46 protein-coding genes, 5 tRNA genes and 3 pseudogenes (2 of these 54 cut by a window edge) are annotated in these 57,671 nt (G+C 59.8%); 29 read left to right on the top strand and 25 right to left on the bottom strand.

Annotated features, from left to right (window positions below; translation table 11 throughout):
* Both V8Z78_RS03385 and V8Z78_RS03380 read left to right on the top strand, forming a co-directional pair.
* Positions 1-513, top strand: the 3' portion of a protein-coding gene (locus V8Z78_RS03385; protein WP_349730871.1) for an NAD+ synthase. It extends 1,134 nt beyond the left edge of the window; 513 of the gene's 1,647 nt are visible here — the last part of the coding sequence; its start codon lies beyond the left edge, outside the window; it ends in the stop codon at positions 511-513.
* A 51-nt stretch (positions 514-564) separates the two neighbouring features.
* A complete protein-coding gene (locus V8Z78_RS03380) occupies positions 565-903 on the top strand; it encodes a P-II family nitrogen regulator (protein ID WP_003056652.1) in 339 nt (112 codons plus the stop codon).
* Positions 904-1,046: 143 nt separating this feature from the next.
* On the opposite strand, the gene V8Z78_RS03375 is transcribed toward V8Z78_RS03380, so the two are convergent.
* From V8Z78_RS03375 to V8Z78_RS03350, 6 genes are read right to left on the bottom strand one after another with little or no spacing between them, the layout of a single operon-like run.
* Positions 1,047-1,640 carry an LOG family protein gene (locus V8Z78_RS03375; RefSeq protein WP_012837805.1) on the bottom strand — a complete coding sequence of 198 codons (594 nt, stop codon included), beginning with the start codon at positions 1,638-1,640 and terminating at the stop codon, positions 1,047-1,049.
* The gene (locus V8Z78_RS03370) at positions 1,637-2,035 is read right to left on the bottom strand and encodes a diacylglycerol kinase (protein WP_034362220.1); all 399 of its coding nucleotides are present in this window, start codon (positions 2,033-2,035) and stop codon (positions 1,637-1,639) included. The genes V8Z78_RS03375 and V8Z78_RS03370 overlap by 4 nt, the downstream gene beginning before the upstream one ends.
* Positions 2,036-2,047: 12 nt before the next feature.
* Positions 2,048-2,581: an RDD family protein gene (locus V8Z78_RS03365; RefSeq protein WP_280007874.1), complete on the bottom strand. Its 534-nt coding sequence runs from the start codon at positions 2,579-2,581 to the stop codon at positions 2,048-2,050.
* 58 nt (positions 2,582-2,639) lie between these two features.
* Positions 2,640-3,455, bottom strand: coding sequence for a DUF3106 domain-containing protein (locus tag V8Z78_RS03360; RefSeq protein WP_003066230.1), 816 nt, complete (start codon positions 3,453-3,455; stop codon positions 2,640-2,642).
* A gap of 22 nt (positions 3,456-3,477) precedes the next feature.
* The gene (locus tag V8Z78_RS03355) at positions 3,478-3,933 is read right to left on the bottom strand and encodes a DUF3619 family protein (protein WP_046460695.1); all 456 of its coding nucleotides are present in this window, start codon (positions 3,931-3,933) and stop codon (positions 3,478-3,480) included.
* Positions 3,930-4,499, bottom strand: coding sequence for an RNA polymerase sigma factor (locus V8Z78_RS03350; protein ID WP_003066234.1), 570 nt, complete (start codon positions 4,497-4,499; stop codon positions 3,930-3,932). The genes V8Z78_RS03355 and V8Z78_RS03350 overlap by 4 nt, the downstream gene beginning before the upstream one ends.
* Before the next feature lie 265 nt (positions 4,500-4,764).
* Between V8Z78_RS03350 and V8Z78_RS03345 the strand changes: the two genes are divergently transcribed.
* The 7 genes from V8Z78_RS03345 (at position 4,765) to pbpG (ending at position 14,235) form a co-directional block, all read left to right on the top strand.
* Entirely contained in the window at positions 4,765-6,552 is a 1,788-nt protein-coding gene (locus tag V8Z78_RS03345; RefSeq protein WP_349730870.1) for an acetolactate synthase 3 catalytic subunit, read from the top strand.
* Between the two features lie 157 nt (positions 6,553-6,709).
* A complete protein-coding gene (ilvN, locus tag V8Z78_RS03340; protein ID WP_003056638.1) occupies positions 6,710-7,201 on the top strand; it encodes an acetolactate synthase small subunit in 492 nt (163 codons plus the stop codon).
* 73 nt (positions 7,202-7,274) lie between these two features.
* A complete protein-coding gene (ilvC, locus tag V8Z78_RS03335) occupies positions 7,275-8,291 on the top strand; it encodes a ketol-acid reductoisomerase (protein WP_003056637.1) in 1,017 nt (338 codons plus the stop codon).
* Between the two features lie 199 nt (positions 8,292-8,490).
* Positions 8,491-9,360, top strand: a complete 870-nt coding sequence (gene pssA, locus V8Z78_RS03330) for a CDP-diacylglycerol--serine O-phosphatidyltransferase (RefSeq protein ID WP_003056635.1) — start codon at positions 8,491-8,493, stop codon at positions 9,358-9,360.
* A 231-nt stretch (positions 9,361-9,591) separates the two neighbouring features.
* Positions 9,592-11,265 (top strand): 2-isopropylmalate synthase, encoded by a 1,674-nt coding sequence (gene leuA, locus V8Z78_RS03325; protein ID WP_349730869.1) that lies wholly within the window; start codon positions 9,592-9,594, stop codon positions 11,263-11,265.
* A 103-nt stretch (positions 11,266-11,368) separates the two neighbouring features.
* A complete protein-coding gene (locus V8Z78_RS03320) occupies positions 11,369-12,907 on the top strand; it encodes a 2-isopropylmalate synthase (RefSeq protein WP_012837810.1) in 1,539 nt (512 codons plus the stop codon).
* A 239-nt stretch (positions 12,908-13,146) separates the two neighbouring features.
* Positions 13,147-14,235 (top strand): D-alanyl-D-alanine endopeptidase, encoded by a 1,089-nt coding sequence (gene pbpG, locus V8Z78_RS03315; protein ID WP_349730868.1) that lies wholly within the window; start codon positions 13,147-13,149, stop codon positions 14,233-14,235.
* Between the two features lie 142 nt (positions 14,236-14,377).
* Here the strand turns inward: pbpG and V8Z78_RS03310 are convergent, their stop codons facing one another.
* The 6 genes and pseudogenes from V8Z78_RS03310 to V8Z78_RS03285 form a co-directional block, all read right to left on the bottom strand.
* On the bottom strand, positions 14,378-15,211 hold the full coding sequence (locus tag V8Z78_RS03310; protein ID WP_003066249.1) for an IclR family transcriptional regulator: 834 nt from the start codon (positions 15,209-15,211) through the stop codon (positions 14,378-14,380).
* 98 nt (positions 15,212-15,309) lie between these two features.
* Positions 15,310-16,080 (bottom strand): arginyltransferase, encoded by a 771-nt coding sequence (locus V8Z78_RS03305; protein WP_003066251.1) that lies wholly within the window; start codon positions 16,078-16,080, stop codon positions 15,310-15,312.
* A gap of 28 nt (positions 16,081-16,108) precedes the next feature.
* Positions 16,109-16,859, bottom strand: a pseudogene (gene aat, locus V8Z78_RS03300) (leucyl/phenylalanyl-tRNA--protein transferase).
* A 169-nt stretch (positions 16,860-17,028) separates the two neighbouring features.
* Positions 17,029-17,583 (bottom strand): elongation factor P, encoded by a 555-nt coding sequence (efp, locus tag V8Z78_RS03295; RefSeq protein ID WP_003056627.1) that lies wholly within the window; start codon positions 17,581-17,583, stop codon positions 17,029-17,031.
* A gap of 194 nt (positions 17,584-17,777) precedes the next feature.
* Positions 17,778-18,899: an elongation factor P maturation arginine rhamnosyltransferase EarP gene (gene earP, locus V8Z78_RS03290; protein WP_349730867.1), complete on the bottom strand. Its 1,122-nt coding sequence runs from the start codon at positions 18,897-18,899 to the stop codon at positions 17,778-17,780.
* 4 nt (positions 18,900-18,903) lie between these two features.
* Positions 18,904-19,818 (bottom strand): LysR family transcriptional regulator, encoded by a 915-nt coding sequence (locus V8Z78_RS03285; protein ID WP_034407671.1) that lies wholly within the window; start codon positions 19,816-19,818, stop codon positions 18,904-18,906.
* 164 nt (positions 19,819-19,982) lie between these two features.
* On the opposite strand from V8Z78_RS03285, the gene V8Z78_RS03280 reads away from it, so the two are divergent.
* From V8Z78_RS03280 to V8Z78_RS03250, 7 genes are all read left to right on the top strand, one after another.
* A complete protein-coding gene (locus V8Z78_RS03280) occupies positions 19,983-21,215 on the top strand; it encodes a CaiB/BaiF CoA transferase family protein (protein ID WP_349730866.1) in 1,233 nt (410 codons plus the stop codon).
* A complete protein-coding gene (locus V8Z78_RS03275; protein WP_349730865.1) occupies positions 21,212-22,204 on the top strand; it encodes a hydroxymethylglutaryl-CoA lyase in 993 nt (330 codons plus the stop codon). The genes V8Z78_RS03280 and V8Z78_RS03275 overlap by 4 nt, the downstream gene beginning before the upstream one ends.
* 79 nt (positions 22,205-22,283) lie before the next feature.
* The gene (locus V8Z78_RS03270; RefSeq protein ID WP_349730864.1) at positions 22,284-23,270 is read left to right on the top strand and encodes a Bug family tripartite tricarboxylate transporter substrate binding protein; all 987 of its coding nucleotides are present in this window, start codon (positions 22,284-22,286) and stop codon (positions 23,268-23,270) included.
* 206 nt (positions 23,271-23,476) lie between these two features.
* Positions 23,477-25,429, top strand: coding sequence for an excinuclease ABC subunit UvrC (gene uvrC, locus V8Z78_RS03265; protein ID WP_280007865.1), 1,953 nt, complete (start codon positions 23,477-23,479; stop codon positions 25,427-25,429).
* Positions 25,430-25,489: 60 nt separating this feature from the next.
* On the top strand, positions 25,490-26,053 hold the full coding sequence (gene pgsA, locus V8Z78_RS03260) for a CDP-diacylglycerol--glycerol-3-phosphate 3-phosphatidyltransferase (protein WP_003066269.1): 564 nt from the start codon (positions 25,490-25,492) through the stop codon (positions 26,051-26,053).
* A 407-nt stretch (positions 26,054-26,460) separates the two neighbouring features.
* A complete protein-coding gene (locus tag V8Z78_RS03255; protein WP_003056615.1) occupies positions 26,461-26,733 on the top strand; it encodes an HU family DNA-binding protein in 273 nt (90 codons plus the stop codon).
* 14 nt (positions 26,734-26,747) lie between these two features.
* Positions 26,748-26,823, top strand: a tRNA-Val gene (locus tag V8Z78_RS03250).
* 719 nt (positions 26,824-27,542) lie between these two features.
* On the opposite strand, the gene V8Z78_RS03245 is transcribed toward V8Z78_RS03250, so the two are convergent.
* Entirely contained in the window at positions 27,543-27,767 is a 225-nt protein-coding gene (locus V8Z78_RS03245) for a hypothetical protein (protein ID WP_349730863.1), read from the bottom strand.
* A 417-nt stretch (positions 27,768-28,184) separates the two neighbouring features.
* On the opposite strand from V8Z78_RS03245, the gene V8Z78_RS03240 reads away from it, so the two are divergent.
* Positions 28,185-28,487 carry a hypothetical protein gene (locus V8Z78_RS03240; protein WP_003066420.1) on the top strand — a complete coding sequence of 101 codons (303 nt, stop codon included), beginning with the start codon at positions 28,185-28,187 and terminating at the stop codon, positions 28,485-28,487.
* Positions 28,488-28,733: 246 nt separating this feature from the next.
* Here V8Z78_RS03240 and V8Z78_RS03235 read toward each other — a convergent pair whose 3' ends face one another.
* Together V8Z78_RS03235 and V8Z78_RS03230 are read right to left on the bottom strand one after the other, a co-directional pair.
* Complete coding sequence (locus tag V8Z78_RS03235) at positions 28,734-29,927, bottom strand: GGDEF domain-containing protein (protein ID WP_280007775.1); 1,194 nt, start codon at positions 29,925-29,927, stop codon at positions 28,734-28,736.
* Positions 29,928-30,681: 754 nt separating this feature from the next.
* Complete coding sequence (locus V8Z78_RS03230; RefSeq protein ID WP_179625989.1) at positions 30,682-31,032, bottom strand: 3'-5' exoribonuclease domain-containing protein; 351 nt, start codon at positions 31,030-31,032, stop codon at positions 30,682-30,684.
* A gap of 593 nt (positions 31,033-31,625) precedes the next feature.
* On the opposite strand from V8Z78_RS03230, the gene V8Z78_RS03225 reads away from it, so the two are divergent.
* From V8Z78_RS03225 to V8Z78_RS03215, 3 genes are all read left to right on the top strand, one after another.
* Positions 31,626-33,524, top strand: a complete 1,899-nt coding sequence (locus V8Z78_RS03225; RefSeq protein ID WP_012837822.1) for a SurA N-terminal domain-containing protein — start codon at positions 31,626-31,628, stop codon at positions 33,522-33,524.
* A gap of 65 nt (positions 33,525-33,589) precedes the next feature.
* Positions 33,590-33,665: transfer RNA gene (locus V8Z78_RS03220), tRNA-His, on the top strand.
* 140 nt (positions 33,666-33,805) lie between these two features.
* Positions 33,806-33,881: transfer RNA gene (locus V8Z78_RS03215), tRNA-His, on the top strand.
* A 595-nt stretch (positions 33,882-34,476) separates the two neighbouring features.
* On the opposite strand, the gene V8Z78_RS03210 is transcribed toward V8Z78_RS03215, so the two are convergent.
* The 4 genes from V8Z78_RS03210 to V8Z78_RS03195 form a co-directional block, all read right to left on the bottom strand.
* Complete coding sequence (locus V8Z78_RS03210; RefSeq protein WP_039048426.1) at positions 34,477-34,920, bottom strand: helical membrane plugin domain-containing protein; 444 nt, start codon at positions 34,918-34,920, stop codon at positions 34,477-34,479.
* 34 nt (positions 34,921-34,954) lie between these two features.
* Positions 34,955-36,145, bottom strand: a complete 1,191-nt coding sequence (locus V8Z78_RS03205; protein WP_349730862.1) for an NAD(P)/FAD-dependent oxidoreductase — start codon at positions 36,143-36,145, stop codon at positions 34,955-34,957.
* Between the two features lie 71 nt (positions 36,146-36,216).
* Entirely contained in the window at positions 36,217-36,852 is a 636-nt protein-coding gene (locus V8Z78_RS03200; protein ID WP_349730861.1) for a TetR/AcrR family transcriptional regulator, read from the bottom strand.
* An 800-nt stretch (positions 36,853-37,652) separates the two neighbouring features.
* The gene (locus tag V8Z78_RS03195; protein ID WP_003066434.1) at positions 37,653-37,802 is read right to left on the bottom strand and encodes a hypothetical protein; all 150 of its coding nucleotides are present in this window, start codon (positions 37,800-37,802) and stop codon (positions 37,653-37,655) included.
* A gap of 1,349 nt (positions 37,803-39,151) precedes the next feature.
* Between V8Z78_RS03195 and V8Z78_RS03190 the strand changes: the two are divergent.
* Positions 39,152-39,333, top strand: a pseudogene (locus V8Z78_RS03190) (CsbD family protein).
* Between the two features lie 184 nt (positions 39,334-39,517).
* Positions 39,518-39,594: transfer RNA gene (locus tag V8Z78_RS03185), tRNA-Met, on the top strand.
* Between the two features lie 530 nt (positions 39,595-40,124).
* Here V8Z78_RS03185 and V8Z78_RS03180 read toward each other — a convergent pair.
* Together V8Z78_RS03180 and infA are read right to left on the bottom strand one after the other, a co-directional pair.
* Positions 40,125-40,201: transfer RNA gene (locus V8Z78_RS03180), tRNA-Pro, on the bottom strand.
* Between the two features lie 71 nt (positions 40,202-40,272).
* Positions 40,273-40,530: a translation initiation factor IF-1 gene (gene infA / locus V8Z78_RS03175; RefSeq protein ID WP_003056533.1), complete on the bottom strand. Its 258-nt coding sequence runs from the start codon at positions 40,528-40,530 to the stop codon at positions 40,273-40,275.
* Positions 40,531-40,941: 411 nt separating this feature from the next.
* On the opposite strand from infA, the gene asd reads away from it, so the two are divergent.
* Entirely contained in the window at positions 40,942-41,805 is an 864-nt protein-coding gene (asd, locus tag V8Z78_RS03170) for an archaetidylserine decarboxylase (protein WP_280031335.1), read from the top strand.
* A 65-nt stretch (positions 41,806-41,870) separates the two neighbouring features.
* Here asd and V8Z78_RS03165 read toward each other — a convergent pair whose 3' ends face one another.
* The 3 genes from V8Z78_RS03165 to map form a co-directional block, all read right to left on the bottom strand.
* On the bottom strand, positions 41,871-42,131 hold the full coding sequence (locus tag V8Z78_RS03165) for a hypothetical protein (protein ID WP_003056528.1): 261 nt from the start codon (positions 42,129-42,131) through the stop codon (positions 41,871-41,873).
* A 74-nt stretch (positions 42,132-42,205) separates the two neighbouring features.
* Positions 42,206-44,848 carry a [protein-PII] uridylyltransferase gene (locus tag V8Z78_RS03160; RefSeq protein WP_349730860.1) on the bottom strand — a complete coding sequence of 881 codons (2,643 nt, stop codon included), beginning with the start codon at positions 44,846-44,848 and terminating at the stop codon, positions 42,206-42,208.
* Positions 44,849-45,037: 189 nt separating this feature from the next.
* A complete protein-coding gene (map, locus tag V8Z78_RS03155) occupies positions 45,038-45,850 on the bottom strand; it encodes a type I methionyl aminopeptidase (protein WP_003066441.1) in 813 nt (270 codons plus the stop codon).
* Positions 45,851-46,029: 179 nt separating this feature from the next.
* On the opposite strand from map, the gene purL reads away from it, so the two are divergent.
* Positions 46,030-50,040 (top strand): phosphoribosylformylglycinamidine synthase, encoded by a 4,011-nt coding sequence (gene purL, locus V8Z78_RS03150; protein WP_349730859.1) that lies wholly within the window; start codon positions 46,030-46,032, stop codon positions 50,038-50,040.
* 132 nt (positions 50,041-50,172) lie between these two features.
* Here the strand turns inward: purL and V8Z78_RS03145 are convergent, their stop codons facing one another.
* Positions 50,173-50,439, bottom strand: coding sequence for a hypothetical protein (locus tag V8Z78_RS03145; protein WP_046460710.1), 267 nt, complete (start codon positions 50,437-50,439; stop codon positions 50,173-50,175).
* Positions 50,440-50,939: 500 nt separating this feature from the next.
* On the opposite strand from V8Z78_RS03145, the gene V8Z78_RS03140 reads away from it, so the two are divergent.
* The 5 genes and pseudogenes from V8Z78_RS03140 to V8Z78_RS03120 form a co-directional block, all read left to right on the top strand.
* Positions 50,940-51,314 carry a helix-turn-helix domain-containing protein gene (locus V8Z78_RS03140; protein WP_003069723.1) on the top strand — a complete coding sequence of 125 codons (375 nt, stop codon included), beginning with the start codon at positions 50,940-50,942 and terminating at the stop codon, positions 51,312-51,314.
* Positions 51,315-51,844: 530 nt separating this feature from the next.
* Positions 51,845-53,257, top strand: a complete 1,413-nt coding sequence (locus V8Z78_RS03135) for an SWIM zinc finger family protein (RefSeq protein ID WP_046460792.1) — start codon at positions 51,845-51,847, stop codon at positions 53,255-53,257.
* Entirely contained in the window at positions 53,254-55,011 is a 1,758-nt protein-coding gene (locus tag V8Z78_RS03130) for a DUF5691 domain-containing protein (protein WP_046460711.1), read from the top strand. Before V8Z78_RS03135 ends, V8Z78_RS03130 begins: the two co-directional genes overlap by 4 nt.
* 37 nt (positions 55,012-55,048) lie before the next feature.
* The gene (locus tag V8Z78_RS03125) at positions 55,049-56,131 is read left to right on the top strand and encodes an ATP-binding protein (protein ID WP_046460712.1); all 1,083 of its coding nucleotides are present in this window, start codon (positions 55,049-55,051) and stop codon (positions 56,129-56,131) included.
* Positions 56,132-56,300: 169 nt separating this feature from the next.
* Positions 56,301-57,671, top strand: a pseudogene (locus tag V8Z78_RS03120) (DUF5682 family protein); it runs 1,202 nt beyond the window's last position.

Raw genomic sequence — 57,671 nt, 5'->3', positions numbered from 1 at the left:
ATTCGCGGCACCCTGCTGATGGCCATGAGCAACAAGTTTGGCTCCATCGTGCTGACCACGGGCAACAAGAGCGAGATGTCCACCGGCTACTGCACGCTGTACGGCGACATGGCCGGCGGTTTTGCCGTCATCAAGGATGTGTTCAAGACCGAGGTGTTTGCGCTGGCACGCTGGCGCAATGCCAACGATCCCTTCGGCATGGGGCTCGACCCCATTCCCGAGCGCATCATCACGCGTCCGCCCAGCGCCGAGCTGCGCCCCGATCAAAAGGATCAGGACAGCCTGCCGGACTACGAGGTGCTGGATGCCATCGTGTCCCGTTACATGGAAAACAACGAGAGCATAAGCTCCATCGTCGCCGAGGGTTTTGCGCCTGCGGATGTGGAGCGGGTCACGCGTCTGATACAAATCAACGAGTACAAGCGTCGCCAGGCGCCGGTCGGTCCACGTCTGACAATGCGCAGCTTTGGCAAGGACTGGCGCTACCCCATCACCAACAAATTTCGCGCCTGAGGTTCTGCCTCCGGTGTTTTGCCGATTTCAATCCATTGAGGAACTAGCCCCATGAAAATGATTACTGCCGTCATCAAGCCCTTCAAGCTAGAGGAAGTGCGCGAGGCCCTGGCCGAGTGTGGGGTGAATGGTCTGACCGTGACCGAAGTCAAGGGTTTTGGCCGTCAGAAAGGCCATACCGAGCTTTATCGTGGCGCGGAGTATGTGGTCGATTTTCTGCCCAAGGTGAAGATCGAAGTCGTGGTGCGAGATGAGGACGTGGACCGCTGCGTGGATGCCGTCGTCAATGTCGCGCGCACCGGCAAGATTGGTGACGGCAAGATCTTCATCACCCCCGTGGAGCGCGTGGTGCGCATCCGTACGGGCGAGCTGGACGACACTGCTGTCTAAGTCGCCATGTCGCGCCCCAGTCATGCGCCCCAGGCAAAAAGCCAGACCTTGAGTCTGGCTTTTTTCATGGTCCGGAGCCGGGTGTGCGCACTGCAGACAGCGCTACGGGTCGACGGATGACGCCCTGCAGTGTTTTTCAGGGCTCAGATTACCGAGCGCAGAGGCGGTGTATCCAGCTGGCTGCCGGCATTCTGGACGAGATTTTGCAGCAGGGCCGAGGTGTCGCTGCTGCTTTCGACCAGGCCCATCTGCCACTCGCCCATGAAGCCGTTGCCCACGCAGGACTGAAGAAACTGCAGCATGGCGTCGTAATAGCCATCCACATTGAGAATGCCGATGGGCTTGTCGTGGTAGCCCAGCTGGCGCCAGGTCCAGACTTCGAACAGCTCTTCAAAAGTACCGATGCCGCCGGGCAGGGCCACGAAGGCATCGCTGCGCTCGGCCATCATGGCCTTGCGTTCGTGCATGTTCTTGACGATGTGCAGTTCGTCGCAGGCCTGGTTGGCCAGCTCCTTGTCGACCAGTGCCTGAGGGATGATGCCGACGACACGGCCGCCAGCTTGTTGCGTGGCTTCGGCCACCACGCCCATCAGGCCGCTGCGTCCACCGCCATAGACCAGCTGGCCGCCGCGCGAGCCTATCCATTGGCCCACGGCCTTGGCGACTTCGGTGAATTGAGGGTTGGTGCCGGGGCGTGAGCCGCAGTACACGCAAATGGAAAAAGCGGGTTGAGTCATACGATGAAACGGTGATAAAGAGCGGCCGCCCAGACGGCTCCGCAAAGGCACAGGGCCAGAAATACAGCAGCGCTGCCCATGTCCTTGGCTTTCTTGGAAAGCTCGTGCCATTCGGGCCCGATACGGTCTATGGCTGCCTCTATGCCGGTATTGAGCAATTCCACAATGAGCACCAGGATGACGGTGCCGGCCAGCAGCGCTGTCTGTTCCCAGTTCTGGCCCAGCCAGAGCGCCAGAGGAATCATGACGGCGGCACAGATTGCTTCCTGCTGAAATGCTTTTTCATGCCAGCCGGCCTTGAGGCCAGCCAGCGAGTAGCCGCCGGCATGCAGCACCCGGGACAGTCCGGTACGGCTTTTTTGCGGGTTGACGGGGTCAGGTGAGGAGGTGCTCATGGAGGGGAGGGGTCAGCGGATGCGTTTGGGAGTGGGGGGCTGATGCACCAACTGGGTGCCGGCCCAGGCGTCGTGCCAGAACTGCTTTCTGGGGTGAAAGCGGCTCAGCAGCGCCCAGATCAGAATCCAGCCCATGAGCAGCACCAGCACCTCCAGTGGCGGCAGGCCCAGCGGGTAGAGCAGGGCCAGCGGTGGCAGCCACCACATCCAGCTGGCTGCATAGCGCAGCAGGGCGCGGGTTTGCGTCAGGGGGCGGCCTTGGGTATCGACCACGCGGATATGCCAGGTCTTCATGGCCAGCGTCTGGCCTTTGCTCCAGAACCAGACAAAGTAAATCCCCAGCACCACCAGCATGAAGGCCTGCAGCAGATGCCGATTGTCGAGTGCATTGCGCGTCTGCGACAGCGTGCCGAACAAATAGCCGGCGATGAACACCACGCCAAACAAAAGCATGCCTTCATAAAGCCAGCAAGCCATACGGCGACGCAGGCTTGGTGCTATGAAGTCAGGAGTCGATGAGGCTGCCGGCCGGGTGTCTTGCTGCATGAGGGCATTGTAGGGCTCAGGTCAGCGGGCTTGGCGCTCGGTTGCCGCACCGACACTGTCATTGGTGCGCGTCTTGACCTGGCGCATCCAGCGGAGGCAGGGTGATTGGGGTGGCGCGAGGAATGTCCACGGGAGCCGTCTCCACAATCACCGAGGGCGTACGAATGGGGTGTGTCTCCACCATGGCTGGTGTTGCGGGCACGGGCGGTGGTGGGTGATGAATGGTTGCGGGTGGAATCTTGGGCAGATTGGGCACCGTATTGGGGGAGGCCGTGGCAGCAGGAATGCGCGCCAGCTTCTTGGACGGCACAGGCTTGATGGCCGGTGCGGCGCTTACCACCTTGGGAGTGGCGCGGGCGGCCAGCAGTCGCTTTTCTTCATCGCTCAGAGCCTGGTAGGCCTCCCACTGGGCCTGCTTGTCAGTCGCGAGCTTGTTGGTAATGGCGAAATTCAGCCGGGCCTGGTTGCGCTGGGCGGCACTCAGGCCGGACCATGCTTCCATGCGGTCATGAAGCTTTTGCTGTTCGCGCTCGCTGAGTTTGTCAAAGCCATCCGCCAGGGCAATCCAGCGGCGCTTCTGTACCGAGCCGATCATGGCCCAGCGCTCTTGCAGCGGCAGCAGAATCTCGCGCTGGTGGCTACTGAGTTCGCCCCAGCGTGGGCCCGAGGCCTGTGCTGAGGCTCTTTGGCGCGTGGACGGGTCTGCATGCATGGATCTGGATGCAGCTACCGTGGCGGGGGGCACGGAGCTGGGCGCCAGCCTGACTTGCTGTACGACATTCCATCCTGTCCAGCTCAAGGCCACCAACAACAGCGCCGCCATGATGGCGGCGGTGTTGTCGGGTTTCAGGAGGGAGCGCTTCTCAGTGGGCATCAAGGCAGAGGTGGCAGGCTGTTTAGTGTTCTGATGGGGTGGCTGCCGAGGTCTTGAGGTACTGGATGAAACCAGGGTCAGAGTAGGCAGCAGGGGGCAGATCATCGGTCAGCAAGGCGGTATCGACCTCGGTGACTTCGCTTAGCATACTTTGTTCGGTGTCGGAGTTGTAGATTACCAGGCCCGCAATGAGTGCAAAAACGGGGATGGCCGAGACCAGAGTGCGCCACCAGCCGCTACCCTCGTCGGGGTTGCCCAGTGTCAGGGTGCTGCCCTGGGCAGATGTTGCAGTACTGGTCTGAACGCGCAGCACAGCCGCTTCGCGGCGACGTACAGACACGGCTTGCTCGCGGGAGGCGCGCAGGCGTTCGGTGATTTCGTAAGGGAGCAAGGCTTCGCCCTCGCTCAGTCGGGCAGTGATTTGACGGGCGATGCGGTCGGCGGTCTGTTCTTGCCGGAGGGTGGGCGCGGATTTCATAACTCGATTCCTTTGGCCTTGAGTGCCTTGCTCAATGTTTGAATGGCGCGGAAGCAATGGGTTTTGACACTGCCTTCAGAGCAACCCATGGCGGCAGCAGTCTCTGCGACATCCATCTCTTCCCAGTAACGCATGAGAAAGGCCTCGCGTTGACGCGCAGGCAGCTCCTGTATCTCTTTTTCTATGCTTTGCAGCGTCTGCTTGCGTTCGGTCAGGCTCTCGGCGTTGCTGGCGGCGGATTCGTCGCTGTTGGTGGCATAGGTTTCCAGCCAGTCGAAGTCGCTGTCCCCGTCTACGGAAGACTCCAGGTCGCTGAAGTGAGTGAAAACGGCTTTCTGGGTCTTCTGGCGGCGAAACCAGTCCAGCGTGCTGTTCGACAGAATGCGCTGGAACAGCATGGGCAGTTCATTGACCGGTTTGTCCCCATAGTGCTGGGCCAGTTTGAGCATGCTGTCCTGCACGATATCCAGGGCGGCCTCCTCGTCGCGGACATGGAAAACGCTGCGTTTGAAGGCGCGCTTTTCAACGTCTTTGAGGAATGCAGACAGTTCTTGTTCTGTGGCCAAGAGAGAGTAACCCTGGAGAAAGCGGGAGTTAGGTAGTGGCGAAAGCGGCCGATTATCGCATCCGATGATGTTTTTTTGTGTACTGCATTTGAAGGTCTTGTTGCAGTGCGATAATGATCTTCAACTTAAAGAAGCAAACGGATCACGGTCCGGCGTACACACAAACGTCCATGGCATGTGGTCTTAAGTCCTAAACCGGCCTCACAAGGGCTTCAGGCTAAGGGCACCGAAGGTTTTTCGTTAGAGAAATTCACAAAGGTTGATCATGGAAATCTCCAAAGCCGAGCTGGCCTCTGCAGCCGCCGCATCGTCCCCCAAGGGCGCCCAGGAATTGATGGGCTCCGAAATCCTCATCAAGTCTCTTCAGGCTGAAGGTGTCAAGCACCTGTGGGGTTACCCTGGCGGGGCAGTTCTCTATATTTACGACGCGCTCTACAAGCAGGACAGCATTCAGCATGTGCTGGTGCGCCACGAGCAGGCGGCCGTGCATGCAGCCGACGGTTTTGCGCGTGCCACCGGTGAAGTGGGCGTGGCGCTGGTGACATCCGGCCCCGGTCTGACCAATGCGGTGACGGGCATTGCCACCGCCTATACCGACTCCATCCCCATGGTGGTGATCGCGGGACAGACATCGACCAATTACATCGGTACCGACGCATTTCAAGAGTGCGATACCGTGGGCATCACTCGTCCCATCGTCAAACACAACTTCCTGGTCAAGGATGTGCGCGAGCTGGCCGAGACCATGAAAAAGGCTTTCCACATCGCCCGCACCGGCCGCCCCGGTCCTGTGGTGGTGGATATTCCCAAGGACGTGTCCTTCAAGAAGGCGCTGTATACGGGCTATCCTGAAAAAGTGGAAATGCGCTCGTACAACCCTGTCAAAAAGGGTCATGCCGGCCAGATTCGCAAGGCTCTGCAGCTGCTGCTGACGGCCAAGCGTCCCTATATCTATACCGGCGGCGGCGTGCTTCTGGGCAATGCCTGCAACGAGCTGCGCCAGCTGGTGGACATGCTGGGCTACCCCGTCACTCACACCCTGATGGGTCTGGGTGCCTACCCCGCCAGCGACAAGAAGTTCCTGGGCATGCTAGGCATGCACGGCACCATCGAAGCCAACAATGCCATGCAGAACTGCGATGTGCTGCTGGCCGTGGGAGCCCGCTTTGACGATCGCGTGATCGGCAATCCCAAGCATTTCATGTCGGTGGAGCGCAAGATCATCCATATCGACATCGATCCCTCCTCCATCTCCAAGCGCGTGAAGGTGGACGTGCCTATCGTGGGTGATGTCAAGGATGTGCTTAACGAGCTGATCGCCATGCTGCGCGAGTCGGCCCAGCGCCCTGACGAAGCGGCCGTAGCCCAATGGTGGACCACCATCGAAGGCTGGCGCAGCCGTGACTGCCTGAGCTACGACAAGTCCAACACCGAAGTCATCAAGCCCCAGTACGTGGTCGACACACTGTGGAACATGACCAAGGATGCGGACGCCTACATTACCTCCGATGTGGGTCAGCACCAGATGTGGGCGGCGCAGTACTACCGCTTTGATGAACCCCGTCGCTGGATCAACTCCGGCGGTCTGGGCACCATGGGCGTGGGCCTGCCTTACGCCATGGGCATCAAGCTGGCCAAGCCCGACTCCGAAGTCTTCTGCATCACGGGCGAGGGCTCGATCCAGATGAATATCCAGGAGCTGGCCACCTGCAAGCAGTACAACACTCCAGTGGTAATCTGCGCGCTGAACAACCGCTTCCTGGGCATGGTGCGCCAGTGGCAGGAAATTGAATACTCGGGTCGCTACTCGAGCAGCTATATGGATTCGCTGCCCGACTTCGTGAAGCTGGCGGAGGCCTTCGGCCACCGTGGCCTGCTGATCGAAAAGCCTGCCGATGTCGAAGCTGCGCTGCGCGAGGCACGCCGCATCGTGCGCGAAGAAAGCAAGACGGTCTTCCTGGACTTCCGCACCGACCCGACAGAGAACGTGTTCCCCATGGTGCAAGCCGGCCGTGGCATCACGGAAATGCTGCTGGGTGCCGACGACCTGTAATGCATGGAAAGCCGATTTCCAATGAAATCGGCATCAAGCACTTACATGTCAATCGCAAGCAGCTATATTTTAAATAGCATTTTTTGACGAATCTATTGTCCGCCGAGCCTGGCACTTACCGGTGTCAGGGGAGGGCGGCGAAAAGAGGAATCTCCCAATGAAACACATTATTGCCGTGCTGCTCGAGAACGAGCCTGGAGCACTGTCGCGCGTCGTGGGCCTGTTTTCTGCCCGTGGCTACAACATTGAATCCCTGACAGTTGCACCGACCGAGGATCCCTCGCTGTCGCGCATGACCATCCTCACCACGGGCTCGGACGATGTGATTGAGCAAATCACAAAGCACCTGAACCGACTGATTGAAGTGGTTAAAGTGGTGGACCTGACCGAAGGTGCTTACACCGAGCGCGAGCTGATGATGGTCAAGGTGCGTGCCGTGGGCAAGGAGCGCGAGGAAATGAAGCGCATGGCGGACATCTTCCGCGGCCGCATCATCGACGTGACCGAGAAGAGCTACACCGTGGAGCTGACCGGCGACCAGTCCAAGAACGACGCCTTCCTGCAAGCCATTGATCGCACTGCCATCCTTGAGACCGTTCGCACAGGCGCCTCGGGTATTGGTCGTGGCGAACGCATTCTGCGTGTCTAATGGCTGCGTTGCACCACTTTTGAATCTGAACAAACCTTTTTAACCCCCTCAAGATAAGAGACCTGGAGCCATCATGAAAGTTTTCTACGACAAGGACTGTGACCTGAGCCTGATCAAGGGCAAGACTGTTGCCATCATCGGCTACGGCAGCCAAGGCCACGCACATGCTCAAAACCTGAACGACAGCGGTGTGAAGGTTGTGGTCGGTCTGCGCAAGGGCGGCTCTTCCTGGGACAAGGTCGGCAAGGCCGGTCTGACCGTGATGGAAGTGAACGACGCGGTGAAGGCTGCCGACGTGGTCATGATCCTGCTGCCCGACGAGAACATCCCCGAGGTGTACAAGAACAACGTCGAGCCCAACATCAAGTCCGGCGCTACCCTGGCTTTCGCTCACGGCTTCAACGTGCACTACAACCAGGTCGTGCCCCGCGCCGATCTGGACGTGATCATGGTCGCCCCCAAGGGCCCCGGCCATACCGTGCGCTCCGAATACCTGAAGGGCGGCGGCGTGCCTTCCCTGATCGCCATCTACCAGGACAAGTCCGGCAAGGCCCGTGACGTGGCCCTGTCCTATGCTTCCGCCAACGGCGGCGGCAAGGGCGGCATCATCGAAACCAACTTCAAGGAAGAAACCGAGACCGACCTGTTCGGCGAGCAGGCCGTGCTGTGCGGCGGTGCCGTGGAACTGGTGAAGATGGGCTTCGAGACGCTGACCGAAGCTGGCTACGCTCCCGAAATGGCTTACTTCGAGTGCCTGCACGAGCTCAAGCTGATCGTTGACCTGATGTATGAAGGCGGCATCGCCAACATGAACTACTCCATCTCCAACAACGCGGAGTATGGCGAGTACGTGACCGGCCCCGAAGTCATCAACGAAGAATCCCGCAAGGCCATGCGCAACGCCCTCAAGCGCATCCAGAGCGGTGAATACGCCAAGATGTTCATCAGCGAAGGCCGTCTGAACTATCCTTCGATGACTGCCCGTCGTCGCCAGAACGCCGATCATGCCATCGAGCAAGTGGGCGGCCAGCTGCGCTCCATGATGCCCTGGATCTCCAAGAACAAGCTGGTCGACCAGACCCGCAACTAATGCCGGCAAGTCATTCGGCGCGAGCCGGATGACTGCGCTTGGGCAAGAGGCCACCTTTGAGGTGGCCTTTTTTCATTCCGGATGCGATCTGTGTGGCGGGTACACTGGTGGCAGGGACATGGCCATGATGGCCATGCTTGAAATACTATCGTTTTAATAGCTGCATGCAATTGACATGCAAGCACTGGAGGTCTGTTTGATGCAAAACAGCAATGATTCTGCCGATCTGAGTGGAATGCCGCGCAAGCCGCGCAAAGGCATTTATGTGCTGCCCAATCTGTTCACGCTGGCAGCGCTGTTTGGCGGTTTCTACGCCATCGTCATGGCCATGAACAACAAGTTCGAACTGGCGGCCGTGGGCGTTTTCTGCGCCATGGTGCTCGACAGCCTGGACGGTCGCGTGGCGCGCATGACGCACACGCAAAGCGCGTTCGGTGAGCAGATGGATTCGCTCTCCGACATGGTGTCCTTCGGTGCCGCGCCCGCGCTGATTGCTTATGAATGGGCCTTGCGTCCCCTGGGGCGCTGGGGCTGGATTGCCGCCTTTGTGTATTGCGCCTGCGCCGCATTGCGCCTGGCGCGTTTCAACGTGAATACGGCCGTGGTGGACAAGCGCTATTTTCAGGGCATGCCTTCGCCTGCGGCTGCGGCCCTGGTTGCGGGCTTTATCTGGCTGACCAGTGCGCTGATGGTTTCCCATCGTGATGTACCCATCTTCGGCGATGTGATTTCCTGGTTTGGCGGCTATCCCACGGACAGGGCCGATCTGTCCTGGATCATGTTCGCCATCACGCTGTTCGCAGGTCTGACCATGGTCACCAATATTCCCTATTACAGCTTCAAGGACATCGGCGGCGCCAAGAGCATGCCGTTCGTCTCGCTGGTGGTGGTAGCCCTGCTGATGGCCGTGGTCAGCATCGAGCCTGCAACCATGCTGTTTCTGGTGTTTGTCGGCTACTCGGTCTCGGGCTATGTGATCTATGTCTGGCGCCGTGCCAAGGGTGAGCAGGTCAGCATTGTGGCGACCTCCAAGGACGAGCCCGATGAGCGTGGTCTGCACGACGATTGAAGTGCGGCCCCAAAAAATCCTGGCCCTGTCAACTTTTCTTGTGTTAAAGTGACCCGCATGCAAAACCTGTCGCTAGCTCTACTACTAATGTCCAACGGGCAGAGAAAGTAGCGCGCGCGTACAAACACACCCTACTTGGCGGCCCGTAGCATCAGCGACGGGCCGTTTTTGCTTTTGGGCGTCGCTGGAGCTGGGTTCAATTTCCTCTAATTTCGACTAAAGAGACTCACCATGTTGCAAAACCCTTCCACCAAATACCGCGCTTTCGCCCCCGTGCGTCTGACCGATCGCACCTGGCCCGACGCGGTCATCACCAAGCCTCCGGTCTGGTGCAGCGTGGATCTGCGTGACGGCAACCAGGCCCTGATCGAGCCCATGGACATCGAGCGCAAGGTGCGCATGTTCGAGCAACTGGTGAAGATCGGTTTCAAGGAAATCGAAGTCGGCTTTCCTTCGGCCTCGCAGATCGAGTTCGACTTCATGCGCAAGCTCATCGAGGAAAACCGCATTCCCGACGACGTGACCGTGCAGGTGCTGACCCAGGCGCGTGAGCATCTGATTCGTCGCACCTTCGAAGCGCTCGAAGGCGTGCCCCGCGCCATCGTCCATCTCTACAACGCCACGGCTCCCGTGATGCGCCGTGTGGTGCTGAATATGAGTGAAGACGAGATCGTTGAGCTGGCGGTGACCAATGCCCAGATGTTCAAAGACATCGCGGCCCAGCACCCCAACACCAAATGGACCTTCCAGTACTCGCCCGAAATGTATTCGGACACCGAGCTGGAGTTCTCCAAGCGCGTGATAGACGCCGTCACCGACGTCTGGCAGCCCACGCCCGAGAACAAGTGCATCATCAACCTGCCCACCACCGTGGAGCATTCCACGCCCAATATCTTTGCCGACATGGTGGAGTGGACGCATCGCAACATCAAGCGCCGTGACAGCGTGGTGATCTCGGTCCACCCTCATAACGACCGCGGCACGGGAACGGCAGCAGCGGAGTTGTCCCTGATGGCTGGCGCGGACCGCCTGGAAGGCTGTCTGTTCGGCAACGGCGAGCGCACCGGCAATCTGGACGTGGTGAATGTGGCGCTCAATATGTATATCCAGGGCGTGAACCCCGGTCTGGATTTCTCCGACATCGACGATATCCGCGCAACGGTTGAGCATTGCAACCAGTTGCCCGTGCATCCTCGTCATCCTTACGTGGGTGACTTGGTCTATACCTCCTTCTCCGGCTCCCACCAGGACGCCATCAAGAAGGCTTTCGCCGCCCACAAGGAAGGCGATATCTGGGATATGCCTTATCTGCCCATCGATCCCAAGGACCTGGGTCGCAGCTATGAGGCAGTGATTCGCGTGAACAGCCAGTCGGGCAAGGGTGGTATTGCCTATCTGCTCGAGAGCGAATATGGGCTTCAGCTGCCTCGTCGCCTGCAGATCGAGTTCAGCCAGGTCGTGCAGCGCGAGATGGATGCCAGCGGCAAGGAATTGTCGGCTGCGGATCTGTGGGAGCTGTTCCAGCGCGAATATGGGGTTAACACTGTCAAGCCGCCTCAATATCGCCTGAGCGAGGCAGATGGCGTGGTCAATATGACTTCCCACATCGAGATCGCCGGAGAAAAGTATTTTTTGGAAGGCGAAGGTACGGGCCCCATTGATGCCTTCGTGCAGGCGCTGTCGGCTAACGTCGGTCGCAATGTGCGCGTGCTCAACTATGCCGAGCATGCGATTGGCGAGGGAGCGAGTGCCAAGGCGATTGCCTATGTGGAGCTGCGTGTGGATGACGCTCAGGTCTGCTATGGCGTCGGGGTCGATGCCAATATCGTTTCTGCCTCGTTGCGGGCCATCATCTCGGGAGTGCAGCGCGTCCCTGCTGTCGCCGAAGAGGCGGTAGCCGCATAAAAGGTTCAAAGCCGGTGCCGCCAAAAGCGCACCGGCTTTTTTGTCGGCAATCCTCCAGTCAAAACAGGCGTCTACCGGCGCCATTACATAGAGAGTCCCCACCATGTCCGATCAGCTTATTATTTTTGACACCACCTTGCGTGACGGCGAGCAGTCGCCCGGCGCCTCCATGACGCGCGATGAAAAGCTGCGCATTGCACGCCAGCTGGAGCGCCTCAAGGTCGATGTGATCGAGGCAGGGTTTGCCGCGGCATCCAATGGCGACTTCGAGTCCATCCAGACCATTGCGCGTGCCATCAAGGACTCCACGGTCTGTTCGCTCTCGCGCGCCAACGACCGCGACATCGCGCGTGCGGCCGAGTCCTTGAAGGGGGCCAACCGCGCTCGCATTCACACTTTCATCGCCACCAGTCCGCTGCACATGGAGAAAAAGCTGCGCATGACACCCGAGCAGGTGCTGGAGCAGGCCAAGCAGGCGGTGCGCTTCGGGCGCAATCTCATCGAAGACATCGAGTTCAGCGCGGAGGACGGCTATCGCAGCGAACCCGATTTTCTGGCGCGCGTGATTGAGGCCGTCATCAAGGAAGGTGCAACCACCATCAACGTGCCCGACACCGTGGGTTATGCGATTCCCGAGCTCTATGGCGAGTTCATTCGCAACTTGCGCGAGCGCGTTCCCAACAGCGACAAGGCCGTCTGGTCCGTGCATTGCCACAACGACCTGGGCATGGCGGTTGCCAATTCGCTGGCGGGCGTGAAGATCGGCGGCGCGCGCCAGATCGAATGCACCATCAACGGGCTGGGCGAGCGTGCAGGTAACTGCTCACTTGAAGAAGTGGTCATGGCCATCAAGACGCGCAAGGACTACTTTGGTCTCGACGTGAATATCGATACCCAGCATATCGTGGCCGCCAGCCGCCTGGTCAGTCAGACCACGGGCTTTGTGGTGCAGCCCAACAAGGCGGTGGTGGGAGCCAATGCCTTTGCCCATGCTTCCGGCATTCATCAGGATGGCGTGCTCAAGGCGCGTGACACCTACGAAATCATGCGTGCCGAGGATGTGGGCTGGGCGGCCAACAAGATCGTGCTGGGCAAGCTCAGTGGTCGCAACGCCTTCAAGCAGCGTCTGCAGGAGCTGGGGGTGGAACTGGACAGCGAAGCTGCCATCAACCAAGCCTTCACGCGCTTCAAGGAACTCGCGGATCGCAAGAGCGAAATCTTTGACGAGGACATTCTGGCGCTGGTGAATGCCGAAGGCGCGGAGCACCAGGACAATCAGTTCCAGTTCATTTCGCTGGCCCAGCAGAGTGAAACAGGTGAGCGCCCACATGCAAGCGTGGTCTTCAGCAATGCAGGCCGGGAAATCAAGGCCAGCTCCGAGGGCAATGGTCCGGTCGATGCCTCGTTCAAGGCCATCGAGTCCGAAGTCAAGAGCGGTGCCGAGATGGTGCTGTATTCCGTCAATGCCATCAGCGGCTCAACCGAGAGTCAGGGCGAGGTGACGGTGCGCCTGCAGCGCAGCGGTCGCATCGTCAACGGAGTGGGTGCTGACCCCGATATTGTGGTCGCATCGGCCAAGGCATATCTGAGCGCTTTGAACAAATTGCATAGCAATCAGGAAGTTGTTGCAGCACAAGGTTGACTGCTGGATTTATAATTTCACTCAGATTATCGAGAAGGTTGTGTAAGTGCTTGTCACTGCACAACTTTTTTGATTGAATTAAATCCTTACACCTTGTTGTCTGGAGTATCGCATGCAGCTGCTGCGTCCATTTCGCCTTGCAAAACTCACCCAGGTGGTGTCTTTGGCTCTGTTGAGCTGCGCTCTGGTTGCTCCGGCAGCGCATGCGGCGACGCCCAAAAAAAGACTCCAAAAAGCCCGTGGCTGCTGCAGCTTCGGCTAAGAAAGCGGCCAAGGAGCCGGCTGGCAAGGTTCGTGCCGCAGCGCAGCCCAAAAGCGCAAAGGTCGCCAAAGGCAAGCCGGAAAAGGCAGACGCCAAGCTTGCAAGTAAGAAGGGCGGAAAGACAGCTCTAGCGGCCAAGGCCGAAAGAGAAGAGAAGACCGGCGGCAAGAAGCGTCTGGCCAGGGCGGGAGCCACCGGTGCTGCGGTTGCGGCGGCAGCAGCTGCCACGGCGGTCGAGCCCGCACGCCTGTCCTATGGGCAGATGGCGGGTCTTCATTCCGTCTCGGATCCCCTGGATCTGCAAAGCAGCGTGGCTTATGTGATTGACCAGGACACACATGAGGTGCTGTTGAGCAAGAACGATCAGGCAGTGCTGCCGATTGCCTCGCTGACCAAGCTGATGACCGGTCTGCTGATTTCTCAGGCCCGCCTGCCCATGGATGAGATGATCACCATCACGCAGGACGATGTGGATACCGAAAAGCACAGCAGCTCCCGCCTGCGTGTCGGGACCACCTTGACGCGTGCCGAGATGATGCACCTGGCGCTGATGTCCAGCGAGAACCGTGCTGCCCATGCCCTGGGACGCACTTATCCCGGCGGTCTGGCGCAGTTTGTGCAACTGATGAACTCCAAGGCGCTGCAACTGGGCATGAAGGACACGCGCTATGTGGAGCCCACCGGCCTGTCCAGCAGCAACCAGTCCAGCGCACGCGATCTGGCGCGCTTGGTGGCGGTGGCTCATGCCGATCCGCTGATGCGCGAGTACTCCACATCGCCTGGCTATGAAGTGGCCGTCGGTCGCCGCACGCTGCAGTTCAACAACACCAACCGTCTGGTCAAGAGCGACAACTGGGATATCGGCCTGCAAAAGACCGGCTATATCTCCGAAGCCGGACGCTGCCTTGTGATGCAGGCCCATGTGGCCGGGCGCAAGCTGATCATGGTGTTCCTGGATTCCGCAGGCAAGTTCAGCCGCCTGGCAGATGCCGAGCGAGTGCGCCATTGGATGGAAAGCAAGGGCCCCACGGCCAGCAACACGATTGCCAGCCGTATCCGCGGTTGAGCCTGGCGAGAGGGCCAGGCCCGTCAGCAAAAAATGCGCTACCTCGGTAGCGCTTTTTTATTGGATCAATACCTGAAATGGCCTTCCCAGCCCTTTTGCGGATTGCGAGATGAACTCGCTCCTGTCATTGGAGCGAAGAGATTCAGCCGTGCTGGCTGCGGCTATAGGGGTTGGCCGGTGCTTGAGCCGGCGCAGGGCGTGTGCCGCTGAAACCCAGCGCCACGGAAATTTCCTGCACCGTGGCCTGCAATCTGGGGGCCCAGCTCTCGTCAAGGCGGTCTGCGGGGGCAGAGATGGACAGGCCCGCAATCAGCTTGCTCTGGTCGTCGTAAATGCCGGCTGCCATGCAACGCACGCCCAATTCCAGCTCTTCGTTGTCGCGGGCAATGCCGTATTGGCGTACCTTGGCCAGCTCATGTTCGAGGTCGCCCAACTGGGTGATGCTGAAATGGGTCTTGCCGGGCAGGCCGGTGCGCATGGCATAGGCGCGCACCTGCTGGGAATCGTCAGCTGCCAGAAACAGCTTGCCGTTGGAGGTCAAGTGCAAAGGCGCGTGGCCGCCAATGGCGCGTACCACCTGCATGCCCGAGCGCTCGCTGTAGGCGCGTTCCACATAGACAATCTCGTCGCCCTGGCGCACGGACAGGCTGATGGGTTGCTGAATCTGCTTGTAAAGCTGACGCATGGGGGTCAGCGCCACTTCACGTACGTTCAGCCGGGCCTTGACCAGGTTGCCCAGTTCCAGAAAGCGCATGCCCAGGCGGTAGCTGCCCGATTCGGGGCGATCCACAAAGCGGCCCAGTGCAAGGTCATTGAGTATGCGGTGCGTGGTCGATGGATGCAGGCCCGTGCGTTCGCTGATCTCCTTCAAAGAAACCGCTTCCTCACGCGATGCCAGCACGTCGATCAACGTGAACATGCGTTCCAGAACCTGGACGCTGGGCTTTGCGGAGGCCGATAGGTCGTCTTTTTTCATGCGTTGGAGATACTTTGCGGGATGAGGGCATTCTAGCGGTGCTGCAGCCGTGCAGCCATGTCATCCGCTCATATATCCATGTGCAGCTTTTTGCAGCGTCACTCTTCAATTTGCGAGCGCACAATGCTTTGCCTGTCTACGCGCTGCCATAGCTCGCCCTGGCGAATCTCATGTGGCAAAAAGCTGGCCTTGTAGCGCATCTTCTGGCTCTCGGAGATCCAGTAGCCAAGATAGACATAAGGCAGGTTCATGGCTTTGGCCTGCTGAATTTGCCACAGCACATTGAAGGTTCCATAGCTGGCGTGGTCTTCCGGATCGTAGAAGGTGTAGACCGCCGACAGCCCGTCCTCCAGTACGTCCAGAATGGAGAGCATCTTGAGTGTGCCGGGCTGACCGTCCGCGCCCGGCTCGCGGAACTCGACCAATCGGGAGTTGACCCGGCTTTGCAGCAGAAACTGCGTGTACTGGTCCACGCTGTCGTTGTCCATGCCGCCACCGCTATGGCGGTGCTGCTGGTAGCGTAGGTAGAGCTGGTAGTGCTCGTCGGAGTAGTGCAGGCGCTGAATGGAGGCGACAAGTTGCCCATGCTGTTTTGCAGCGCGCCGCTGGCTGCGGCTGGGGCGAAACTCCTGGGCCAGAATTCGCAGGGGAACGCAGGCCTTGCAGCCATCGCAATAGGGGCGATAGGTGAACATGCCGCTGCGCCTGAAGCCCAGCGTGACCAGTTCCGAATAGGTGGTGTTCTGAATCAGGTGACTGGGTGTGGCGACCTGAGAACGTGCCAGCCGGCCCGGCAGATAGCTGCAGGGATAGGCTGCCGTGGCATAAAACTGCAGGGCATGTAGCGGGAGGTCGTTCGGGTGCGTCATGATCGGACTCGGCTGCAGATGCGGTGCGTCAAGCCTCAGTATGGCTTAGCAACTGTTCCCAGTATATGGGGCTGAATTGCCACTGCATATCGGGCAGCTGGGCCTGGGCTTGAACGGTCCGGGCGAACTGCGCTCTTGTGACTTCTCGAGCGCCCATGAAAGACAGATGTGCTGTGGCCTGCTGGCAGTCGATCTGCGGCACCTGATGAGCCCTGCACAGGGCCACCAGCGCCGACAGTGCAATCTTGGATGCATCGGTCTGCAGTGCGAACATGGATTCGCCAAAAACCGCTCTGCCCAGTGCCACGCAGTAAAGGCCGCCGACCAGCTGGCCGTTGATCCAGGTTTCCACGCTGTGTGCAGCGCCCTGCTGATGCAGCTCGGTATAGGCATCGACGATGCTTTGCACAATCCACGTACCGTTCTGTCCATCGCGCGGGGTCTGGGCGCAATGCTGCATCACCGTGGCAAAAGCGCTGTCGATGCGAATTTCACAGCGCGGATCATTGCGAAATTTCTGCAGTCTTTTGCGCAGGCTGCGGTGCAGGCGGAATTCCTCGGGATGCAGGGCCATGCGCGGGTTGGGGGACCACCAGAGAACCGGCTGTCCCTCGCTGAACCACGGGAAAATGCCTTGGCTGTAAGCAGTGCGAAGACGTGCTGCATCCAGCGTATTGCCGGCGGCCAGCAGCCCGGGAATGGGGTCCCGCTCGCCCCAGGTCTGATCGATGGGGGGGGAATTCTTGTTCGGGCTGCAGCCAGGGCAGGGAGTGCGTCATTGGCAGTGGGAGTGGATGGACTGCCCTTAGTCTTGCACAGACTGAAGCGGTTTTGAGTGTCGCGGCAGACGAAGGGGCTGGCGTAATCCCGCTGTCGGAGGCGGAAATGAAAAAAGGCTTCCTGAAGGAAGCCTTTTGCCGGGAAGCAGCTGCGGCAGCTGCCGCCACATTACACGCGCTTGCGGTATTCGCCGGTGCGGGTGTCGATTTCGATCTTGTCTTCCTGGGACACGAACAGGGGCACGGCCACTTCGAAGCCGGTAGCGATCTTGGCGGGCTTCAGAACCTTGCCGGAGGTATCGCCCTTGACGGCGGGCTCGGTCCAGGTGATTTCGCGCACGATGGTGGTGGGCAGTTCGACGGAGATGGCCTTGCCGTCGTAGAACACCACTTCGGCAGTCATGCCGTCTTCCAGGTAGTTCAGTGCGTCAGCCATGTTTTCAGCTTCGACTTCGTACTGGTTGAACTCTTCGTCCATCCACACGTACATGGGGTCGGCGAAGTAGGAGTAGGTGCAATCCTTCTTGTCCAGGATCACGTTGTCGATCTTGTCGTCGGCCTTGAACACGTTTTCCGTGCCGAAGTTGCCGATCAGGCTCTTGAGCTTCATGCGCACGGTAGCAGCGCCACGGCCGCCACGAGCGTATTCGGTCTTCAGAACGATCATGGGGTCCTTGCCGAACATGATCACATTGCCTGCGCGGATTTCTTGAGCGATTTTCATGGCTTGCTTGCGTTTGAAAGGTTGGAGCCGCTCTACACGGCAGGCAAGCTGTTCGCAATGGTCGCTGGAGAAAGCAACGCATCAAAGGTGCGGCGGCGGGGCCTGCCGCATGTACCGCGGCGGGGCGCGACCCCGAAAGCAAGATCGCTCGGCATACCGGCTGCGACTGCCCTCAGAGAGGCAAAACGTGGATTTTAGCTTTTTTCGGCGACAAAAGCTTGAAGCTGCGCAATCAGTTCGGTTTGTTCCATCAATCTGGCTCGCGCGGCCCTGATGCAGCAGGCCCATTCATCAAGCATTTCGCGTGTGAGCAAAGGCAATGTTTGCGGTGCGGTCATGCCGTTCCAGGTGTGGTGAAAGCGCCTGAGGCTGTCCGGAGCCTGGAGCCAGTCGAGAAAGGCATTCAGCTTGTCGTGGTGGGCGTTGTCATGCTGAGGGTAGATCTGCCAGACCATGGGTTGGCCGGCCCAGAGCGCACGTACCAGGGAATCTTCGCCACGCACCAGATTCAGGTCGCAGGCCCAGAGCATTTCGTCGAACCGGGCCTGAGGGCGGGCTGGCAGATAGACCGGCTGCATCTGCTGCGCTTCGGGCAGCGCCTGCACGGCAGTCGTGGCGCGTCCCGGGGTCACCAGCAGCCTGACATTGAGCGCCTGCTTGTCCGAGAGCTGCGCGAGCAACTGGTGCAGGGCGGCAGGCTCATAGCAAAACAGCGAGACGGCACATTCGTCATGTTGAATGCCTTCTGCGCGGCGCCATGATTCGCGATGCGCCATGAAGGTCTGCTGGCGCTGTGCCAGGTTCTGCTCGCGCACCAGCGAGCCGGTGGCTGCCGTGAAGCCGGGGTAGAAGAACCAGCGTGTCAGCCCTGAGGCGGGGCCGCTCATGATGCGTGAGGGCAGGCGATGGCAGCGCTCCACATAGTCTTCGGCCGAGAGATATTCGAGATTGATCCAGACCGCAGGCTTGCTCTTCGACGCCTTGTCTGCAATGGCGCTCACGAATGCCGCGGGAATCTCGCAGCCGAAGGCCTCGATGACCACATTGCCAATCGACGCCGGAACGTCTGCGGCTTGCGCGGGCCAGGCATGGACGCTCAGGCCGGGCGGCCAGGGCTGGGGAGCCATCCATTGCAGGGCGCTGGCATCGTCCATCCACAGGCGTACCTGCTGGCCGCGTGCGGCGAGTTCTGCGGCCGTGCGCCAGCACACTCCCACGTCGCCAAAATTGTCTATGACCTGGCAGAAGATGTCCCAGCACAGCGACGGATGGAGCGCCCCGGGGGCGGGCAGAGGCATTGGTGAAAAATCAGGCATGGATTCAGTTTTTATCGGTTGAGGCGCTCTGGCACAGGTGCTCGACCAGCAGTTGCGCGACGGGCGAGAGTGCGTCCTGCGAGCGTACGCAGAGCATGAGCTGGCGCTCGGCCCAGACTTCGTCCAGGCGGATGCAGCGCAAGGGCAGTGCGCCCATGTAGATATGGGCGCTGCCCTCGGGGAGAATGCCCACGCCCAGGCCGGCGGCCACCATCAGGCACAGGGCGTCATAGCCGGTGACCTTCATGCGCAGGCGCGGCTGCAGGCCCTGGTCGGCGGCAGAGCGGGTGATGAGATGGTTGAGCGCGCTGTCGGCATGCATGCCGATCAGATCATGCTCGATGACCTGCTCCAGGCGCAGTCTGTGCTCGCCGGCCAGCGGATGCGATCGAGGCATGACCACGGCCAGCCGATCCCGGCGATAGGGGCGCAGGCTGATCTTGCTGCCGTAGCTGCCGTTGTTGAGCAGGCCGATATCGGCTTCGTTATCGGCCACGGCACGTGCGATATCGGTGCTCACGCGCTCCTGCAGCCGTACATCCACCAGCGGGTGCCGGCTCAGAAAGCTTTGCAGCTGGGCCGGCAGAAACTGGGTGATGCTGGAAATATTCGCCATTACTCGCACATGGCCGCGCAGGCCTTGCTCGCCGCCCTGGGCATAGCCCTTCATCTGCGTGGCGATGCCGTCCAGCTCGTTGAGCACGCCGCGCGCCATGTTCAGCAGTGCGTAGGCGGCGGCCGTGGGCTGGCTGCCCCGGTTGCTGCGTGTGAACAGCTCAAGCTGCAGCTGGCCCTCCAGCTCGGCCAGACGGCGGCTGGCGGCCGAGGGCGCAATGTGCTCGCGTGCCGCGGCACGCGCGATGGCGTTCTCTTCCATCACGGCCACAAACAGGCGCAGGGTGATCGGGTCCAGTTTCATGAGGACAGCATTATCCCGCCTGGCTATGCCCAAATGCGATGGCAGCTTCGCATTTCAGCGTTTTGCAGGACTGCCCTTCAAGGGCAAGATGATTGAAAAGCCGCTTTGCCTGGCGTTGGTCAACGCAAAGCGGCACAGCAAGAGAGCAATCAAGAGACAAACGCATGACGACGATGAATATCCAAGACCCTGCCACACAGACTGCCACGCCGCGCGCGCTGGAAGGGGTGAAAGTGGTGGAAATGGGCCAGCTGATTGCCGGTCCCTTCTGTGGCAAGACCCTGGGCGAATTTGGTGCCGATGTCATCAAGATCGAGGCGCCCGGCGCTGGCGACCCGCTGCGCAACTGGCGTCTGATCAAGGAAGGCACTTCCGTCTGGTGGCAGGTGCAGTCGCGCAACAAGCGCTCGGTCGCTCTCGATCTGCGCCAGCAGGAGGCGCAGGCCGTAGCGCGCCAGCTGATTGCCGAAGCCGATGTGCTGGTCGAGAACTTCCGTCCCGGCACGCTGGAAGGCTGGGGCATGTCGCCCGAGGAGCTGCACGCCATCAACCCCGGCCTGGTGATTCTGCGGATCTCTGGCTACGGTCAGACCGGCCCCTATCGCGATCTGCCAGGCTTTGGTGTGATCGGCGAGGCCATGGGCGGACTGCGCCATCTGACGGCCGAGCCGGGCCGGGTGCCGGTGCGCGTGGGCGTGTCGATCGGCGATACGCTGGCGGCCCTGCACGGCGTGATCGGCGTGATGATGGCTCTGTACCACCGCAAGGTGAACGGCGGTCCCGGCCAGGTGATCGACGTGGCTCTGCATGAGGCCGTGTTCAACATCATGGAGAGCCTGATCCCCGAGTACAGCGCCTTTGGCGCCGTGCGCGAGGCCGCCGGCAGTGCGCTGCCGGGCATTGCGCCCTCGAATGCCTACCCCTGCCAGGATGGCTGGGTGCTGGTGGCGGGCAATGGCGACTCCATCTTCAAGCGACTCATGACGGCCATCGACCGCCAGGATCTGGCCGATGCGCCCGATCTGGCCGACAACGCGGGCCGCGTCCGGCGCGTGGCCGAGATCGATGCCGCGATTGGCGCCTGGACGCAGGCGCGCAGCGTGCAGACGGTGATGGACGAGCTGGGCGCAGCACGTGTGCCGGCCGGCAAGGTCTACACGGCCAAGGATATTGCCGAGGATCCGCATTACCGGGCACGCGAGATGATTCTGACCCAGCGCACCCGCGATGGTTTCGAGCTGCAGGTGCCCGGCGTGGTGCCCAAGCTCTCGCTGACGCCGGGCACGGTGCGCAGCAGCGCCCCCCATGTGGGCGACGACACCGATGCCGTGCTGGCCGAGATCGGCCTGAGTGAGGTGCAGATTGCGCAGCTGCGCGCCAAGGGAATGGTCCAATGATGGCCGCCGACCTCAATACCACGGTGTGGACCGGTGCGGGTCGCCGCATCCATATGAACGAAGTCGGCGCGCGCGACGGTCTGCAGATGGAGCAGGCCTTTGTGCCCACCGAGGACAAGATCGCACTGGTCAATGCGCTGTCCGAGGCGGGCCTGTCCAAGATCGAAGTCACGGCCTTTGTCTCGCCCAAGGCCATACCGGCCCTGCGCGACGGCGAGATCGTGATGCGCGAGATCGCGCGCCGGCCGGGCACGGTCTATACGGCGCTGGTGCCCAATGTGCGCGGCGCGGAGCGTGCGATCGATGCGCAGACCGACGAACTCAATCTGGTGATGTCGGTCAGCGAGACGCACAACCTCTGCAATCTGCGCATGCAGCGCAGCCAGTCCTTCGAGGCGCTCAGGCAGGTGATCGCCACGGCGCAGCAGGCGGCAACGCCCGTCAACGTGTCGCTTTCCTGCTGCTTCGGCTGCCCCATGGAAGGCGATGTGGCTGAGGCCGAAGTGCTGGCCTGGGTGCAGCGCTTTGCCGATCTGGGCGTGCAGGGCATCACGCTGTGCGATACCACGGGCATGGCCTATCCCAGCCAGGTGCATTCCATGGTCCTGGCCTTCAAGGCGCGCTGGCCCCAGCTGGGTCTGACCCTGCATTTCCATAATACGCGCGGCATGGCGCTGGCCAATGTGCTGGCCTCCATCGCTGCGGGTGCGGATCGCTTCGACGCCTCGATTGGCGGTCTGGGTGGCTGCCCCTATGCGCCGGGCGCCTCGGGCAATGCCTGCACCGAAGAGATCGTTCATGCGCTGCAGCTCATGGGCTATGACACGGGCACGGACCTGGACCGCATCGTCGCGGCCGCGCGCAGCCTGCCGGCGCTGATCGGCCACGAGACGCCCAGCCAGATCGTCAAGGCCGGTGCGCGCTGGGATCTGCACCGGCCGCCAGCGGATTTTGCCGAGATCAAGGAACGCGCCCAGGCCAGGGCCTGAGACGGTTTTCGCCCCTGCTGCAGCGGCTCTTTCGGGGGAAGGAGCTGGCGCAGTTCAACATTCCAACAAGGAGACAAACATGACTGTTCAACGTCAACGCCTTCATTTCATGCTTGCGACGGCCGCTGCCGCGGTCGGCCTTGCCAGCGCCCCGGCCATGGCCCAGGGCAGCTATCCCAGCAAAACCGTGCTGATGATCGTGCCCGCAGCCGCGGGTGGCACCACCGATCTGGCCGGCCGCATGGCCGCACAGGCGCTGGCGCCGGTGATCGGGCAATCGGTGGTGGTGGACAACAAGGGCGGCGGCAACGGCGCCATCGCCGCCAATCTGGTCAAGCGTGCGGATGCCGACGGCTACACGCTGCTGATGCAGTACTCGGGCTACCACGTCATCTCCCCGCATCTGACCAAGGCCAGAAGCTGGGAGCAGGGCGACTTTGCCCCCGTGGCCAATGTGCTGTCGGCGCCGCAGATCATCGTGGTGCGCTCAGAGCTGCCCGTGAAGACGCTGGCCGAGCTGGTGAGCTACACCAAGGCCAACCCCGGCAAGCTCAACTACGCCTCGTCTGGCAACGGCTCGCTGCAGCATGTGACGGGCGCCATGCTGGAGCAGCAGGCCGGCGTGAAGATGGTGCACGTGCCCTACAAGGGCACGGGCCCGGCGCTGCAGGACTTGCTGGGCGGCCAGGTGGATCTGACCTTCGGCACCGCGCCTCCCTTCATGCCGCATGTGCAAAGCGGCAAGCTGCGCGTGCTGGCCGTGACGGGCAAGCAGCGCCTGCCCAGCCTGCCCAATGTGCCCACCACGGCGGAAGCCGGCTACCCGGGTGTGAACGCCACGTCCTGGTTTGCCGTGTTTGCGCCCAAGGCCACGCCACAGCCCGTGATCGACAAGCTGGCTGCCGATATCAAGAAGGTGGTGGAGGATCCTGTCTTCAGGAAAAAGGCCGAAGAGCAGGGCGCCACGGCAGACTATATGAACCCGCAGCAACTGGCGGCCATGGTCAAGACCGAATACGGCAACTGGGCGCAGGTGGTGAAGTCGTCCAAAATCGAAGCCGAGTAAGCGGCGGGCTGCAGGGATTGCCTCGAATCCTTTTGCTCTAAAATAGGAGCTGCTATCGCTTGTTTAACATGGATTTCAGGTTGAAAACTATCTGAAATTCAATGTGATAAAGCGCTGACAGCTCCTTTTATTGAGGTGCTACAGACTGTCTGGTCGTTTGCACCGCTTGCTGCCGGATTCGTTCACATGCGCAGACAATAGCGCCCATGTCTTCCACGCATTCCGCCGAACTGCTGGCCCAGGTGGCCGCGCTGCCGCCATTGCCGGGCGTCTATCGCTATTTCGATGCGGCCGGTGTCCTGCTCTATGTAGGCAAGGCCATCAACCTCAAGCGCCGCGTTTCCAGCTATTTCCAGAAGGACCATGGCGGCACGCGCATAGGCCATATGGTCAGCAAGATCGCGAGGCTGGAGACCACGGTGGTGCGCTCAGAAGCCGAGGCGCTGCTGCTGGAAAACAACCTCATCAAGACGCTGTACCCCAAGTACAACATCCTGTTCCGGGACGACAAAAGCTATCCCTATCTCAAGATCACCGGTGTGGCCCACCGTGACGGCAAGGAGGGCGAACCTGCGTTTCAGGAGTTCCCGCGCATTGCCTACTACCGCGGCGCCGTGGACAAGAAGCACCGCTACTTCGGCCCCTATCCCAGTGCCTGGGCGGTCAAGGAAAGCATTCAGCTGCTGCAGAAAGTCTTTAGGCTGCGCACCTGCGAAGACACGGTGTTTGCCAACCGCAGCCGCCCCTGTCTGCTCTATCAGATCAAGCGCTGCACCGGCCCCTGCGTGGACCTGATATCGCCCGAGGCCTATGCGCTGGATGTGCGCAATGCCGAGGCCATGCTGCGCGGCGAAACCAGCGAGCTGCTGCAGCAGCTCGAAGCGCGCATGATGGCGCACTCCGACAGGCTGGAGTTCGAGCAGGCGGCCGAGGTGCGCAACCAGCTCACGGCCCTGTCGCGCGTGCTGCACCAGCAGGCGATCGAAACCACGGACGACAAGGATGTGGACATCCTGGCCGTGCGCGTGCAGGGTGGCCGCGCCTGCGTCAACCTGGCCATGGTGCGCGGCGGCCGCCACCTGGGCGACAGGCCTTACTTTCCGGCGAATCTGGGCGATGCCGCATCGGTCTACTCCAGCGAGGAAGAGGTGGACGCCGCAGCCGGGGCACGGCCCGTGGAGGAGCTGGTGTTGGAGGCCTTCATTGCCCAGCACTATGTCGGCGTGGCCGTGCCGCCCACGCTTGTCGTCAGCCATCCCGTGGAGAAGCGGCTGGTGGAACTGCTGACCGAGCAGACCGGCGTGCGCATCACCGTGGTCCAGCAACCACGCGAGCAGCGCCGCATCTGGCTGGAGATGGCACAGAAAAATGCCGACATCCAGCTGGCCCGTCTGCTGGCCGAAGAAGGCTCGCAACAGGCGCGCACGCGCGCCCTGGCCGAGGCGCTGGATCTGCCGGTCGAGAATCTCGACGAGCTGACCATCGAATGCTTCGATATCTCGCACACCAGCGGCGAAAGCACCAAGGCGTCCTGCGTGGTGTTCCATCACCACAAGATGCAGAGCAGCGATTACCGCCGTTTCAATATCGAAGGCATCACCGGCGGCGACGACTATGCGGCCATGCGCCAGGTTCTCACTCGTCGCTACAAGCCCGTGGCCGAGGCGCAGCGCGAGGCGGGCGGCGCCGAGCTGACCGGCAAGCAGCCGCATCTGCCGGATCTGGTGCTGGTCGACGGCGGCAAGGGCCAGGTCAGCATGGCGCGCGAGGTGTTCACGGAGCTGGGCCTCGATCTGTCGCGCATCGTGGGCGTGGAAAAAGGCGAGGGCCGCAAGGTAGGCCTCGAAGAGTTGGTGTTTGCCGATGGGCGCGACAAGGTCTACCTGGGTCATGACTCGGCGGCGCTGATGCTGGTGGCGCAGATTCGCGACGAGGCGCACCGCTTCGCCATCACCGGCATGCGCGCGGCCCGCGCCAAGGTGCGCACAGGCAGCAGCAGTCTGGAAGATATTGCCGGCGTGGGGCCCAAGAAACGGGCGCGATTGCTGCAGCGTTTTGGCGGCGTGCGCGGCGTGGCCGATGCCAGCGTAGATGATCTGATGACTGTGGAGGGCATTTCCGCAACGCTGGCCGAAGAAATCTACAAGGCACTGCATTGATGCCGGCTGCGCAAGCGCGAATCCGCGCTGGCGCTGCGTGCTCGTGACACAATGACACCCATGTTCTTCACCATCCCTACTGTGCTGACCCTTACGCGGATCGTGGCGATTCCGCTCATCGTGGGGGTGTTTTACGCGCCGCTGGATCAGGCGACCCGCAATCTCATCGCCACCGTGATGTTCATCGTGTTTGCCGCCACCGACTGGTTCGATGGTTATCTTGCGCGCAAGCTCAATCAGACATCGGCATTCGGTGCTTTTCTGGATCCCGTTGCCGACAAATTCCTGGTCTGTGCATCGCTGCTGGTACTGGTTCATCTGCAACGCGCCGATGTGTTCGTGGCCCTCATCATCATCGGTCGCGAGATTGCCATCTCGGCGCTGCGTGAATGGATGGCTCAGATCGGTGCCAGCAAGAGCGTGGCCGTACACATGATCGGCAAGGCCAAGACCATGGCCCAGATGGTGGCCATCCCCTTTCTGCTCTATGACGGAGTGGCGTTCGGAGTGATCGATACCGGCGTCTGGGGGCAGTGGCTGATCTGGATTGCGGCGGTGCTGACCGTCTGGTCCATGGTCTACTACCTGCAAAAGGCATTGCCCGAAATTCGTGCCAGGCTCTGAAATCCGAAGTGGAGCTCTCTGAAAGCGCTTGTTCATCAAGCGCTTTTTGCTATCTGGCGGGCTGCTTTCGGAGCAGCAAAAAGACTTTGCGGCAGCGCATCGCATGACTTGATCGGACTGCAGATTTTGTCAATTGTTGTCAATCGGTGAAGCCGACACGGAAGAAGCTTGAAAAAAGCCGCTGTGGATGGCCGAACCCGCTCAAAAACCGCATAGAATCTGGTTCTGTCGCTGGAATGCGCAGCGCGAGTTGGCGTCAAAAATGTCAGCGGCTTCAGGTAGAAATGGGCTTGCCCATACGCAGAAACTGATAGGCTGGCTTCCGTCTTTATCGCGACTGGTTTCTTGCTACGCAAGGTCTGCGTTTGCAGAGACATTCCATTCACTTATTTCTCGAGAGGCATCTTGTGAATAAAACCGAACTGATTGAGCACATCGCTAACAACGCCGATATTTCCAAGGCCGCAGCTGCGCGTGCACTGGACTCCACGATCGACGCAGTGAAGAAAACACTGAAAAAAGGTGGTACAGTATCGCTTGTTGGTTTTGGCACATTTGCTGTTGGCAAGCGTGCAGCTCGCACCGGTCGTAATCCTCGCACCGGCGATTCCATCAAGATCAAAGCGGCCAAGGTGCCTAAATTCCGTCCGGGCAAAGCATTGAAAGATGCTCTGAACTGACACCCAGTTTTAGTGGGTCCTTAGCTCAGTTGGTAGAGCGGCTCCTTTACACGGAGTAGGTCGGCGGTTCGAGACCGTCAGGACCCACCACTAAAAAACTAAAGAAATCAAGGGCTTAGAGCGATCTAAGCCCTTTTTCTTTGCCCTCTCTACCAACCGAAATCGTTGCTTGCCAAGCTGCCTGAGCCTGGCGTGGCGCCCGGCAGGAGAGCTCATGGCCGCTTGAGAAAAGCTCGCGGCGGCGGGCCGGGGTTACATCTTTTCGGGCTTCTTACGCTCTCGCTCTCATACCTGCTTTTCAAGTGTCTCTGGAGTTTTCTAGATTGGTGTCTCGCTCATCGGACGGGCATAAATAAGGTGAAATCAGAGCGAATGCTGATGAGTGTCTCAGGGTGTGAGTTTTGCAAAATTGGCTCCATTTCGCGTAACTGCTCGGCCTAGCATGCTCATGTGTTCTATGACAGGAGGCCAATCATGAAATCGCTATCTGCTATCGCGTTGCTGGTGACCGCTGGCGCGCTGAGCGCCTGCGATGACAAAGCACCAAAGCCTGAACTGGAAACGCGGCCGCCGGCAATGGAGGGAATACAGCGACCACAGCCAGATCCTGGAGCAGCAGTCCCGAGGCCTGAGCCATCTCCTGCGAATCCAAATCCACGGCCTTAAAGACTGGGACTTGGATAGGACTGCTAGGAGTCTGCTCATTTGGTTGTTTGTGCGGGCTCGCTTCGTTGCTGTTCCCGGCCACGATCAGCCAGAGGGTTGATGCTGTTTCCGGCCGCTCGCTCCCGGGCCGTTTTTGTGGAAGGCTAGTCTGCAGCCGGGTGATCGATGATGTAGCTCGGCGGGAAGTCCTGGACGCTATGGCACTCACGCTGCATGAGCATGCGCAGCACCATGCCTGCGGCTACCTCGCGCTCGCCCTTGGGCCGGATACGTTCAGCAGGTCTACGGCTAGCCGCCTGTAGCTTCGCGCGGCATATCTCCGAATGTCCGCGCGATAGTGGCAGATCTTCGGGGGGCAGCGTTGGCATCGTGCGCGGCGATTGCGTCGGGGTGATCCCTGTGTCAAAGGAGCGCCACTGGCATGCCCAATGCCTGTGCAGGCATCACAGGCGCCGATCAACAGGCCAATCATCAGCTTGGCAGGCAGTGCCCGCTCGAATTGAGGTGTAAGCATGAGCTCCAGAAAACGAGCCTGCTTGGTGGCTGGCTGTTCAGCTTGAAAAGTTGGAGATTGCTGGTGCTGAAGATTCCAGTCCAGCGGTTTTGTGCATGGGGCTCATGGTGTTGGGTGGCGCTCACTTGTTGCGGGATGAGCAGATGCGGTACCTTATAGATTGGGGCAACTGCGAGGGGATGGCTGATTTGATGAGGTGTTCCGAGAGGATCGGAATATCAACCAATTTGGCAGGACTCTTCACGCGACGGTCCCTAGCTAGGAGGTCGCCATGGAAACGATAGAACAGATGGCTGAAAGACACATCCGCGAGTCTGAAGCGGACTTGGTTCATATCGATGTGTTGATGAAGCGTGCACAGAAAATGAGTGCGAACGCAGCCGATCAAGTGGAAGCTGAAAGGCTTTTGGATCAAGCCATGAGGCAGCGCGCTAAGTTGGATCTGCATCTCGCGGCCCTAAAGAGCAAGCAAGAGTCCGATTGTGAGCAACTGGCCGAGGAGGGCAAGCGCTTCAAGGAGACGCTTGAAAAAATACGCTCGAATATTGAAGTGATGCTGGCTTCCTGGCTTTGACCGCCAAGCGGTTGCAAGGATGGGCGACCTCCGAACGTTCCTGTGTGGAGCCGCAGTCGGCAAAGAAAGTCTGTTGCGGGGTACATCCTCCTGCACCTGTAGATCGCCCTGCCAGTCGATGGCAATGCACTAGATGATCATGTTCTTGAGCATTGCTCCCCAGAACGCCAAAAGTCCGCTCAGTGGCGGCTGGGAAAGCTCCCGCTACAGGGTTTTCATAAAGCGCTGCGGCAGGTCATCTTGCAACTATGGGTCGAGGCTGGGATGAGTGCTCTCGATAGAGATATCTGGATAACTCACTCCCGATACATGCACTTGATCACGTCCAGCATTTTTTGCCTGATAAAGAAGCTGATCGGCTTCTCTCAAGGCGTGGTCCAGCTGGGACGGATCGGTGATCGATGAAATCCCAAAGCTCATGGTCAATTTTGTGCCAGAGAGAAGAAGGTCTTTATTCGACCGGAGGTCTTGTCGGATGCGTTGAGCAATTTCTTCTGCATCTCGCAGTGCGATGTCGATCAACAGAATCACAAACTCTTCACCACCGAACCGTGCGACGAGGTCGCGCTCTCGTACATGGTTTTGCAGAGTCGCGGAGACAAGCTGCAGCACCTTATCGCCATATTCATGACCCCAGGTATCGTTGATTCGTTTGAAGTGGTCTATATCACAGGCCAGCACCGCCATGGGATAGAGCCTCATGTCGGTTAAAATCTTCAGGGCATATTCATGGAAGGATCTGCGATTCAATATCTGGGTCAAAGTATCAAGGTCACGTTCTTTCTGTAGTTTGCCAACGGTTTCCTTTGCGGCAATGACGGTCATGACCACGGTAAAGAGTATCGCGAAGTTCAATATGCTCACCAGTGTCAAGAGCCAATACGGCGATCTTGGAAATGACCGCGGATCCGGGTATCCCAGCAGCGAAATAATCATGGGTCGAGTAAGAGTGTAGGCTGTGAAAATCATGCTCAGCCAGAGCAGTGACTTGTCGAGCCAGTCAAATGAGTTCTTCCTTGAATAGACCTGGAGGATAGGTAGCAATAAAACAAGGCCTGAACCAACACTGAAGGAGTTCACTCGTGCCCAGACGTTGGGGCTGATCCGGCTAAAGTAATACAGCGCAGCTAACGTGATACCGGCAATCAGTAGCGCTACAAGTGGCTGGGCCGATACACGCCATCTCTCTGCCCAACTTTTCGCAAGGCACCAAGCGCTCAGCAGGTAGAAACTGCCAAGCAGGGGTGCGTAGCGAGTGAGCTCCTCCAGGGGCATCAAGGTTTGAGCTGCGAGAGGCAGTGCAGTGAGTGAATAGGCGCAAGATTGCCAGAGCAGAAAGCGCTGAGATCGTTGGGCGAGCCAGGCAGCGACCAATATGACTGCCAGAACAAAGATCGCCAAAGGTGGCGTCAGAACCAAGAGGTCGTTATTCGCGAACATATGACCAGAGCCTCCTCGATCGAAGAGCGGTAACGCCTGTTCCTTGAGCGCAAAGCGACAATCTACTTGCACCGTAAATGTGTTCCGCTATTGGCGTCACAATTTATTACAGCGTGCGTCCTCCCTCATCCATGTCAGCCTGCTTCTTGTTTGGAGTGGTAAATCAGTCAAAAATTGTCAATGCCAAGACTTTCTTCCATGAATGAAAATCGTTCCAAGTTATTGATTCGCATTCATCGCTGGCATGTAGCTTCCGTGCGATTTTTGAAGCTTATGCAGTGATCTTTTTAATCTCCTGAATCTGAATGCCAGCCTGCTTCTATGGTCAGCTCCTTGCATTGCTGGGCGCCCTTTTGAAGGATGTACGGCTGGCTTGCTGCGTACTGCAGTGCGAAGCCATGAGGCTTTGCCGAAGGGCTTTGGTGGCTTGTCGTCTGCCTTCTGTGCCATCTGGCAAAGCCGCTCATGGGCCTGCCTTGCCTCATCCAGCTTCCCGGGCCGGATGCTGGGAAAGATTGGCTCATCTGCTTGTGCGGGAGTGCTGGTCGGCCCATGCAGATGGCGGCGGCCGGGATCAGTCCTGCAACGAGATTTTTCATGGTTTCGCTTCGTAGCGCTTGTCTGTAAAGCGCAAGCAGCTATCTCAATTGAGTCGATCGCACTCACATCGGCCAGGCATCTGGCGTCTTGGCGTTCACCACGGGCACGCCAATCAGGCAGAAGAAGCCAAAGAGGGTCAGCGCGATCAGTGGCTTTATTTCAGGGGCGGGCTATCAGAAGCGCGAGGGCTAGGGTGCGGGTATGCGGCCATTTCACAGGTCCCCTTGGCAATCAGGCTTTGGAGCAAGGTGAGTGACTTTGCCAGTTGCTTGGCCTCATGGCTTGCTTCATGCAGGGCGTAGTGCTTTACGTCCACAAAGCCGCCCACAGCTTTTGCTGCGGGATGAAGGTCGAGGATGGCTCGCATGTCGCGGTCAAAGAACCATTCCCAGGGTAGTTGCTGGGAGAACGTGTCGTAGAGACTGCGCAGGATCACGTTGTCGAAGCCAGCCCTTCGCATCGGGTGCTCAGGGTGTCGTCCTTGAGATGCCGACGACGAGGTCAAGGAGGACGCCGGACGGTATTGGATCAGGGGATCTGCAAGCAGTTTCCGGTGCCTGGATCGGGCGTCAAGCAGCGCATGCAGCAGCAGTCGTGTGCGTGTGCGTGTGCATGTGCATGTGCATGTGCATGTGCATGTGCATGTGCATGTGCATGTGCATGTGCGTCATCCTCGAGTGTGGCTGGGAAGGAAAGCTGGAGACCACTGTAAGTTGCGGATATTGATGAAGATATAAGCCTTCGCGCAGAGTGGCTAGGCGGTTCGAGACATTCAGTACCCGCCCCTACAGCGCAAAGAAGGCTTGGAGAGCTCAAAGCCTTCTTTGAGTTTTGGCGTCTATTGCTACTGGAAGTGACGGTTGTTCGGGGTATTTCTATGCAAGATGCCCTGGCTAGACAGCGGCAATGGAAAAGCTGGCAGTTAGAATGGACAGGATTAGCCTAACCCTGTTGGTGGAGGTTGGATGGCAGTTCTGTAGAGCATCAGTGCCCTGTAGAGGCCCGGTCGGTGGCGCAAGCGGGTCGCACGGCTTTCACCATTGTTAATGAGGCGAACGCAAGTTCGCCTTTATTTTTGCTGCCGCAGAAAGATTGACCATGTTCGAATCCATCCGCAAGCATTCCAAGTTCGTGATGATCTTGTTGTTCTTGCTGATCATTCCCTCTTTCATTTTTGTCGGAGTCAACCAGAACTACTTCACCGAGTCCAGCCAGACTGTGGCCCGCGTGGATGGGCATGACATCACCCAGCAGGACTGGGACAACGCTCACAGGGCTGAAAGCGACCGCCTGCGTGCGCAGAATCCGACCATGGATGCCAAGCTGCTCGACTCGCCAGAGGCGCGCTATGCCACGCTGGAGAAGCTGGTGCGTGATCGCGTGCTGGCAGCTGCTGCCGCCAAGATGCACCTGACAACGCCCGATGCACAGTTGGTGCGTACCTTGCGCGAAATCCCCGCGATTGCGTCCTTGCAAAAACCCGATGGCTCGCTGGATGCAGAAGCCTACAAGGCTCTGGTCGGTTCGCAGGGCATGACTCCCGAAGGGTTTGAAGCCAATCTGCGTCGGGAACTGGCACTCAATCAGGTACTGGGTTCCGTCTCTTCGACAAGCTTCACGACTGCCGCGCAGTTGCAGCAGGCTATGGACGCCCTGTATCAGCGCCGAGAAATTCAAGTTGCCCGGTTTGATGCCAGTGCCTTTGCAGGCAAGGTCCAGCCCACGGAGGCCGAGCTCAAGGCTTTCTATGAAGCACACACCAACCAGTTCAAACAGCCCGAGGCAGCAACGGTGGAATATGTCCAATTGGATCTGGCCGCTGTACAACAAGGCATTGTTCTGAGCGAAGACGACCTGCGCACCTATTACAAGGAAAATGCCGCCCGTCTTGCTGGTCCCGAAGAGCGTCGTGCCAGCCATATCCTGATCAATGCGGCCAAGGATCTTCCGGCTGCCGAGCGTGAAAAAGCCAAGGCCAAGGCTGAGCAATTGCTGGCCCAGGTGCGCAAAGATCCCAAGAGCTTTGCCCAGGTAGCCAAGGCCAACTCGCAGGATCCCGGCTCTGCTGCCAATGGCGGTGATCTGGGTTACTTTGGCCGCGAGGCCATGGTCAAGCCATTTGAAGAAGCCGTTTTCAAGATGAAGCAGGGCGACATCAGCGATGTGGTCGAGTCTGACTTTGGCTTTCACATCATCGAGCTGACCGGCATCAAGCAGCCCAAGGTGCCCTCGTTCGAGGAAATGCGCCCCAAGCTGGAAGCAGATCTCAAGCAACAACAGGCTCAGCGCAAGTTTGCAGAGGCGGCCGAAGCCTTCTCCAACGCCGTTTACGAGCAGTCAGAAAGCCTCAAGCCTGTGGCCGAGAAGTTCAAGCTGAGCATTCACAAGGTCGAGAACGTGACGCGTGAGCCAGCCCCTGATGCGCAAGGTCCTCTGGCCAACAAGCGTTTCCTTGAGGCATTGTTCTCCGCAGACTCTCTGGAGAACAAGCGCAATACCGACGCAGTGGAGCTGGCCCCCAGCAACCTGGTGGCTGGTCGTGTGCTGAGCTATGCTCCTGCGCACACCCAGTCCATGGATGAAGTGGGTGAGAAACTCAAGCAGCTATATGTGGCGCACCAGTCCGCAGAGCTGGCCAAGCAGGAAGGCAAGGCCAAGATGGCCGAATGGAAAGCCAAGCCTGAAGCAGCTCAACTGCCTGCGGCTGTCGAGGTGGGTCGCGATCAAGCCAGGGACCTGCCGCGTGAAGTGCTGGATGCGGCATTGCGCGCCCCCACGAATGCCCTGCCTGCATGGGAGGGTGTCGACCTTGGCAATGCAGGTTATGCCGTGATCAAGGTCAATCGCATTGCCCAGCGTCCTGCGCAAGATGCTCAGGTGCTGGAGCAGCAAAAGGCGCAGTTCACGCAGTGGTCTTCCATGGCTGAAGTCATGGCCTACTATGAACAGTTGAAGAAGACCTTCAAGGTCCAGATCAAGGTGCCGCGTCCTCAGTAAGGCATTTAAATCAGGCATGAGTTTATTTTCGGCCTGATTTATGCATTACAATAGATGCTTCTACGGTGGCTGTAGCTCAGTTGGTAGAGTCCAGGATTGTGATTCCTGTTGTCGTGGGTTCGAGTCCCATCAGCCACCCCAGAATTTCAAAAACGCTCTGCAGCGCAGAGCGTTTTTATTTGATGAGAGGTGTTTGCCTTGAATCGTTGCTAGTTCAGTGTTTATTGCTCTCAATTTTGATTTGATGGCTCAAATTCTGAAGTAGAATAGAGACTTCTACGGTGGCTGTAGCTCAGTTGGTAGAGTCCAGGATTGTGATTCCTGTTGTCGTGGGTTCGAGTCCCATCAGCCACCCCAGTTTATAAAATGCCCCACAGGTTTGCTTGTGGGGCATTTTTGTTTTTTGCAGCTCGCTGCTATGCAGCGAGCGCAGACTGTTTTGAGGCTCTACTTTTTCGCTAAACAGGCTGCCCGGTGCTTGAAAGCCTCGTGACAGTGGTCGGGCTTTTGCATTGCGCTACCTGCATGCAGTCAGCGGCGCGCACCTTCAAGCAGAGCTGCGGCTGCCCCGCCAGCAGACGGTGTGCGGCATCACTACGACAAGCGCAGCGCCGTGCCAGCCATCCTTTCCTGCGGCTCCGAGGGGCGCTCGCTCGTCATCCGTGGTGGATTTGTAAATGTGTGGCAGTACCTCGGCGAATTAAATCGGTGGACATGGCGGCTTGAATGCAAAGGTTTTTGGCTCATCTGCTTCACGACTGCAACTGATGGTGCAAAGTGCTCTGCCAGTGCCTTGCTGATCTGTCCAAGGGATTCGGCGGGGGAAGGCTTGGCGTTGCACAGGCGGCACAACTATTCAGGAGGCAAGGCCTCATAGATTGATTGCCTCTCCAGAAAAGAAAGACCGGCTGCGGCGGAGGGGGCTGGGGCCAGAACTGCTAAGAACTTGCCTTCAGTCCGCTGTGTAGTCGATAGGGTCATAGGCATGTTGCCGGCCCAATGCTCCAGCCATGGATAGCAGGAACGCCAACCCACGGCGCACATCTGGCTCACCCGCCATGCGAAGAAGGCCAATTAAAGTAGGTGTTGTCTCGAGTCGCTCCATGCGGGCTGCGGCCATGCGGGCCGCGTTTCCGGCTGACCATGCTGCAGATACGCTTTCTTCAAAAGCTCTGGCCAGCTTTTCGACCATGTACGCATCGCTCATATCGACCGCATCGGCAGCCGCGGAAAGCATGTCTACGACACGGTTCAGGCGGCGCCCTGCCAATAGAGGCTCGAGTTTGCTCATGAGTTCGGCCAAACCCTGAAGAGCGGCATCGTCGTTCAGCAGGCCTGCACTGAGTTTCATGGCAGATTCGTGCTCGGCCATCGGAATATCGGTAGTGCTATTCATCTCGAATCTCCTTGTGTACATCCATGAAGCTGGCTTAGACCAGGGCGCGTGCTACCGCCCAGTACAGGCCTCGATTGAAGCCCTTGCGCATCATTCCGCCGATCTTGGTGGGAGGCGTTGGCTTGACATCTACTTTGTAGTCATACCAAAGAGGCATTCCGTCATCGAGTCCCATCTGCGCGATGGCCACAACTCGGCCGTCGTATGCATCGCAAGTACGGTCGAAGCGGATTTGCGATGCGATGTTGTTGACGACAACAGGTGACTGGCTGTGGCAGGAGCCACCGGCCTTGCTGACAGGAAGATCCACGGTGTCGCCGAGCACGTAGACATTCGAGGTGCCTAGCATTTGCATCGTCTCGTGGTCAGTGGGGAGCCAACCTTCGCCATCTTGTGCCTGGGACATACCGCTATCGCGTACGGCCTGTACTGCGCGAATGGGGGGTGTGGCCATGAGAATGTCGAAGTCTTCTGATTCGCCCTCTTCCGAATAGGCGATCTTTGCGTCGGGGTCCACGTGCGACAACGTGAACCCGCGCTGATAACGTATACCGCGTTGCTCGAACACCGTGGGGAGGATCTCGCAGGTATCCCTCTGAAGGAACAGGCAGTTGCGCAGCAATTGCGATACCGTTGGGTAGGTATAGATGATCTCCACTTTGTCTCTCACTCCGCGGCGGCGCAACAGATCGTCGAGCATCAGAGTCGTCTCGATCGGTGCGATGCCGCACTGGTGGGGGACGTTCGGGGTCTTGGGGAAGGTCACGGTGATGAATATTCGACCCTTCTCGATACGAGTCAGCTTGTCGGCCAATTTGCGGGCAGGCCTATGCTGGTAGAAATGGTCGCCGCCCTCGGTCAAGCCGGCAATGCGCTCTGGGGAAGGAACGCAGCCCGTGGATATCACAAGGTGGTCGTAGTTAAAGCGTTTTCCGCTTTTGCATTGGACTGATTGAGCCGAAAAATCAAAGCTCTCCACTTCCTCGACTTGAAAGTCGATTTCAGGCCTCAGCAGCCCGCGTTGTTTACGTCTCAGTTCATCCCTGAAGAATGCATTGAAAGCCACATACATAAAGGCTGGCTTGTAATAGTGCCAAGGAGAATTGGAGAGCATGGTGATGCGCACCTTGCCGCTTAGCAATTCCGGATATAACTTGATGACCAGATGATTGGCCGTCATGGTTCCGCCAATGCCGCCGCCAATGATCAATATGTGATGTGCCATCCTGCTACTCCTCTTAACATTCAGTCGAAAAATGGCCGGCACCTGACAGGTGTCGGTTCGTGAAACCAAATTCAATCGGGCCGAAGTGAGCGCCATACTCCTTCCCACAAGGAGTCAAAGAGTTGTTCGAGCGGTGTGTCCACCAATCCGTCAAGGCGCAGGCAGATAATGCGGATGGCACTGCCATACATCAAACTGGCGGCAACCATGGGTTCCATTGAGCGAATTTCGCCGTCTTTCATGCCGGAGAACACAAAGCCGCGCATACGGACAAATGCGGAAGCGGAACAGATCGCTTGCTCCTCTGGCAGAAACTCGCGGTGGCGTGCGTTGACCACAAAACCCATTGCATCAGGCTCGGTTTCAGCCAAGGCGAACAGCATGCGCAGTACGGCTTCACAGCGTTCGCGGCTGCTTGCGTGCTGCACTTCTATGACATCCAGCAGCACATTCATGCGGGAGAGCAGGTGTCGATAAAGCTCCCTGGCAATGCCTTCTTTATCAGTGAAGTGGTTGTAGAAATATCCGATAGAAACTCCGGCCTCGGTGCATAACTCTTGGATTGAAGTGTTAAAGAAGCCATTTCTTACAAAAAGCCTCAGAGCCACACTAAGCGTTTGAATATGGCGGGAGCCGGAATTTGGAAAGAATGTCCAAGTTTCTTTTTGCATTGTAAAAATAGAATGAATCTTCGTTCTATTTTTCACGTAATGATGATATGGAAAACAGGGGTAAACCCTGTTTGCAGAAAATCGAAATTTCCAAATCTTTGGAGATTGCAATTTGGCTGGGCAGGTCTCTCGCCTTTTGCTTTTGCTTTTTGTGTATGGAGAGGTCGAAGCTCTATGGGGCTCTCATATCTGATGAGTTAACTTTCTTGCGTCTGGCCACCCGACGGGTGAATGCGTTGGCCATATCAGTTGGCTCGAGTCTTTTGAACTATCTGGCAACGCCGCTCTTGGGCATGCTTTGTGTCCTCCTGCTTCCAGGGCTTGATACCCGAGACGCGCAAGCGGCGCGGTATCGGCCTTGGTGACAAGGCACTTCTGACGCTTGAGCCTCATCCCAGGGCTCGTATCGCAGCCATCCTGGTCCTGGAAAGAGGGGCTGTGGGCTGTTGGGGTTCACTAAATTCGAGGCCACATGAGGCTACAGAAACAACAGCCAGTTCAAGGCTGGCTAGGCATGGCAGGAGCTTCACTTGCTTACACATCGAATACTCGTAAGCAATTGAATAACCTAGACTTATTGCTATGAAAAAGTTACTTGGAGTCGCGGCATTTGCGCTGTTCTTGTCTGGCTGCTATGCACATCACGGGCATGGTTATGGGCACCGTCACCATGATGGGTACTACGGGCATCCGCACGGCCACAAGCATCATGGCCATCGGTCAGGTGGTCATGGAGGTGGGCATAAGCACCACGGCGGGAGTGGGAACGGTCGGCGCTAGACCTGAAACGCAAACAAAAAAGCCACCTTCGGGTGGCTTGGTTTATCTGGAAACCGTTAGAAAGCGTCGGCGCTGTACTCGCCTTCGGGTGGGGTCTGGGACAGTATCCGCAGAACCTCTTCGGGAGAGTGGGGGTCAGGCATTGGCGTCATGATCTCTTGATTCGTCGCTTTGAGTTCGGGATAGGCGGCGTACAGGTAGGTCATGGCTACTCCTTGCAGGGTGGATGGAAGCTGATGAGTCCCTTTTTAATGCTTGACTGTGTCAGTTCGTTGACAGGAATGTAAGTTGTGAGGTGTGCTCGCGAATTCTCAAATATGCATTGCACGGTCTTGTTGTCCAGTCGCTAGGCTGTTTGCACGGGCAGGAAAAGGCAGTGCGTGCAGCGATTCGGATCGCGCTGCCAGAGAAGAATGAAGTTGCGGAAGGGGGTATCCGCCCAAGCCGGGTCAGTGGCTCAGGGTATCGCGGCAGCGGAGGGGCGGGCAGCAAGCGCGATCGTGCCAAGTGGTTTAGCCATGGGTTTTCATCCTCTTCGGGATCGTTGCCGCAACGCAGGGCGGTGGATCAGTAGCGGCGATGGCCGGGTTTTGCTGGATGCTTGCCGTCAATCTGGTGCAGGACTCTGCCAGCCATATGCGGTGCGTGATGGCGCAGTCGAGAAGCTCTGGCCGGTGCTCCAGCCGGGAGACAGGCTTGTGGCTGCGCAACGGTATTTGGCCGTGCTGCTGTGGCTGGCGACTTGATTGGCTCGATCGTGGAAAAAAGGCTTGGCTAATAGGAGAGGGCCGCTGGCTAGCTAAAACGCTGCAAGCCCCTGCTTGTCAGCGCCCCACGATGAAGAGGCGGTACAGCGACTTGCTGCACCATGGGGTGAATCATAAACGCAATTGAGAATCGTTTGCAAATAACCGTGTAATTCTCAGGACTATAAAAAGAGAGGATCGATGACTGGAGGCATGAAACTGAATGGCACCAAGAGTTGCCGGATAGATGCGGGCGCTGGGTTCAGGGCGGTTGGAAGAGGCTGCGAGGTGTCAGTGCCGAGGAGCGGTACCAGCCTCTGCGGCAGGAAGATGAGCCATTGCCTTCAATTCCGGACTGGGTGCTAGACAGGCTCAGCTTGTGCTGCAAGCCGCGTCCATGAAGCTCCATCACGTGCTGTTTGCAGCCTATGTCCTGGAGAAGGAGCACTTGAACTCTGTGCGCTGGCGTCTGGTCAGGGCTGGCATGATGTCGAATCCACGGTTTGCGTTCCCTCTGGTCGATATTTCGGATGCTGCTGACGTATCTTGATAAGGAACGCCCCGATAGCGGCCATTCATCGCAATATTGAGGCGTATGCCCAGGCTGCCTAGGGTAGCCAGCGGCGTGACCATAGTTTCAAGCATGATCAGCGGGCGCCTTTGTTTTGCGTTTGCCGTTGTGAGCAATTGATGGCGCGTAAGGGTTTGCATCACATGGATGCCCTGGCAGGTCCCGCGTCCGTAGGCCTCACTAGCGCTTAACTTTGACTCAAGCCGCATTTCGCGGCTTTGTTCATAAGGAGGGTGTCATGAATACTGATCAAGTCAAGGGCACATTGAAGGATGTGGCAGGCAGGATTCAGGAGAGGCTTGGTGAACACATAGACAGTCCTGAGCAAGAAGCCAGGGGATCGCAACGCAGGTTGAAGGCACCGCTCAGAAGAAGATAGGTGATCTGAAAGAAGCGATTCAAGAAACGACCAAAAAGTAAGCTGCACGAGCTCTAACGAGCAAAGTCCGCTAGGTTGGCCAACTGACTTTTGTGTTGCTTCCCGAGGGGATTCATTACTGAATATCTATTCATGCTGTAGATTTATACATATGTGCTACAATGCAAGCGTCGGGGAAATCATGCAGGCGCCTAGGAATGGTGGTCGGCCCCCGACGCGGAATATCGCGAGGTGGAGCAGTCTGGTAGCTCGTCGGGCTCATAACCCGAAGGTCGTTGGTTCAAATCCGGCCCTCGCAACCAATAAAGCCCTGGCCGGAAACGGTCAGGGCTTTTTGCCATCTGTCTGTCATATTTCGAGAGCAAGATACGCATCGCTAGGTTCAGGTTGTAGCACTGAAAGATGGCTTAACCCCTGGCGCCAATTCCAAAGCCCTGGCCGTAGCAGCCGGGGCTTTTTCTTTTGCCTGCCGAAAGCTGGTTGCTGCGGCCCTGGTTCTGCCTCGACGGCTTTTCTTATTCCTTTGAGCCAGTCAAGGCCACGCCTGGGTGGCATGTCGCGCGGATGATGCGGGCTGCTTCATCGCTCACGGAGAGCTCTTGCATGTGTCACTTTGGGCCGAAGGAGTGCAAGCTCGAATTAGGAGGGAGGCGTCAGCCTTCTTGCCATGAGGGCGCAAAGCATCGATGCTTCGTGCCGGCCTCAAAGGGAGTTAAGGCGGTTCTTAGTCTGCCAAGCCGCAAATAGATATGATGGCGCGTATAAGCCGGCAAGGTCGAGAAGCCTAGACAGACAAAAGGGGTTAGATCTTTCGATCTAACCCCTTGTCATTTGGTCGGAGCGGCGGGATTCGAACTCGCGACCCTCTGCTCCCAAAGCAGATGCGCTACCAGGCTGCGCTACGCTCCGAAGCCTCTATTCTAACTACAAAAAATTGCGCATCTTTTGAAAGTGGCGAATTTTTGATGATGAGGCGCTATTTATTTTGAACGAGGTGTCGTGGGGGCCGGGCCACGGTTGGCCAGGTGGCGGAAGGTAATACGGCCCTTGGTCAGATCATAGGGCGACATTTCCAGCGACACCTTGTCGCCAGCCAGAATGCGGATGTGGTGCTTGCGCATCTTGCCGCCGGTGTAGGCAATCAGTTGGTGACCGTTGTCCAGCGTGACGCGAAAACGCGAGTCAGGCAGGACTTCCGTCACGGAACCTTGCATTTCAATCAGTTCTTCCTTGGCCATTTGTTCAATCTCTTAGAAAAGGTCAGTTGCGGCGCTTGCTCGTCATCACCACGGAAAAGGCCTGAGCAGAACAACTGCTCAGGCCTCAATGTGGCAAGGGCGCTGCGCTGTTTGCGCAGACCGAACAAAAGGCCGATATCCAATCAAGCCGTGCTGTGAAACAGCATTCAGCTAAACATTGGAATTGTAGCGTCTCGCCTTCGCTTATGCCCTCATAAAGGGGTAAAGCGTCGCAGCGATGAGACGGGGGCATGGGTCTTTGTCATGACGCTTGCATCATTGAGATATCGCGCCTGGGCAGTGGCCTGGATGGGGTAAAACGCCTGTAGCCCCCAAAGACAGCCGCCGCTGCCGTGGTCTTGGCTAGAATCCTGTTCGACAGCTCTATAACTTTGATAGCAAAATTCCATTGTGTCTGATCGACTCGCCGTACTTTCCCAATATTTCTTGCCCAAGCAGGCGCTGACCGCGCTGATGGGAAAACTGGCGCAAGCCGAGGCCGGCGGATTGACGACGGCAGTCATTCGTCGCTTTATCCAGCGCTACCAGGTGAACATGGCCGAAGCGGCCAATCCCGATCCTGCTGCCTACAAGACCTTCAATGCCTTTTTCACACGTGCGCTCAAGGACGGTGTTCGTCCTCTGGCGCAGGCGGACTGGATTTGCCCGGTAGATGGTGCGATCAGTCAGTTCGGCAGGATAGAAGGCGAGCAGATCTTTCAAGCCAAGGGGCATCAATACAGTGCGACTGCCCTGGTGGGAGGGGATGCGGCTCTGGCGCGCCAGTTCGATAACGGCAGCTTTGCCACGATCTATCTGAGCCCGCGCGACTATCACCGCATTCATATGCCCTGTGCCGGCAAGCTGCGCAGCATGACCTATGTGCCAGGGGATCTGTTCTCGGTGAACCCGATTACCGCACGTGGCGTACCCGGCTTGTTTGCGCGCAACGAGCGCGTGGTCTGCGTGTTCGATACCGATCATGGGCCCTTCGTGCTGGTGCTGGTGGGAGCGACGATAGTGGGCAGCATGGCAACGGTGTGGCATGGCCTGATCAATCCTCCGCGTCCAGGCCATATCAAGACCTGGAATTACGAAGGTGCCGAAGCGGTGACGCTGGCTAGAGGCGAGGAGATGGGCCGCTTTCAGCTCGGCTCCACGGTGGTCATGCTGTTTCCTCAGGCTGCAGGCCTGCAGTTCAATCCGCAGTGGCAGCCGGCGGCGCCGGTGCAACTGGGCCAGATCATGGCCAATGCACAGGCCAAGCTGGGCTGATAGCCGGGTTCCATAGAAAAAGCCGCTGATGCCATGGGCGTCAGCGGCTTTCTTGTTTCGAGGGATCAAAGAAACCAAGTCAGTGGTTCAGGCCGGCGTTCGGTGGTGAACACCGTGGGGGCAAGACTCAGGCGATCGGGTTTGACCGGGTCGTCGTGACCTCGGAGGTAGACCATCAGTTCGCGTCTGCGCAAGATGACATGGCTGACGATTTCGCGTCGGCCATTCTGAGTGACCTCGGTGCCGGGGCGAAACAACGGCATATGAAACAGGCCACTGCGTGTGGTGGGCGGCGATGCCGCAACTTCATTGGAGGCGAGCTGCATGGGCTTTCCGTAGTAGTGGTGACTGCTTATCGGCAGCGAATCATCAAACTAAAGCCCGAATTGCCGGGCCTGGTTCAACCGGGCTGGGCCAGGGCCTTGAGCAGCTCGGTCTCCATGCGCAACTGGCTGTTGTTGTCCTGCAGCTCAGGGCCTTCGATGAGGAAGCTGTCTTCCACGCGCTCGCCCAGGGTGCTGATCTTTGCCAGGTGCACGCTGATATGGTGCTGGGCCAAAATGCGGGCAATGATGTAGAGCAGGCCGGCGCGGTCTGATGCGGAGATGGACAGCAGCCAGTGCTGGGCTTTTTCATCGGGGCGCAGGATGACGCGCGGGGCGAATGGAAAGCTTTTGACGCGGCGCGACAGCCGTCTTTGCGAGGGTGTGGGCAGCGGGCCGCCCCGCAGCAGTGTCTGCGTCAGATCGCTTTCCACCATGTGCATGAGCTCGCGATATTGCTCCTGCATGGTGGGGGCGACGACCTGGAAGGTGTCCAGCGCGTAATCGTTGTTGGCCGTGTGCACGCGCGCATCGAGAATGGAAAATCCGGCCCGGTCGAAGTAGCTGCAGATGCGGGCAAACAGATCGGGCTGGTCGGGTGCATAGACCAGCACTTGCAGGCCTTCGCCGGCCAGCGAGCGCCGGGCGCGCACCACGGGCTTGCCAAGGCCCACATGGCGCGAGAGATGGCGGGTATGCCAGGCGATGTCGGCCGCTTCATGGCGCATGAAGTAGCTCACATCCAGTGTCTCCCAGAGCTTCTTGTGGGACTCAAAGGGTTGGGCAGACAGGGCCAGTTGCACCAGCGCCTCACGCTTGCGGGCTTCGATTTCGGCGGCGGCATCCGGGGCGCGACCACCTAGCACACGCAGGGTCAGGCGGTAGGTGTCTTCCAGCAGCTTGCCTTTCCAGGCACTCCAGACCTTGGGGCTGGTGCCGCGAATGTCGGCCACCGTCAGCAGGTACAAGGCAGTGAGCTTGCGCTCGTTGCCAACGCGTTCGGCAAAGGCACGAATCACATCGGGGTCGGACAAGTCCTGCTTCTGGGCCACCTGGCTCATGGTCAGGTGCTCGCGTACCAGAAACTCGACCAGCTCCGCATCGGCCTTGTCGATCTGGTGGGCGCGGCAAAAACGCTTGACTTCGACGGCGCCGATCACGGAGTGATCGCCGCCTCGGCCCTTGCCGATATCGTGGAAGATGGCAGCCAGATACAGAATCCAGGGCTTGTCCCAGCCTGCGGCGAGCTGGGAGCAGAACGGATACTCATGGGCATGCTCGGCCATGAAGAAGCGCCGCACATTGCGCAGCACCATCAGTATGTGCTGGTCCACGGTGTAGACGTGGAACAGATCGTGCTGCATCTGTCCCACGATGCGGCGGAAGGGCCAGAGATAGCGGCCCAGTACTGAGGTCTGATTCATCAGCCGGATGGCATGGGTGATGCCGCGCGGCTGCTGCAGGATTTTCATGAAGGTGGCGCGATTGACCGGGTCGCGACGGAAGGCGCTGTCCATCACGTCGCGGCTGGCATACAGCGCACGCAGCGTGCGTGTCGACAGACCTGTCAGCCCCTCATGCTGCTCATACATGAGAAAGGTTTCGAGAATGGCATGCGGATCGCGCTCGTACAGATCGTCGCTGACCACCTCGATGGTGCCGGCCTTCTCACAGAAGCGATCATTGAGCTGAATCAGCTCGTGCGAGCCGGGGTTCAGGCGCTCTTCGATGCTCATGCGCACGATCTGGCACAGCTGGGTCACCGCCTTGGCGGCCCAGTAATAGTGGCGCATCAGGGTCTCGCCAGCGCGCATGGCCAGCTTGCGGCCCTCCGGCGTGGTGGAGCGGTAGCCGAAGGCTTCGGCCACGGCAGTCTGCAGGTCGAAGACCAGCCGATCCTCATGGCGGCCGGCAACGGCATGCAGGCGTGCACGGATCAGGCTGAGCAGGGATTCATTGGATTCGAGCTGCTGGACCTCGAAATGGGTGATCAGGTCTTGCTCGGCCAGCTCATGCCAGCTGTTGCCGAAGCCAGCGGCCTTGGCCAGCCAGAGCATGGTGTGCAGATCGCGCAGCCCGCCGGGCGATTCCTTGCAGTTGGGCTCGAGCGAATAGGGCGTGAAGTCGTATTTGGCGTGGCGCTGGCGCATTTCCAGCAGCTTGCCTTCGACAAAGGCCTTGGGATCAAGTTGCGCGCGGAACTCCTGTTCGAAGTCGGCAAACAAGGCCTTGCTGCCGGTGATGCGGCGTGACTCCAGCATGGCGGTCTGCACCGTCAGGTCCTGCGCAGCCTCCTGCAGGCATTCGGCGATGCTGCGCACGCTGGAGCCGATTTCCAGGCCGACATCCCAGCAACTGCTGATGAACCGTTCGATGCTGGCCGCCAGTGCTGCAGCCGGCTGTGCACTGCTTTGGGGCAGCAGCACCAGCACATCGATGTCCGAGTAGGGAAAGAGCTGGGCGCGCCCATAGCCACCCACGGCCAGCAGGGCAGCGCCTTGCGGCATCTGCGCGCGTTGCCAGAGGGTGCGCAGCAGACCATCGGCCAGTTCACTGAAATGGTGCAGCACTCCGCGCACGCTGCGTCTGCCCAGCGTGGGGTTGCGCAGCAAGTCCATTTGCCGGGCCTTGGCCTCGCGGTATTGCTCGCGCAGGCTCTGTAGCGAGGAGAGGTCGGAGACGTCGGCAGAGTGGGCGTAGGAGTGGGCAGAGGAGGTCATGCGCAGTAGAAAAAAGCGTTTCAACAGGGCAAGTGCTTGAGCGTCACCTTAACCCAACTGACTTGGGCTTGAGGCCTGTGATGGCAAAAAGATGAGCGCATGGCGCTTGCAGCACAAGGTCTACAAGCAAAAATATGCCGCATCCAGCTTTGGCCAGATGCGGCATGCAGGTCAGCGGCAGCAATGCGCTCAGGTGCGGATGGCCGTGATGAAGTCGGGCGGGGTGGGCGAGCCATCGGACCAGGTCAGCACGTCATAGCCGGTCTTGGTGACGGCCAGCATCAGCTCCCACTGGGCGGTCAGGCTGCGATCCTTGGTGACCACGGTCCAGCCGTCGGGCATGGCCTTGATGTCGCGCTTGCCCAGATTCAGCATGGGCTCGATGGTGAAGACCATGCCTTCTTCCAGCACCACGCCTTCGCCGGGGCGGCCGTAGTGCAGCACCTGGGGCTCGTCGTGGAACACCTTGCCGATGCCGTGGCCGCAGTATTCACGCACCACAGACAGGTTGTTGCTCTCCGCATAGGTCTGGATGGCATGGCCGATATCGCCCAGCGTGGCACCGGGCTTGACCTGGGCGATGCCCTTCCACATGGCCTCGAAGGTCAGCTTGGACAGACGCTTGGCGGCAATCGTGCCTTCACCAATGATGAACATGCGGCTGTTGTCGCCGAACCAGCCGTCTTCGGTGATGATGGTCACGTCGACATTGACGATATCGCCCTTCTTCAAAGGCTTGTCGTTGGGGATGCCGTGGCACACCACATGGTTGACCGAGGTGCAGACATAGGCCGGGTAGGGCGTCATGCCTGGGGGCTGATAGCCCAGGCAGGCCGTCTTGGTGCCTTGCTCGGCCATGCGCTTGGCGCACAGATCGTCGATCTGCTGGGTGGTGATGCCGGGCTTGATGTGGGGGGTGATGTAGTCCAGCACATCCGAAGCAAAGCGGCCTGCAACGCGCATGCGCTCGATGTCTTCGGGAGTCTTCAGTGTGATGCTCATGGTCGCAATTATCCCATTGCGCGCTTGAACATGCAGGGCTTGTGGGTGTGAGCATTCGGACTAACCCCGAGGCACGGTAAAATCCGAGGCTCACCGAATTCAGCGCTTTGGCCAGGTCCTCTCAGGCAGGGGATTGACCAGGACGCTTTTCAACAGCCTTCACATAAACAGGCCGCCACGTGACATTGCATCTGACACAGTTTGAGGGTGGAAACGCCCTGAGCTCGTTCCGCGCCCAACAGCTTCTGACCGATCTGGTCGCCATCCACCCCAAGATCACCGGCGTATCTGCACGCTTTGTGCACCTGGTTGCCACCGAGGGCGCAGTTGCGCCCGGATTGCAAGAGCGCCTTTCGGCGCTCTTGACTTATGGTGACCCCTATAAGGGCAGCGTTGAAGGCCTGGCCTTCATCGTCACTCCCCGCCTGGGCACCATCTCGCCCTGGGCCTCCAAGGCCACCGATATCGCGCGCAACTGCGGCCTGAATGTGTTCCGTGTGGAACGCATGACCGAGTATCGCGTGGACGTGAAGTCAGGCCTGCTGGGCGGCAAGCCCGAGCTCTCGCCGCAGCAGACGGCTCAGATTGCCGCCTTGCTGCACGACCGCATGACCGAGTCCGTGTTTGCGACACGTGCTGAAGCAGAGCAGCTGTTCACCACCCTGGCGGCACAACCCATGGAGTTTGTGGATGTGCTGGGCGGTGGCCGCGCAGCACTGGAAACCGCGAACAAGCAATGGGGCCTGGCCTTGGCCGAAGACGAGATCGAGTATCTGGTCAACGCCTTCAACGATCTCAAGCGCAATCCCACGGATGTGGAGCTGATGATGTTCGCGCAGGCCAACTCCGAGCACTGCCGCCACAAGATCTTCAACGCCAAGTTCACCATCGACGGCGTGGAGCAGGAAAAGTCGCTGTTCGGCATGATCCGCAACACCGAAGCCTGCTCGCCCCAGCACACCGTGGTGGCCTATGCCGACAACGCTTCCATCATGGAAGGCCACGAGGTCGAGCGATTTGTCGCCAAGTTCGATGCCAAGGCAGACGCAGTCAGCGCGCCCAGCTACCAGAAGCAGGCGGCTACCAACCATGTGCTGATGAAGGTGGAAACACATAACCACCCCACGGCGATTTCGCCCTTCCCCGGCGCCTCGACCGGCAACGGCGGCGAAATCCGTGACGAAGGCGCAACCGGCCGTGGCTCCAAGCCCAAGGCCGGCCTGACCGGCTTCACCGTCTCCAAGCTCTGGGGCAGCGAAGTGGGCAAGCCCGAGCACATCGCCAGCCCGCTGCAGATCATGATCGAAGGCCCTCTGGGTGGCGCGGCGTTCAACAACGAGTTCGGTCGCCCCAATCTGACCGGCTATTTCCGCGAGTACGAGCAGCAGGTCGGCGATATCACACGCGGCTACCACAAGCCCATCATGATCGCCGGCGGCCTGGGCGTCATCGATTCCGAACTCACCAAGAAGATCGAGTTCCCGGCGGGCACGCTGCTGATCCAGCTGGGCGGTCCCGGCATGCGCATCGGCATGGGTGGCGGTGCGGCAAGCTCCATGGCTTCGGGCACCAATGCAGCAGAACTGGACTTCGACTCGGTGCAGCGCGGCAATCCCGAGATCGAGCGCCGTGCGCAGGAAGTCATCAATCATTGCTGGCAGCAGGGCGCAGGCAACCCCATCCTGGCCATCCACGACGTGGGTGCCGGTGGTATCTCCAATGCCTTCCCCGAGCTGACCAATGATGCCGGGCGCGGTGCACGCTTTGACCTGCGAGCCGTCAAGCTCGAAGAGTCCGGCCTGTCGCCCAAGGAAATCTGGTCCAACGAATCGCAGGAGCGTTACGTACTGGCCATTGCCCCCGAATCGCTGGAGCAGTTCACGGCCTTCTGCGAGCGCGAGCGCTGCCCGTTTGCCGTCATCGGCACGGCCACCGAAGAGCGCCAACTGGTGCTGGAGGACACGGCGGTCGAGTCCGGCGACCAGAAGTTTCCCGTGGACATGCCCATGAACGTGCTGCTGGGCAAGCCGCCCAAGGTGCACAAGGATGTGAGCAGCGTGGAGCGCCAGCTGCCCGCCATGGACCTGACCGGCGTGCCGCTGGAAAAGGCTGTGATCGAAGTGCTGGCCCACCCCACGGTGGCTTCCAAGCGTTTCCTGATCACCATTGGTGACCGTGCCGTCGGTGGCCTGACCCATCGCGACCAGATGGTCGGTCCCTGGCAGGTGCCGGTGGCCGACGTGGCCGTGACCCTGGCCGACTACAAGGGCTTCAAGGGTGAAGCCATGGCCATGGGCGAGCGCACACCGCTGGCCGCCATCGACGCACCCGCCTCGGGCCGCATGGCCGTGGCCGAAGCCATCACCAATATGCTGGCCGCCCCCATCGAGCTGTCCAAGGTGAAGATGTCGGCCAACTGGATGGCCGCCTGCGGCGAAGCCGGCGAAGACGCTGCGCTGTACGCCACCGTCAAGGCCGTGGGCATGGAACTGTGCCCCGCGCTGAACATCTCGATTCCCGTGGGCAAGGACTCCCTGTCCATGCGCACCCAGTGGAGCGAGAACGGGCAGACCAAGAGGGTCACCTCGCCCGTGAGCCTGATCATCACCGGCTTTGCCGCCATCGACGATGTGCGCACCACGCTCACGCCCCAGCTCAACGCCGAGGTGGAAGACAGCACCCTGGTGCTGATCGACCTGGGCCGCGGCAAGATGCGCATGGGCGGCTCCATCATCGGTCAGGTGCTCAATCAGTCGGGCAACGAGGTACCGGATTTGGACGAGCCCAAGGATCTGATCGCCATGGTGGATGCAGTGAATGCGCTGCGCGCCAAGGGACTGATCCTGGCCTACCACGACAGGGGCGACGGCGGCCTGCTGGCCACGGCCGCCGAAATGGCCTTTGCCGGCCATGTGGGCGTGGCCTTGAATGTGGACATGCTGATCACCGAAGGCGATGGCATCTCCGACAGCCGCATGGACAGCGGCGAAGGCAAGAACTGGGGCAAGCAGGTCTCCGGCCGTCGCGAAGACCTGACCCTGCGCGCGCTGTTCAACGAAGAGCTGGGCGCCGTGCTGCAGATCAGGACCGAGGACCGTGCCGAAGTGCTGCAGGTGCTGCGCGAACATGGCCTGATCCAGTGCAGCCATGTCATCGGCAAGACCCGTCCTGCTTCGTCCCCTGTGGACGCCGGCAAGGGCGAGCTGCAGGTGTGGCGCGATGCGAACAAGGTGTTCGGCGCAAGCCTGTCCGATCTGCACCAGGTCTGGGATGCCGTGAGCTGGAAGATCACCCAGCAACGCGACAACCCCGTTTGTGCCGACAGCGAGCATGCTGCGGCGGGCGAGCCTGCCGACCCCGGCATGCATGTGCATCTGACCTTCGACCCTCAGGAGAACGTGGCAGCGCCCTTCATCAACGTGGCTGCCAAGCCCCGCGTTGCGGTGCTGCGCGAGCAGGGCGTGAACTCCCATGTGGAAATGGCCTACGCCTTCACCGAAGCCGGCTTTGATGCGGTGGACGTGCACATGAGCGACCTGCAGTCCGGTCGTGCGCAGCTCAAGGACTTCGCCGGTGTGGTGGCCTGTGGCGGCTTCAGCTACGGCGACACCCTGGGTGCGGGCATTGGCTGGGCACGTTCCATCACTTTCAACGACCGTCTGTCCGAGCAGTTCCAGGCCTTCTTCGGTCGCAGCGACACCTTCGGTCTGGGCGTGTGCAACGGCTGCCAGATGTTCGCCGAGCTGGCCGATATCATTCCCGGTGCGCAGGATTGGCCGCGCTTCACGCAGAACCAGAGCAACCGCTTCGAGGCGCGTCTGAGCATGGTGGAAGTGCTGGAGTCGCCCAGCCTGTTCCTGCAAGGCATGGCCGGCTCCCGCCTGCCCATCGCCGTGGCGCATGGCGAGGGTTATGCCAACTTCCAGTTCCGTGGCAATGCCGAGCAAGTGGTCAAGGCCATGCGTTATGTGGACAACCACGGCCAGCCTACCGAGCAGTATCCGTTCAACCCCAACGGCTCGGCCGGTGGCCTGACAGCAGTGACGACGGCCGATGGCCGTTTCACCGCGATGATGCCTCACCCCGAGCGCGTGTTCCGCAACGTGCAGATGAGCTGGACCTCGGGCGACAAGTCTGAATTCAGCCCCTGGATGCGCGTCTGGCGCAACGCCCGCAAGTGGCTGGGTTGATTCCCTGGCACTGCTAGTGCAATCAAAAGGCTCTGCATTCTGCAGAGCCTTTTTTCATGGTTCATGGTCTTCCCGGAGGCCGACTTCAAGGATCGGATGAACTGCTTTCCGCGTCCTGTCGGAAGCGTAGGTCTAGATCGTCTCCAGTTGCTGCATCAGATGCTGGCGCATCAACTCGGCCATCTGCGCGGCTGGCTTCGCATCTATATGCCAGCGGCCATAGCTGGTAAGGATATTGAAGCCTCGCCGCATGTCCGGCACATGGTGGCTCAACGCATAGCCGATCAACTGCGCTTGGTGGCAGGCAATCTGGGCTTGCGGCACGGTTGCCGGCACCAACGAAGCTGCTGCCGCAAAAGCCTTGCCATCGGCATGCTGATCGAAAATGTTCTGGCTCATGACTCAAAACTCCAGTCGGGCCTGATCTGCAGGTCCTGGCGTTGGTGTTGAATAGCACATGCTTTCAGCTGCGCCGATTTGCCCGCGACAGTCGTGCATGGATAGCTGATGCTTTGACAGCATCAAGTCCGTAAACGCCGAATTCAGACAAAGGCTGAAATTGTCGAGCGCTACAGAACACATTCGTAGAGTGCCTGTTGTCGTAGCAGGCAAGATCCGTTGCCAACACTGCACCGGCTGTTGATGGGACAGCAGCTATCTGGACTGTTCCGTGTCCATTGGGCGACCGTAGGCCTTGGCTCTCAAGTCATGTGCGGGCCTGTGCTTAGGGGGGCTGCTTCATGTCAGAATCTATCGATTGATGTGAATAGGTGTAGTAGCTCTGTGCAAAGGGCTGCTGCTTTTTTGCCTCTAGTGCAGTGTTGTGAAGCGGCACTAGCTTGGCTTTGGTATGACAATAGTACGCAAATGCGTATATTTGTCAATATTGAGTTACTCATATGGGTATTGGTGCGCGTTTGCGTGAGGAACGAGAACGCCTTGGCTTGAACCAGGAAGGGTTTGGCCAACTTGGCGGTGTGCGCAAGCAGGCGCAGCTGCTCTACGAGAAAGACGAACGAAAGCCGGATAGCGATTACCTTGTTGCGGTTGCCGCAGCAGGTGTTGATGTGCTGTTTGTGCTGACAGGCCGGCGCCAGTCAGATCTTCCAGCGGGGGATGCCAGCGAACAGCTTTTGCTGGAGAACTTTCGACGCTGTTCGTTAGCTGCCAGACAGAATCTCTTGCAGTCTTCTGTGTTGTTGGCCGCGGGCTTGCCAGCCGAAGCATCGTCAGTGGCTAATTCTCCGACCCAGAGCCGACTTCCAAGGCTGTGACACAGGGCGTGTTTGGCATCGACGGTGTCCTGGTCGATTTGACCCAGAGCATTCAGACCCTCGGTAGCAATTTGACAGCCAGATAGGCAGCAAGGTGCACTTGCGGGCAGCTGGCGCGGTATGAGCACCGAAGCCGGGTCGAGCCATTGGTAAGCAAAAGTAGCAGGAATGTCGTGGCTTGGCTGCGGCGGAGTCGGTACTTGCATCTGCAGCAGCGTCGGTGGGCTGAATGTTCACCGGGAACAGCGGTACCGCAGCTTGACGAGGAAGCCGGTTGATGCATGTCACCCGGCTTCTCTATGTTCTGATTTTTTGCACGTTTTCATCGGCACAGTGCCATGGCGATGATAGGCTGACGCATTGCGCGCAACGGTTTGCGCGGTCTGTCAAACCACAGTTTTTGCCGCGCTGAAAGCACAGTTTCAGCAAAGTGCGGACGAGGTTTTCCGAGGGGAGTTTCGCACTCGCCCTTGGTGCGTAAGCGCCTCGAACTATCAGGATATTGCGTCGATTCGGGACGGGAGACATTGGTGTCGCGTGTATTAGCAACGGAAGCGGAAGTTTTGGCGCTGTCGCCGGATGCTGCGTCATCCAAGGCGGCCAAGGGACTGCAGTCCCTGAGCAAATGGCCGAACACAGGCAGCAATGATGCTGCGGTTTGGGGGGAATGCCAGGGCAGCGGCAGCAAGCCGTATCAGACTCAGGTCGATCTGAGCGGGCCGGCCTTCAAGTGCTCCTGCCCCAGCCGCAAGTTCCCCTGCAAGCACGGGCTGGCGCTGATGCTGCTGCGCGCAGGCGGCCAGGTGCCGGAGGGCGGCGAGCCCCCGGAATGGGTCAGCAACTGGTTGGGTGGGCGTCAGCAAAAAGCCGAGCAGAAGGAGGCCAAGGCGGCCGCCATTGCCGCTGCGCCAGTGGCGGATCAGGAGGCTCTGGCCAGACAGCAGGCCAAGCGCGAGGACAAGCGCTGGGACAAGGTTGCTGGCGGCATGCAGGAGCTGTCGCTATGGATGCAGGACATGGTGCGCACCGGCCTGGCCAATCAGGCCGGCGACAGCCAGACGCGCCAGCACTGGAACACCATGGCGGCACGCATGGTGGATGCCCAGGCCACGGGCATGGCCGCACGTATCAGGGAAGCCTGGGAGTTGGTGGGCAGCCACCCGACCTGGCCGCGTGACCTGCTGGTGCAGCTTGGCCATTGGCAGCTGCTGGTGGACGCGGTGCAGCGGCGTGACTCGCTGAGCCCCGAGGTGAAGGCCGACGTCATGGCTGCCCTGGGCTGGCCCATGGACAAGGCCGAAGTACAGGCCCGTGGCGAGACCATCAGCGACGATTGGCGGGTGCTGGGTCAGCGCCTGATCGAGCGCGAGGGTCGCCTGCTGGAACGCCGCGTCTGGCTGCAGGGCCTCAATACCGGCCGCGCGGCCCTGATGCTGGACTATGCCCAGGGCGGGCGAGGGTTCGAGACGGCCTGGGTGAGCGGCGGCGCTTATCGCGCAGCCTTGAGCTTTTATCCGGGCAGGGCGAGCCTGCGGGCGGTTGCTGTCAATGGGGTTGAAGCACTCGACAGCTCCGATGCCGCAGCCCTGACGCTCAAGGCTTTGGGCGAACCGTTGCTGCAACTGGGCGAGCGCATTGCCGCCAATGCGCTGCAGCCGGTGCAGCCGCTGTGGTGTGCGAATGCCCAGCTGCTGTATGTAGAGGGGCAATGGCTGGTGGGCTGGCCCACAGGGCAGAGCCAGCCGGCGCCCGTGCCTGCGGTGATTGCTGACGACGAAGCCTGGCGGCTGCTGGCGCTGAGCGGCGGCACGCCTCTGGCACTGTTCGGCGAGTGGGAGTGTGGGCCGCAACTGGGGCGCTGGCGCTTGCTCAGCGCCTGGCAGCAGGGTGCCCACAGCCAGGACTTGTCCCCCATCTGGCAGAACCAAGGAGAGATGCGATGAGCAGCGCCAATTTATGGGCTGCGCTGCAGCAGTCAAGTCTGGTCGGCGCGGACAGGCTGGCCGTACCTGCGGTGTTGACCGCGCAGGTCGATGCCGCAGCCAGCACCGGTTTGCAAGCCATGCAAGCCGCCTGGCTGCAACCGGCTGCATCAACGGCTGCACAGCTGCTGAGGGCCAGCGCCGTCGCTGCCGTCCTGGAGCGGGCGGGCTGGCAACCCGGCGCGCAGGTCAGGCTCGGCGCACCTTTGAGCTCCCCGGCATTGCCTGCCGACGAGTCTCGCCGTGCGCCCGAGGATGAGCGCTTGCATGGCCTGATGCGTGATGTGCTGCAGCATGGGCCAGAGAACATGCTGGCTCCCATGTTCCATGCCCTCGATCAGGCCGGACAGCGCTTGCCTCATGCGCTTCTGGTCGATGCTTTGAACGAAGGCCGCCGTTCGGTGGAACTGCGTACCTGGCTGACGCCGGTGCTGGGCGAGCGAGGACGCTGGCTGGCCGGGCTCAACCCGCAATGGAGCTATGCCAGCGGCGTGCAGGAGACAGCCAATGCCGAGCTGATCTGGCAGGAGGGCTCCATCGAGCAGCGCGTGGCGCTGCTGCACAGCGAACGTGAGACCGATGCCGACCAGGCGCGCGCCAGACTGGAAGCCAGCTTGAAGGAGCTCAATGCCAAGGAGCGTGCGCCCATGGTGCTGGCTCTGGGCGTGGGACTGTCCATGGCGGACGAGCCGCTGCTGGAAAAGCTGCTGACCGATCGTAGCAAGGAGGTGCGCGAGAACGCGGCCCGTCTGCTGTCGCGTTTGCCGCAAAGCGCGCACAGCCTGCGCATCACGGGCTGGCTGCAGTCCATGCTGAGCCGCAATGCCAAGGGGGAATGGCAGATCGAGCCGCCCGAGGAGGGCAGCAAGGACTGGGAGCGCGACGGCATTGCGCTGCAACCGCCGGCCTATATCAAGGGCGTGAAAGCCTGGTGGCTGCAGCAGATGGTGGAGCTTGCGCCCATCGATTTCTGGCTGCAGACCCTGGAGATGACGCCCGAGCAGCTCTGGGACTGGAGCCGCCGCAGCGACTGGAAGACCGCTTTGCGTCAGGGCTGGCTGGCGGCCCTGCGCGATCAGCCCGATGTGCGCTGGATTGCGCTGTTGCAGACCATGGAACGCGATGCACGGGCCGAAGCGCTGCTGCCGGCCCTGCTGGACCGGCTGAGCCAGCAGGAGCGCGAGGCGCTGTGGCAGGCGCAGTTGCAGCAGGCCAAGGGTAGCCTGGTGGACCGCATCAACAGCATCGAGAGCAGCATGCCCGTGGTTGGCGTATTTTCTCAATCCATGTCTGAGCAACTGATGGACGCTCTGGACAAGGCGCTGGGCGGCAAGCAGGCCACGGGCAGCTGGCATAGCTGGCAGGCCGATCAGGCCGTGCTGGCCTGCGCGCGCCGGCTGCATCCGGCCGTTCTGCCGCGCTTTGTGCGGCTCTGGCGTCAGCCTCCACAGGCTGAGGAACCTGCCGTGCCAGAGCTGCAGCCCGAGGCAGCAGCCCCGTCAGGGCTGGCCGGGCTCTGGCAAAAATTGGTATCCAAGGTGGCCGATGCGGCCGAAGAGGCCACTACCGTTGCTGCGCAAAGCAGCCTGACTCCCGAACAACAGGCGCGGCTGGAGCGCGCCCGCCTGCGCCCCTGGGATGACGAGCGCGTGCTCGAGCAACTCAACCGTATCGCCGATCTGCGCCTGGCCCTGCAGGCCGCGCTGAGCGCCTAAGCCTTCGAATTTTTCTGCATTCAACCCGAAAGTCATCATGAGCCAAGTACTACGTCAGCACGCCGAGGCGCAATTTGCCGAAGAACTCGATGCCCTGCAGAAGGTGGACGACCGTCCGCGCCCGCCCAACTGGAAGCTCTCACCCTGGGCCGTGCTCCAGTATCTGATGGGTGGCAAGCTCAGCAACGGGTTTGAGCTCAGCCCCAAATACATCGGCAATCCGCGCCTGATGGAGATTGCCGTGTCCACGCTGGCCACCGACCGTGCCTTGCTGCTGTATGGCGTGCCCGGCACGGCCAAGTCCTGGGTGTCCGAGCATCTGTCTGCGGCCGTGAGCGGCGATTCGACCATGCTGATCCAGGGCACGGCCGGCACCAGCGAGGAGCAGCTGCGCTATGGCTGGAACTACGCCCAGTTGCTGGCCCACGGTCCGTCCGAGAAAGCGTTGATTCCCAGCCCGCTGGTCAACGCCATGAAGCTGGGCAAGATCGCGCGCATCGAGGAGCTCACACGTATTCCCGCCGATGTGCAGGACACGCTGATCACCGTGCTGTCCGAAAAGACGCTGCCCGTGCCGGAACTGTCCATGGAGTTCCAGGCCGTTCAGGGATTCTCTGTCATCGCCACGGCCAATAACCGCGACAAGGGCGTCAACGAGTTGTCGAGCGCATTGAAGCGCCGCTTCAATACCGTGGTGCTGCCTGTACCCGCCTCGCAGGACGAGGAGGTGCAAATCGTCACCAAGCGGGTGGCCGAGCAGGGGCGGGCGCTGCAGCTGCCAACCGAGCCGCCTGCGCTGCAGGAAGTGCGCCGCGTGGTGCAGATCTTCCGCGAGCTGCGCCACGGCCAGACCGAGGACGGCAAGACCGTGCGCGTGAAGTCGCCCAGCTCCACGCTGTCCACGGCGGAGGCCATCTCGGTCATCAACAGCGGTATGGCGCTGGCCGGTCATTTCGGCGATGGCGTGCTGCGTGCGGCCGATGTGGCCTCGGGCCTGCTGGGAGCCGTGATCAAGGACCCGGTGCAGGACACGGTGGTGTGGAAGGAATATCTGGAGACCGTGGTCAAGGAGCGTAGCGAATGGAAGGATCTGTACCGCGCCTGCCGCGAGCAGCTGTGAGTTGTGCTGCAGTGAATACAGCTCTTGATACGTCGTTGCATCACCTCGCCCTGGCGTTGCCACTGTCTTCGGTGATGACGCCTCGTCTCAACCGCCCATCTGTGATGGGCTGAGCTGTCTTCACTGCCAGAGACCTTGCCATCCCTTTCTTGAGCCGTCTGACAAGCCCATGGCCACTTCCGCTGATTCTGTTCATTTCTTTGGCATACGCCATCACGGCCCGGGCTGCGCTCGCAGTCTGCTGCAGGCGCTTGAGGCCTTGCAGCCCGATTGCCTGCTGGTGGAAGGCCCGCCCGAGGGGGAGGCGCTGCTGCCCATGCTGCAAAGCGCCGAGCTGCGCCCGCCCGTGGCCATGCTGGTCTATATGCAGGACGAGCCCAGCCAGGCTGCGTTCTATCCGTTTGCCGAGTTCTCACCCGAATGGCAGGCATTGCAGTGGGCCAGTCGCCGGGGTGTTGCAACCCGCTTCATCGACCTGCCGCAGACCCATGGCATGGCCATCGAGTTTGCACGACGCGAAGCACTGAAGAAGGCCGCACAGGAGGCCGAGGAGGCGATGCTGTCGGTGGCTGTCCCGGACTCGGAGCAGGATGCACCAGATGTCGGGGAGGCCGCGACGCTTGCCGATATGCAGGACGGCGATGAGCATGAGCTGCAGCTGGACCTCCCGGCACCGGCTCCTCAACACCTGCACCGCGATCCGCTGGACTGGCTGGCCCATGCCGCAGGCTTTGACGATGGCGAGAGCTGGTGGAACCGTCTGGTCGAGGAGCGAGGCGACAGCGAAGCACTGTTCGAGAGCATTGGCGAGGTGATGACGGCAGCTCGCGAAGAGCTGGCCAAGGACGGCGAACATTGGCGTGGCGAGGAATACATGAAGCGCGAAGCACTGCGCGAAGCCCATATGCGCCAGTGCATTCGCGAGGCGATCAAGGCCGGTCACCAGCGCATTGCCGTGGTTTGTGGCGCCTGGCATGTGCCGGCGCTCAAGGCCAGCGTGACGGCCAAGGCAGATAGCGCCCTGCTCAAGGGCCTGCCCAAGGCCAAGGTGATGGCGACCTGGGCCCCCTGGACTTATCGCAATCTGGCCAGCAGCAGCGGCTATGGCGCGGGTGTGACTTCTCCGGGTTGGTACCAGCATCTGTGGCAGTGCTATCAATCGTCCCCGGGTTTTGAGTCAAATCAGCCTCAAACGCTTGATGGTAAAGCGCAAGCAGCTATCAAAAACGACGTTTCTCCAGCCACGCTGCGCACGGCGGGCTGGCTGACGCGCGTGGCCCATCTGCTGCGCGACAAGGATCTGGACTGTTCCAGCGCCCACATCATCGAGGCCACGCGTCTGGCCGAGGGCTTGGCGGCGCTGCGCGGCCAGCCCGTGCCCGGCCTGGACGAAATCAACGAGGCCATAGTCACCGTGATCTGCATGGGCGAGGACGCACCGCTCAGGTTGATCGATGAGGAGCTGACCGTCGGTCATGTGCTGGGCCAGGTGCCCGCCGATGTACCCCAGGTGCCGCTGCAGCGCGATATCGAGCAGCAG

The organism is Comamonas sp. wu1-DMT (assembly GCF_040187805.1).
GTDB classification, from domain to species: Bacteria; Pseudomonadota; Gammaproteobacteria; order Burkholderiales; family Burkholderiaceae_C; genus Comamonas; species Comamonas thiooxydans.
Note: the sequence above shows the minus strand (reverse complement) of the source record. Positions and strands in the feature narration are given on the sequence as shown.

Excerpts from the sequence above, each read along its gene's own strand:
- V8Z78_RS03380 (WP_003056652.1), top strand. The coding sequence starts at position 565 with ATGAAAATGATTACTGCCGTCATCAAGCCCTTCAAGCTAGAGGAAGTG.
- V8Z78_RS03375 (WP_012837805.1), bottom strand. The coding sequence starts at position 1,640 with ATGACTCAACCCGCTTTTTCCATTTGCGTGTACTGCGGCTCACGCCCC.
- V8Z78_RS03370 (WP_034362220.1), bottom strand. The coding sequence starts at position 2,035 with ATGAGCACCTCCTCACCTGACCCCGTCAACCCGCAAAAAAGCCGTACC.
- V8Z78_RS03365 (WP_280007874.1), bottom strand. The coding sequence starts at position 2,581 with ATGCAGCAAGACACCCGGCCGGCAGCCTCATCGACTCCTGACTTCATA.
- V8Z78_RS03360 (WP_003066230.1), bottom strand. The coding sequence starts at position 3,455 with ATGCCCACTGAGAAGCGCTCCCTCCTGAAACCCGACAACACCGCCGCC.
- V8Z78_RS03355 (WP_046460695.1), bottom strand. The coding sequence starts at position 3,933 with ATGAAATCCGCGCCCACCCTCCGGCAAGAACAGACCGCCGACCGCATC.
- V8Z78_RS03345 (WP_349730870.1), top strand. The coding sequence starts at position 4,765 with ATGGAAATCTCCAAAGCCGAGCTGGCCTCTGCAGCCGCCGCATCGTCC.
- ilvN (WP_003056638.1), top strand. The coding sequence starts at position 6,710 with ATGAAACACATTATTGCCGTGCTGCTCGAGAACGAGCCTGGAGCACTG.
- ilvC (WP_003056637.1), top strand. The coding sequence starts at position 7,275 with ATGAAAGTTTTCTACGACAAGGACTGTGACCTGAGCCTGATCAAGGGC.
- pssA (WP_003056635.1), top strand. The coding sequence starts at position 8,491 with ATGCAAAACAGCAATGATTCTGCCGATCTGAGTGGAATGCCGCGCAAG.
- leuA (WP_349730869.1), top strand. The coding sequence starts at position 9,592 with ATGTTGCAAAACCCTTCCACCAAATACCGCGCTTTCGCCCCCGTGCGT.
- V8Z78_RS03320 (WP_012837810.1), top strand. The coding sequence starts at position 11,369 with ATGTCCGATCAGCTTATTATTTTTGACACCACCTTGCGTGACGGCGAG.
- V8Z78_RS03310 (WP_003066249.1), bottom strand. The coding sequence starts at position 15,211 with ATGAAAAAAGACGACCTATCGGCCTCCGCAAAGCCCAGCGTCCAGGTT.
- V8Z78_RS03305 (WP_003066251.1), bottom strand. The coding sequence starts at position 16,080 with ATGACGCACCCGAACGACCTCCCGCTACATGCCCTGCAGTTTTATGCC.
- efp (WP_003056627.1), bottom strand. The coding sequence starts at position 17,583 with ATGAAAATCGCTCAAGAAATCCGCGCAGGCAATGTGATCATGTTCGGC.
- earP (WP_349730867.1), bottom strand. The coding sequence starts at position 18,899 with ATGCCTGATTTTTCACCAATGCCTCTGCCCGCCCCCGGGGCGCTCCAT.
- V8Z78_RS03285 (WP_034407671.1), bottom strand. The coding sequence starts at position 19,818 with ATGAAACTGGACCCGATCACCCTGCGCCTGTTTGTGGCCGTGATGGAA.
- V8Z78_RS03280 (WP_349730866.1), top strand. The coding sequence starts at position 19,983 with ATGACGACGATGAATATCCAAGACCCTGCCACACAGACTGCCACGCCG.
- V8Z78_RS03275 (WP_349730865.1), top strand. The coding sequence starts at position 21,212 with ATGATGGCCGCCGACCTCAATACCACGGTGTGGACCGGTGCGGGTCGC.
- V8Z78_RS03270 (WP_349730864.1), top strand. The coding sequence starts at position 22,284 with ATGACTGTTCAACGTCAACGCCTTCATTTCATGCTTGCGACGGCCGCT.
- uvrC (WP_280007865.1), top strand. The coding sequence starts at position 23,477 with ATGTCTTCCACGCATTCCGCCGAACTGCTGGCCCAGGTGGCCGCGCTG.
- pgsA (WP_003066269.1), top strand. The coding sequence starts at position 25,490 with ATGTTCTTCACCATCCCTACTGTGCTGACCCTTACGCGGATCGTGGCG.
- V8Z78_RS03245 (WP_349730863.1), bottom strand. The coding sequence starts at position 27,767 with ATGCCAACGCTGCCCCCCGAAGATCTGCCACTATCGCGCGGACATTCG.
- V8Z78_RS03240 (WP_003066420.1), top strand. The coding sequence starts at position 28,185 with ATGGAAACGATAGAACAGATGGCTGAAAGACACATCCGCGAGTCTGAA.
- V8Z78_RS03235 (WP_280007775.1), bottom strand. The coding sequence starts at position 29,927 with ATGTTCGCGAATAACGACCTCTTGGTTCTGACGCCACCTTTGGCGATC.
- V8Z78_RS03225 (WP_012837822.1), top strand. The coding sequence starts at position 31,626 with ATGTTCGAATCCATCCGCAAGCATTCCAAGTTCGTGATGATCTTGTTG.
- V8Z78_RS03210 (WP_039048426.1), bottom strand. The coding sequence starts at position 34,920 with ATGAATAGCACTACCGATATTCCGATGGCCGAGCACGAATCTGCCATG.
- V8Z78_RS03205 (WP_349730862.1), bottom strand. The coding sequence starts at position 36,145 with ATGGCACATCACATATTGATCATTGGCGGCGGCATTGGCGGAACCATG.
- V8Z78_RS03195 (WP_003066434.1), bottom strand. The coding sequence starts at position 37,802 with ATGACCTACCTGTACGCCGCCTATCCCGAACTCAAAGCGACGAATCAA.
- infA (WP_003056533.1), bottom strand. The coding sequence starts at position 40,530 with ATGGCCAAGGAAGAACTGATTGAAATGCAAGGTTCCGTGACGGAAGTC.
- V8Z78_RS03165 (WP_003056528.1), bottom strand. The coding sequence starts at position 42,131 with ATGCAGCTCGCCTCCAATGAAGTTGCGGCATCGCCGCCCACCACACGC.
- V8Z78_RS03160 (WP_349730860.1), bottom strand. The coding sequence starts at position 44,848 with ATGACCTCCTCTGCCCACTCCTACGCCCACTCTGCCGACGTCTCCGAC.
- map (WP_003066441.1), bottom strand. The coding sequence starts at position 45,850 with ATGAGCATCACACTGAAGACTCCCGAAGACATCGAGCGCATGCGCGTT.
- V8Z78_RS03145 (WP_046460710.1), bottom strand. The coding sequence starts at position 50,439 with ATGAGCCAGAACATTTTCGATCAGCATGCCGATGGCAAGGCTTTTGCG.
- V8Z78_RS03140 (WP_003069723.1), top strand. The coding sequence starts at position 50,940 with ATGGGTATTGGTGCGCGTTTGCGTGAGGAACGAGAACGCCTTGGCTTG.
- V8Z78_RS03130 (WP_046460711.1), top strand. The coding sequence starts at position 53,254 with ATGAGCAGCGCCAATTTATGGGCTGCGCTGCAGCAGTCAAGTCTGGTC.
- V8Z78_RS03125 (WP_046460712.1), top strand. The coding sequence starts at position 55,049 with ATGAGCCAAGTACTACGTCAGCACGCCGAGGCGCAATTTGCCGAAGAA.